Annotated in this window: 57 protein-coding genes and 1 riboswitch (1 of these 58 running past the window's edge); of the genes, 39 read left to right on the top strand and 18 right to left on the bottom strand. The window is 38.7% G+C overall.

Features of this window, described 5'->3' with window-relative positions; genetic code table 11:
* From AC6HVZ_RS10835 to AC6HVZ_RS10815, 5 genes are all read right to left on the bottom strand, one after another.
* Positions 1 to 985, bottom strand: the 5' portion of a protein-coding gene (locus tag AC6HVZ_RS10835; protein ID WP_497558178.1) for a coenzyme F420-0:L-glutamate ligase. The gene continues 215 nt to the left of window position 1, outside the view; 985 of the gene's 1,200 nt are visible here — the first part of the coding sequence; the start codon lies at positions 983 to 985; the stop codon falls past the left edge of the window.
* A gap of 429 nt (positions 986 to 1,414) precedes the next feature.
* Complete coding sequence (locus AC6HVZ_RS10830) at positions 1,415 to 2,617, bottom strand: M20 family metallopeptidase (protein ID WP_497558177.1); 1,203 nt, start codon at positions 2,615 to 2,617, stop codon at positions 1,415 to 1,417.
* 18 nt (positions 2,618 to 2,635) lie between these two features.
* Positions 2,636 to 3,502, bottom strand: coding sequence for a MetQ/NlpA family ABC transporter substrate-binding protein (locus AC6HVZ_RS10825; RefSeq protein WP_497558176.1), 867 nt, complete (start codon positions 3,500 to 3,502; stop codon positions 2,636 to 2,638).
* 46 nt (positions 3,503 to 3,548) lie between these two features.
* Positions 3,549 to 4,211 carry a methionine ABC transporter permease gene (locus tag AC6HVZ_RS10820; RefSeq protein ID WP_497558175.1) on the bottom strand — a complete coding sequence of 221 codons (663 nt, stop codon included), beginning with the start codon at positions 4,209 to 4,211 and terminating at the stop codon, positions 3,549 to 3,551.
* Positions 4,201 to 5,226 carry a methionine ABC transporter ATP-binding protein gene (locus AC6HVZ_RS10815; RefSeq protein WP_497558174.1) on the bottom strand — a complete coding sequence of 342 codons (1,026 nt, stop codon included), beginning with the start codon at positions 5,224 to 5,226 and terminating at the stop codon, positions 4,201 to 4,203. The genes AC6HVZ_RS10820 and AC6HVZ_RS10815 overlap by 11 nt, the downstream gene beginning before the upstream one ends.
* Positions 5,227 to 5,337: 111 nt before the next feature.
* Positions 5,338 to 5,449, bottom strand: a riboswitch (SAM riboswitch).
* A 234-nt stretch (positions 5,450 to 5,683) separates the two neighbouring features.
* On the opposite strand from AC6HVZ_RS10815, the gene AC6HVZ_RS10810 reads away from it, so the two are divergent.
* The 3 genes from AC6HVZ_RS10810 to AC6HVZ_RS10800 all read left to right on the top strand — a co-directional run bounded on the left by AC6HVZ_RS10810 (position 5,684) and on the right by AC6HVZ_RS10800 (position 12,242).
* Positions 5,684 to 8,896 (top strand): DEAD/DEAH box helicase, encoded by a 3,213-nt coding sequence (locus tag AC6HVZ_RS10810; RefSeq protein ID WP_497558173.1) that lies wholly within the window; start codon positions 5,684 to 5,686, stop codon positions 8,894 to 8,896.
* A gap of 725 nt (positions 8,897 to 9,621) precedes the next feature.
* Positions 9,622 to 10,788 carry a TraB/GumN family protein gene (locus AC6HVZ_RS10805; protein WP_497558172.1) on the top strand — a complete coding sequence of 389 codons (1,167 nt, stop codon included), beginning with the start codon at positions 9,622 to 9,624 and terminating at the stop codon, positions 10,786 to 10,788.
* A 215-nt stretch (positions 10,789 to 11,003) separates the two neighbouring features.
* Positions 11,004 to 12,242 carry a hypothetical protein gene (locus AC6HVZ_RS10800; RefSeq protein ID WP_497558171.1) on the top strand — a complete coding sequence of 413 codons (1,239 nt, stop codon included), beginning with the start codon at positions 11,004 to 11,006 and terminating at the stop codon, positions 12,240 to 12,242.
* Positions 12,243 to 12,771: 529 nt separating this feature from the next.
* On the opposite strand, the gene brfA is transcribed toward AC6HVZ_RS10800, so the two are convergent.
* A complete protein-coding gene (gene brfA, locus AC6HVZ_RS10795) occupies positions 12,772 to 13,002 on the bottom strand; it encodes a ribosome rescue factor BrfA (protein WP_497558170.1) in 231 nt (76 codons plus the stop codon).
* 134 nt (positions 13,003 to 13,136) lie between these two features.
* Between brfA and AC6HVZ_RS10790 the strand changes: the two genes are divergently transcribed.
* Positions 13,137 to 15,032: a PrkA family serine protein kinase gene (locus AC6HVZ_RS10790; protein WP_497558169.1), complete on the top strand. Its 1,896-nt coding sequence runs from the start codon at positions 13,137 to 13,139 to the stop codon at positions 15,030 to 15,032.
* A gap of 190 nt (positions 15,033 to 15,222) precedes the next feature.
* Positions 15,223 to 16,386 carry a sporulation protein YhbH gene (gene yhbH / locus AC6HVZ_RS10785; protein WP_497558168.1) on the top strand — a complete coding sequence of 388 codons (1,164 nt, stop codon included), beginning with the start codon at positions 15,223 to 15,225 and terminating at the stop codon, positions 16,384 to 16,386.
* A 121-nt stretch (positions 16,387 to 16,507) separates the two neighbouring features.
* On the opposite strand, the gene ymzB is transcribed toward yhbH, so the two are convergent.
* Positions 16,508 to 16,855, bottom strand: a complete 348-nt coding sequence (gene ymzB / locus AC6HVZ_RS10780; protein ID WP_497558167.1) for a protein YmzB — start codon at positions 16,853 to 16,855, stop codon at positions 16,508 to 16,510.
* A gap of 270 nt (positions 16,856 to 17,125) precedes the next feature.
* Complete coding sequence (locus tag AC6HVZ_RS10775) at positions 17,126 to 18,508, bottom strand: alanine/glycine:cation symporter family protein (RefSeq protein WP_497558166.1); 1,383 nt, start codon at positions 18,506 to 18,508, stop codon at positions 17,126 to 17,128.
* Positions 18,509 to 18,855: 347 nt separating this feature from the next.
* On the opposite strand from AC6HVZ_RS10775, the gene AC6HVZ_RS10770 reads away from it, so the two are divergent.
* From AC6HVZ_RS10770 to AC6HVZ_RS10750, 5 genes are all read left to right on the top strand, one after another.
* The gene (locus tag AC6HVZ_RS10770; protein WP_497558165.1) at positions 18,856 to 20,265 is read left to right on the top strand and encodes a SpoVR family protein; all 1,410 of its coding nucleotides are present in this window, start codon (positions 18,856 to 18,858) and stop codon (positions 20,263 to 20,265) included.
* A 195-nt stretch (positions 20,266 to 20,460) separates the two neighbouring features.
* On the top strand, positions 20,461 to 21,051 hold the full coding sequence (locus tag AC6HVZ_RS10765; RefSeq protein ID WP_497558164.1) for a YpjP family protein: 591 nt from the start codon (positions 20,461 to 20,463) through the stop codon (positions 21,049 to 21,051).
* A gap of 270 nt (positions 21,052 to 21,321) precedes the next feature.
* The gene (locus AC6HVZ_RS10760) at positions 21,322 to 21,933 is read left to right on the top strand and encodes a TetR/AcrR family transcriptional regulator (RefSeq protein WP_497558163.1); all 612 of its coding nucleotides are present in this window, start codon (positions 21,322 to 21,324) and stop codon (positions 21,931 to 21,933) included.
* 45 nt (positions 21,934 to 21,978) lie between these two features.
* The gene (gene spx, locus AC6HVZ_RS10755) at positions 21,979 to 22,389 is read left to right on the top strand and encodes a transcriptional regulator Spx (RefSeq protein WP_497558162.1); all 411 of its coding nucleotides are present in this window, start codon (positions 21,979 to 21,981) and stop codon (positions 22,387 to 22,389) included.
* A gap of 28 nt (positions 22,390 to 22,417) precedes the next feature.
* Positions 22,418 to 22,699 (top strand): hypothetical protein, encoded by a 282-nt coding sequence (locus tag AC6HVZ_RS10750; protein ID WP_497558161.1) that lies wholly within the window; start codon positions 22,418 to 22,420, stop codon positions 22,697 to 22,699.
* 144 nt (positions 22,700 to 22,843) lie between these two features.
* Here AC6HVZ_RS10750 and AC6HVZ_RS10745 read toward each other — a convergent pair whose 3' ends face one another.
* Entirely contained in the window at positions 22,844 to 23,932 is a 1,089-nt protein-coding gene (locus AC6HVZ_RS10745) for a YkvI family membrane protein (RefSeq protein ID WP_497558160.1), read from the bottom strand.
* A 434-nt stretch (positions 23,933 to 24,366) separates the two neighbouring features.
* Here AC6HVZ_RS10745 and AC6HVZ_RS10740 point away from each other — a divergent pair, with 434 nt between their 5' ends.
* The 7 genes from AC6HVZ_RS10740 (at position 24,367) to AC6HVZ_RS10710 (ending at position 29,908) form a co-directional block, all read left to right on the top strand.
* Positions 24,367 to 24,534 carry a hypothetical protein gene (locus AC6HVZ_RS10740; RefSeq protein WP_497558159.1) on the top strand — a complete coding sequence of 56 codons (168 nt, stop codon included), beginning with the start codon at positions 24,367 to 24,369 and terminating at the stop codon, positions 24,532 to 24,534.
* Between the two features lie 57 nt (positions 24,535 to 24,591).
* On the top strand, positions 24,592 to 24,804 hold the full coding sequence (locus AC6HVZ_RS10735; RefSeq protein ID WP_497558158.1) for a hypothetical protein: 213 nt from the start codon (positions 24,592 to 24,594) through the stop codon (positions 24,802 to 24,804).
* A 137-nt stretch (positions 24,805 to 24,941) separates the two neighbouring features.
* Positions 24,942 to 26,060 carry an alanine dehydrogenase gene (gene ald, locus AC6HVZ_RS10730; RefSeq protein WP_497558157.1) on the top strand — a complete coding sequence of 373 codons (1,119 nt, stop codon included), beginning with the start codon at positions 24,942 to 24,944 and terminating at the stop codon, positions 26,058 to 26,060.
* A 227-nt stretch (positions 26,061 to 26,287) separates the two neighbouring features.
* Positions 26,288 to 27,475 (top strand): alanine racemase, encoded by a 1,188-nt coding sequence (alr, locus tag AC6HVZ_RS10725; RefSeq protein ID WP_497558156.1) that lies wholly within the window; start codon positions 26,288 to 26,290, stop codon positions 27,473 to 27,475.
* A gap of 376 nt (positions 27,476 to 27,851) precedes the next feature.
* Positions 27,852 to 29,072 carry a hemolysin family protein gene (locus AC6HVZ_RS10720; RefSeq protein WP_497558155.1) on the top strand — a complete coding sequence of 407 codons (1,221 nt, stop codon included), beginning with the start codon at positions 27,852 to 27,854 and terminating at the stop codon, positions 29,070 to 29,072.
* A gap of 77 nt (positions 29,073 to 29,149) precedes the next feature.
* Positions 29,150 to 29,521: a hypothetical protein gene (locus AC6HVZ_RS10715; RefSeq protein ID WP_497558154.1), complete on the top strand. Its 372-nt coding sequence runs from the start codon at positions 29,150 to 29,152 to the stop codon at positions 29,519 to 29,521.
* An 84-nt stretch (positions 29,522 to 29,605) separates the two neighbouring features.
* The gene (locus tag AC6HVZ_RS10710) at positions 29,606 to 29,908 is read left to right on the top strand and encodes a hypothetical protein (protein ID WP_497558153.1); all 303 of its coding nucleotides are present in this window, start codon (positions 29,606 to 29,608) and stop codon (positions 29,906 to 29,908) included.
* A gap of 151 nt (positions 29,909 to 30,059) precedes the next feature.
* Here AC6HVZ_RS10710 and AC6HVZ_RS10705 read toward each other — a convergent pair whose 3' ends face one another.
* A complete protein-coding gene (locus AC6HVZ_RS10705) occupies positions 30,060 to 30,266 on the bottom strand; it encodes an H-type small acid-soluble spore protein (protein ID WP_497558152.1) in 207 nt (68 codons plus the stop codon).
* Positions 30,267 to 30,425: 159 nt separating this feature from the next.
* Between AC6HVZ_RS10705 and AC6HVZ_RS10700 the strand changes: the two genes are divergently transcribed.
* A complete protein-coding gene (locus AC6HVZ_RS10700) occupies positions 30,426 to 30,755 on the top strand; it encodes an MGMT family protein (RefSeq protein ID WP_497558151.1) in 330 nt (109 codons plus the stop codon).
* A gap of 40 nt (positions 30,756 to 30,795) precedes the next feature.
* Here AC6HVZ_RS10700 and AC6HVZ_RS10695 read toward each other — a convergent pair whose 3' ends face one another.
* On the bottom strand, positions 30,796 to 31,443 hold the full coding sequence (locus AC6HVZ_RS10695; RefSeq protein ID WP_497558150.1) for an SDR family oxidoreductase: 648 nt from the start codon (positions 31,441 to 31,443) through the stop codon (positions 30,796 to 30,798).
* A 396-nt stretch (positions 31,444 to 31,839) separates the two neighbouring features.
* Here AC6HVZ_RS10695 and AC6HVZ_RS10690 point away from each other — a divergent pair, with 396 nt between their 5' ends.
* The 10 genes from AC6HVZ_RS10690 (at position 31,840) to AC6HVZ_RS10645 (ending at position 42,504) form a co-directional block, all read left to right on the top strand.
* The gene (locus AC6HVZ_RS10690) at positions 31,840 to 32,844 is read left to right on the top strand and encodes a PstS family phosphate ABC transporter substrate-binding protein (RefSeq protein WP_497558149.1); all 1,005 of its coding nucleotides are present in this window, start codon (positions 31,840 to 31,842) and stop codon (positions 32,842 to 32,844) included.
* Positions 32,845 to 32,915: 71 nt separating this feature from the next.
* Complete coding sequence (gene pstC, locus AC6HVZ_RS10685) at positions 32,916 to 33,860, top strand: phosphate ABC transporter permease subunit PstC (protein WP_497558148.1); 945 nt, start codon at positions 32,916 to 32,918, stop codon at positions 33,858 to 33,860.
* A complete protein-coding gene (pstA, locus tag AC6HVZ_RS10680) occupies positions 33,860 to 34,738 on the top strand; it encodes a phosphate ABC transporter permease PstA (protein WP_497558147.1) in 879 nt (292 codons plus the stop codon). The genes pstC and pstA overlap by 1 nt, the downstream gene beginning before the upstream one ends.
* Positions 34,739 to 34,839: 101 nt before the next feature.
* Positions 34,840 to 35,649 (top strand): phosphate ABC transporter ATP-binding protein PstB, encoded by an 810-nt coding sequence (gene pstB, locus AC6HVZ_RS10675; RefSeq protein WP_497558226.1) that lies wholly within the window; start codon positions 34,840 to 34,842, stop codon positions 35,647 to 35,649.
* 384 nt (positions 35,650 to 36,033) lie between these two features.
* Complete coding sequence (locus tag AC6HVZ_RS10670) at positions 36,034 to 37,293, top strand: argininosuccinate synthase (protein ID WP_497558146.1); 1,260 nt, start codon at positions 36,034 to 36,036, stop codon at positions 37,291 to 37,293.
* A complete protein-coding gene (gene argH, locus AC6HVZ_RS10665; RefSeq protein ID WP_497558145.1) occupies positions 37,290 to 38,717 on the top strand; it encodes an argininosuccinate lyase in 1,428 nt (475 codons plus the stop codon). The genes AC6HVZ_RS10670 and argH overlap by 4 nt, the downstream gene beginning before the upstream one ends.
* Before the next feature lie 15 nt (positions 38,718 to 38,732).
* A complete protein-coding gene (gene argF, locus AC6HVZ_RS10660; protein WP_497558144.1) occupies positions 38,733 to 39,695 on the top strand; it encodes an ornithine carbamoyltransferase in 963 nt (320 codons plus the stop codon).
* A 737-nt stretch (positions 39,696 to 40,432) separates the two neighbouring features.
* On the top strand, positions 40,433 to 40,951 hold the full coding sequence (locus tag AC6HVZ_RS10655) for a hypothetical protein (RefSeq protein ID WP_497558143.1): 519 nt from the start codon (positions 40,433 to 40,435) through the stop codon (positions 40,949 to 40,951).
* A 15-nt stretch (positions 40,952 to 40,966) separates the two neighbouring features.
* Entirely contained in the window at positions 40,967 to 41,476 is a 510-nt protein-coding gene (locus AC6HVZ_RS10650) for a hypothetical protein (RefSeq protein WP_497558142.1), read from the top strand.
* A gap of 158 nt (positions 41,477 to 41,634) precedes the next feature.
* Positions 41,635 to 42,504 carry a Cof-type HAD-IIB family hydrolase gene (locus tag AC6HVZ_RS10645; RefSeq protein WP_497558141.1) on the top strand — a complete coding sequence of 290 codons (870 nt, stop codon included), beginning with the start codon at positions 41,635 to 41,637 and terminating at the stop codon, positions 42,502 to 42,504.
* 191 nt (positions 42,505 to 42,695) lie between these two features.
* Here AC6HVZ_RS10645 and AC6HVZ_RS10640 read toward each other — a convergent pair whose 3' ends face one another.
* Together AC6HVZ_RS10640 and AC6HVZ_RS10635 are read right to left on the bottom strand one after the other, a co-directional pair.
* Positions 42,696 to 43,070, bottom strand: coding sequence for a heavy-metal-associated domain-containing protein (locus tag AC6HVZ_RS10640; RefSeq protein ID WP_497558140.1), 375 nt, complete (start codon positions 43,068 to 43,070; stop codon positions 42,696 to 42,698).
* 98 nt (positions 43,071 to 43,168) lie between these two features.
* Positions 43,169 to 43,591: a DUF1801 domain-containing protein gene (locus tag AC6HVZ_RS10635; RefSeq protein WP_497558139.1), complete on the bottom strand. Its 423-nt coding sequence runs from the start codon at positions 43,589 to 43,591 to the stop codon at positions 43,169 to 43,171.
* 162 nt (positions 43,592 to 43,753) lie between these two features.
* Between AC6HVZ_RS10635 and AC6HVZ_RS10630 the strand changes: the two genes are divergently transcribed.
* The 3 genes from AC6HVZ_RS10630 to AC6HVZ_RS10620 all read left to right on the top strand — a co-directional run bounded on the left by AC6HVZ_RS10630 (position 43,754) and on the right by AC6HVZ_RS10620 (position 44,926).
* Positions 43,754 to 44,305: a methylated-DNA--[protein]-cysteine S-methyltransferase gene (locus AC6HVZ_RS10630; RefSeq protein ID WP_497558138.1), complete on the top strand. Its 552-nt coding sequence runs from the start codon at positions 43,754 to 43,756 to the stop codon at positions 44,303 to 44,305.
* 68 nt (positions 44,306 to 44,373) lie between these two features.
* Complete coding sequence (locus AC6HVZ_RS10625; RefSeq protein WP_497558137.1) at positions 44,374 to 44,688, top strand: hypothetical protein; 315 nt, start codon at positions 44,374 to 44,376, stop codon at positions 44,686 to 44,688.
* Positions 44,678 to 44,926 carry a hypothetical protein gene (locus AC6HVZ_RS10620; RefSeq protein WP_497558136.1) on the top strand — a complete coding sequence of 83 codons (249 nt, stop codon included), beginning with the start codon at positions 44,678 to 44,680 and terminating at the stop codon, positions 44,924 to 44,926. Before AC6HVZ_RS10625 ends, AC6HVZ_RS10620 begins: the two co-directional genes overlap by 11 nt.
* 256 nt (positions 44,927 to 45,182) lie before the next feature.
* On the opposite strand, the gene AC6HVZ_RS10615 is transcribed toward AC6HVZ_RS10620, so the two are convergent.
* The 4 genes from AC6HVZ_RS10615 to glcT all read right to left on the bottom strand — a co-directional run bounded on the left by AC6HVZ_RS10615 (position 45,183) and on the right by glcT (position 51,080).
* Positions 45,183 to 46,115 carry a DNA-3-methyladenine glycosylase 2 gene (locus tag AC6HVZ_RS10615; protein ID WP_497558135.1) on the bottom strand — a complete coding sequence of 311 codons (933 nt, stop codon included), beginning with the start codon at positions 46,113 to 46,115 and terminating at the stop codon, positions 45,183 to 45,185.
* Between the two features lie 98 nt (positions 46,116 to 46,213).
* Positions 46,214 to 47,185 carry an NAD(P)H-quinone oxidoreductase gene (locus AC6HVZ_RS10610; protein ID WP_497558134.1) on the bottom strand — a complete coding sequence of 324 codons (972 nt, stop codon included), beginning with the start codon at positions 47,183 to 47,185 and terminating at the stop codon, positions 46,214 to 46,216.
* 660 nt (positions 47,186 to 47,845) lie between these two features.
* Positions 47,846 to 49,900 carry a glucose-specific PTS transporter subunit IIBC gene (gene ptsG / locus AC6HVZ_RS10605; protein WP_497558133.1) on the bottom strand — a complete coding sequence of 685 codons (2,055 nt, stop codon included), beginning with the start codon at positions 49,898 to 49,900 and terminating at the stop codon, positions 47,846 to 47,848.
* A 337-nt stretch (positions 49,901 to 50,237) separates the two neighbouring features.
* On the bottom strand, positions 50,238 to 51,080 hold the full coding sequence (gene glcT / locus AC6HVZ_RS10600) for a glucose PTS transporter transcription antiterminator GlcT (protein WP_497558132.1): 843 nt from the start codon (positions 51,078 to 51,080) through the stop codon (positions 50,238 to 50,240).
* 710 nt (positions 51,081 to 51,790) lie between these two features.
* On the opposite strand from glcT, the gene AC6HVZ_RS10595 reads away from it, so the two are divergent.
* The 4 genes from AC6HVZ_RS10595 to AC6HVZ_RS10580 all read left to right on the top strand — a co-directional run bounded on the left by AC6HVZ_RS10595 (position 51,791) and on the right by AC6HVZ_RS10580 (position 54,844).
* Positions 51,791 to 52,372 carry a DeoR family transcriptional regulator gene (locus AC6HVZ_RS10595; RefSeq protein WP_497558131.1) on the top strand — a complete coding sequence of 194 codons (582 nt, stop codon included), beginning with the start codon at positions 51,791 to 51,793 and terminating at the stop codon, positions 52,370 to 52,372.
* Positions 52,373 to 52,470: 98 nt separating this feature from the next.
* The gene (locus AC6HVZ_RS10590; RefSeq protein ID WP_497558130.1) at positions 52,471 to 53,247 is read left to right on the top strand and encodes a FixH family protein; all 777 of its coding nucleotides are present in this window, start codon (positions 52,471 to 52,473) and stop codon (positions 53,245 to 53,247) included.
* Positions 53,248 to 53,598: 351 nt separating this feature from the next.
* On the top strand, positions 53,599 to 54,180 hold the full coding sequence (locus tag AC6HVZ_RS10585) for an NADPH-dependent FMN reductase (RefSeq protein ID WP_497558129.1): 582 nt from the start codon (positions 53,599 to 53,601) through the stop codon (positions 54,178 to 54,180).
* 25 nt (positions 54,181 to 54,205) lie between these two features.
* Positions 54,206 to 54,844: an NADPH-dependent FMN reductase gene (locus AC6HVZ_RS10580; RefSeq protein WP_497558128.1), complete on the top strand. Its 639-nt coding sequence runs from the start codon at positions 54,206 to 54,208 to the stop codon at positions 54,842 to 54,844.
* 90 nt (positions 54,845 to 54,934) lie between these two features.
* Here the strand turns inward: AC6HVZ_RS10580 and AC6HVZ_RS10575 are convergent, their stop codons facing one another.
* Entirely contained in the window at positions 54,935 to 55,054 is a 120-nt protein-coding gene (locus tag AC6HVZ_RS10575; RefSeq protein WP_497558127.1) for a DUF4023 family protein, read from the bottom strand.
* 229 nt (positions 55,055 to 55,283) lie between these two features.
* Between AC6HVZ_RS10575 and AC6HVZ_RS10570 the strand changes: the two genes are divergently transcribed.
* Genes AC6HVZ_RS10570 through AC6HVZ_RS10555 form a run of 4 tightly spaced genes read left to right on the top strand, consistent with a single transcriptional unit; the run spans position 55,284 to position 57,620 of the window.
* Positions 55,284 to 55,844, top strand: a complete 561-nt coding sequence (locus AC6HVZ_RS10570) for a hypothetical protein (RefSeq protein WP_497558126.1) — start codon at positions 55,284 to 55,286, stop codon at positions 55,842 to 55,844.
* The gene (locus tag AC6HVZ_RS10565; protein WP_497558125.1) at positions 55,738 to 56,433 is read left to right on the top strand and encodes a hypothetical protein; all 696 of its coding nucleotides are present in this window, start codon (positions 55,738 to 55,740) and stop codon (positions 56,431 to 56,433) included. The genes AC6HVZ_RS10570 and AC6HVZ_RS10565 overlap by 107 nt, the downstream gene beginning before the upstream one ends.
* Positions 56,430 to 57,278 carry an ABC transporter permease gene (locus AC6HVZ_RS10560; protein ID WP_497558124.1) on the top strand — a complete coding sequence of 283 codons (849 nt, stop codon included), beginning with the start codon at positions 56,430 to 56,432 and terminating at the stop codon, positions 57,276 to 57,278. Before AC6HVZ_RS10565 ends, AC6HVZ_RS10560 begins: the two co-directional genes overlap by 4 nt.
* 12 nt (positions 57,279 to 57,290) lie before the next feature.
* Positions 57,291 to 57,620 (top strand): PadR family transcriptional regulator, encoded by a 330-nt coding sequence (locus AC6HVZ_RS10555; RefSeq protein ID WP_497558123.1) that lies wholly within the window; start codon positions 57,291 to 57,293, stop codon positions 57,618 to 57,620.
* Positions 57,621 to 57,671 lie beyond the last annotated feature (51 nt).

Here is a 57,671-nt window from a genome sequence, read left to right as displayed (position 1 = left end):
AATCAGCAAAGTTATTATCAGCAAGGTATTTTAGCTTTACTTCATTAGGTGTCCCATCAAGCCCTGAAGTGTATGCCGGAGATACAACAGGGTCAGCAAGCTCCCAAATCTTACCTACCGGGTCTTTGAAAGCACCATCTCCATAAATCATCACTTCCACATCTTTACCGGTCTTTTCTTTAAGCATCAGTTGGATGTTATTAACAAAAGGCTGGCAATCACGTGGGAAAAGTTTGATGCCATCTTCCGTCGATTTATTTGATCCCAGTAGACCAAAGGCTTCATTATAGCCGCTTCCATCAACTGATGCAGCTAGGATATCATCAAGACCATAAACTTTATCTGCCCCATTTTCTTTTAAAATTCTCTTTGTTCTGCCCCTCGTATGTATATCACAAGTTAAAATGCTTTTTGCATAATCTAATATCGTCTTTGGATTATTTGAAAAAATCACTTCACATTCTGTGCCAAATTTCTCTATTAGTGATTTATAGTATTCAATATAATCAACACCGGTAAATGTATGCTTCATATATCCAAAATGGTCGCGGAATTGTTCCTCTGTCAGAATATCTGTCCATGGATTAACTCCCTTTTCATCAAGCAAGTCTATATCCACTAAGTGATTGCCAACTTCATCAGAAGGATAGCTTAGCATTAAAACAATTTTTTTTGCTCCTTTTGCAATCCCTTGAAGACAGTTTGCAAATCGATTCCGACTTAAAATTGGAAATATCACGCCGATCGTATCACCACCAAATTTGGTATGTACATCCTTAGCGATATGATCAACTGTTGCATAATTGCCTTGTGCACGCGCTACGATGGACTCTGTTAATGTAACGATATCTTTATCATTTATTTGAAACTTTTCAACTTCCGAGGCATTTAACACGCTATCTACGACAATTTCTTCGATGTTATCCCCTTCATGTATGATTGGGCATCGAAGCCCCCTTACAACTGTTCCGACTACTCTTTCCAATACAATCGCCTCCATAGGAATTCTAAAGTTAAAATAATATGTGTCAACTTGTAATATACAACAATTTAGTGATGTAAGTAAAATGAGTTGTGTTTTTAAACGGAAAAATTAATAAAGTAGTCTGATGCATTATTTTCATAATATAGAGATAACCCTTAGTTAAAAATGGAATTATAGAAACGATATAAAAATATATTGAATTTAAAGGCTGAAACAAAAAAAATGTTTCAGCACTTGTTTAGGAGATAGGGAAATATGGAATTTTACTACTTAAGAGGAAGATGTTTAGATAAAGAAACCGATTATTTCACCGATTTCTACCAATTTGACTTCTGACCTCTGCTCTCTAGAAAGACGCTTTAGCGTTTTTCTCAAAAAATAAGAAAGTATAAAAAATGTCCCTACCATAGTGTGTTGCACTATGGTATTTCATTGCTTCAGAGCAAGTGCTTGCTCATATTCTTTTTTAATCCGGTGCAGCAGTTCGAAATCCTTTAGTAACTTGTAACCTGTTGCTGCAAGTGCTTTTGCTCCGGTGGTTACTGCCTTATCTCCCTGTTCTGATTTGGCTGCCTCCCGGAATTCATCCGTGTGGGCAATCAGGTCATCTGGACCAATTTTGATATATCCGTGAGAAGTAGGAACTTCGTAGCTGATATTGCCTGCATCTGTTGATCCTTTTCCTTTTCGTTTTTCTGTGTGAACGACTTCACCGAGTGCTTCCAGTTCTACCTTTAATGCTTCGTCTAGTACAGAATTTAGAACAAAATCCTTCACTTCATTTTGGAATCGTTCAATTTTAACCGTTGTACCAGTAGCGAGGGCAGCACCGTCAGCGATAGCACGAACCTTGGCAGCAGTTTGTTCTGTTTTATTCCAGGATGCAGCCCGGATATAAAAACGGGCAGCTGCATACTCAGGAATAATGTTTGGTGCATCTCCGCCATGTGTGATAATACCATGGATCCGTACATCAGATGGGAGCTGTTGGCGAAGTGCATTGATGCCATTGAATAATTGAATGACCGCATCTAGAGCGTTAATTCCTTGTTCAGGTGCTCCTGCGGCATGAGCCGGTTTTCCAAAAAAGTGGAATTCAAGTGGATCAACGGCAAGTGATTCACCGGTTAAACTTGTTTTTCCCGATGGATGAAGCATTAGTGCTACATCCACATCTTTTAAATAACCATGCTTGACGAAGCTGCCTTTTGCACTGCCGTTTGGTCCGCCTTCTTCAGCAGGTGTTCCAAGCACGACTACACGCCCACCGGTTTCAGGTAGTACCTCAGCGAGTGCAATACCAGCAGCAACACTTGTTGTACCAATAATATTATGTCCACATGCATGTCCAATTCCCGGTAGAGCGTCGTATTCCGCAAGATAGGCGATCGTTGGTCCTTCCACCCCACTATCCTTTACCGCATAAAAAGATGTTTCATGTCCTGCCACAGCAGCTGTTATATCAAAGCCTGCATTTTGCAATATTTCAATATGCCTTCCACTTGCATAAACTTCTTGGTTGCCTATTTCTGGGTTTGCGTGGATATCCTGACTTGTTTTTATATACAATTCACGGTTTTCCTCAATCGACTGAAATAATACTTGATTACGATCTTTTTGTAAAATGCTCATGTTACATTCCTCCCAGATTTATTTTTTTAATTGTTCAAACGCCTTATCGAGTTGTTCCTGTGTTAATGTGACAAGAAATGATCCGCCATTAGTGTCATCTTTAATCGCTTGTTCGATGTCTTCCTCCTGGTAAAGCTCTACAATGCGTTGATACGTTTCGTTATCTTGGTCTTCTCCGCGTGCTGCAATGATATTGACGTATGGGTGAGTTGCTTCCCCATTTGCATCTTCTATATAAATTGGATCTTCGCCTGGAGAGAAGCCTGCCTGACCGGCAACTCCATTATTGATGACAGAAGCTGTAACGTCGGGAAGTACCCTCGGTGTTTGCTGTGCTGTCATCGGAATGATCTCTAGGTTTAATGGATTTTCCGTTATATGTGACGGATCTCCAAACATTCCAAAGTCCTCGGATAATGTGATTAGTTCAGCACTCTCCAGCAGCCTGAGTGAACGTGCCTGGTTGGATGGGTCATCTGGGATGGCAATTTTATCCCCTGCTTTAATCTCGGATACATCACTTATTTTTTCAGAATACATGCCAATTGGAGCAAGCATGGTAGAACCAATTGGAACAATGTCTTCACCACTTTCTTTTACGTATTGACCAAGGAATGCGATGTGCTGGAATGCATTGATGTCAATATCCCCTTGAGCCAGAGCGTTATTTGGCAGGGTATAATCCTGAAATTCAATGAGCTCGATTTCAATACCTTCGTCCGCTGCTTTCTCTTGCAAAATTGGCCATTGTACACCATCGGAGCCATTTACCCCAATTTTCACCTTCACAGTTTCTCCTTCACTTCCCTCACTGCTGGCACTGCTGCAAGCGGAAAGAACAGTAATTGTTACAAAGGTTAAACATAATACCCATAATTTTTTCATCGTTAATTCCTCCTCGTTTTTGATTACGTTTATTTCAAAGCAACGGTTAACGGCGCATGATTTTTTTCGAAAGTGTATTACCAATCCATTGTGCGAGTTGAACCATGACGATCAGGATAATAACCGTTACGAGCATGACGCTGCCATCAAATCGCTGATAACCATAAGTCATGGCAATATGTCCGAGACCACCACCGCCAACTGTTCCAGCGACTGCCGAGAAGTCAATCAGACTGACAGAAACGAATGTAAGACCTAGAATGAGTGGTCCAAGTGCCTCCGGTATCAAAATAGTGAAGATAATGCGCATTGGGCTAGCACCCATTGCCTGTGCTGCTTCAATTACTCCGGGGTCGATGCTGACCAGATTATTCTCAACAACCCTAGCAATGGTAAAGCTTGCAACAATTGTCATTGGGAATATTGCTGCTGCGGTACCGATTGTTGTTCCGACAACAAGTCTGGTTAGCTGTGATATGGCGACCAGGAAGATGATAAAGGGAATTGGCCGAATAATATTTATAAAGATATTTAGGATTTGAAAAACAAGCTTATTTTCCAATATGTTATTTTCCCTTGTTACAAAGAGCAATAGACCCATTGTGATGCCGATAATCGACCCAAAGATAAGGGTGGCCACAACCATCATCAATGTTTCTCCGGTTGCTTCTAAAATCCTTGGCCAAAATGTTGTCCAATCAACTTTCATTTTCAGTAACCTCCTCTAATTCAACAATGCTATTGAGTTCTGTAAGGACATTCTGGACGGCTTGCGGATCTCCGGTAAATGAAACGATGAGATTTCCAAACAGTTTTTCCTGTAATTCCCTTACTGCACCGTAAACGATATTGAAATCAACATTATGCTTTTTGGTGATCGTTGAAAGGACTGGATCATTCGTTGCATCCCCTTTAAAGATGACGCGGTACAGTTTTCCTCCCCCACTGGTGCGCCAATCTTCCAAAATTTTTTCCGATGGCAGATCCTTTTGCACAGAGCGGATAAATCTTTCTGTCGTAGCATGCTGTGGATCCGTGAATGTTTCAAATACATTTCCAGATTCGATGACCTCCCCATTTTCCATAACAGCTACTTTGTCACAAATCGATTGGATGACATGCATTTCATGTGTGATTAATAATATCGTGATCCCTAAATCTTGATTTACCTTTTTCAGCAGCTTTAAAATATCTGCGGTTGTATCAGGGTCAAGTGCGGAGGTTGCTTCATCACAGATAAGGATATCCGGAGAAGTGGCAAGTGCCCTCGCAATCCCGACACGCTGCTTTTGCCCGCCTGATAATTGATCTGGAAAATCCTTTGCTTTATCATCAAGTCCGACAAAATTCAACAATTCCTCCACACGTTTATTGATTTCCTTTTTGGAAGTGCTACCCAATTTCAATGGATAAGCAATATTTCCAGCCACGGTACGTGAATTAAACAAGTTGAAATTTTGAAAGATCATGCCAATATTGCGCCTTCTTGTGCGCAAATCCTTGGAAGATAATTTACTGACATCCGTGTCTTGGATAAGAATCGTTCCGGAAGTCGGGCGCTCAAGCATATTCACCAGGCGAAGTAGTGTGCTTTTTCCTGCACCGCTGAAGCCGATGATTCCGAATATTTCTCCCTCACTGATGGATAATGATACTTTCTTAACGGCCTGAATCTCTCGTTTACCTAAACGGAATGTCTTGGATACATCTTTAAACTCAATCATATGCTGACCTCCTGAAGCATTGTTCAATTTTGTAAAGCAGTAGAACAAAAGAACCCTTCTTTTTCTATATAGATAAGAAAAAGAAGGGTTCTATGTAAGGAACCACCCTCGCTCTCATCTGTCAAATGCTTAACGCATCTGCTGGAATTGGCACAGTGTTTCTATAAAAGAACCTGTTGCCGAGACGTCCTAGGGCCAGTCCCTCGGTCTCTCTTGATAAGAAGTGATGTGTTACTATTCATTTGTTTTTAAGAATTAAATGTAAGTCTATAGTGGATGTAAGAGAAAGTCAATGGATTTATTAAAATAAAATAATTCCGACTATTTCACCGAGATATGTTTCCGCTTCAAAATGTGTTGTAGCATATAACAGTATAAGATATGATACAATCAAAATAATTATCAGCAGTACAGGTTCGTAAATGGTAGTAGAAACCCTCAGGAGGGAGCAGAACACTTGAATATTGAACTAAATCTGAAAGTAATTAAAGAAATGTGCGGAACGGTCTCCTTTAAAAGAGGGGATGCTTTACATCGTTCGCATAAAGTAAGAATTGAAAAACACAGTACAGACCGTTGCGAAGCCGTAGTTACAGGTAGAGAGAATTTTCATGTGACGATCGAAAAAAATATGGATGAAGGTTTTAGCTCAACATGCAGTTGTCCTAAGCTGCGTTCTATTAAAAATGGTTGTCAGCATATTGCAGCTGTTCTGCTATTGATTTATGAGCAGCAATGTGAGCAAAGCGTAGTGAATACAAATCCCCCTGAGAATGCAACCAATCAAGATCTGACGGAAAATTTCCTAACCCTGTTTGATAATCAGCCCAGACGTTCAAGTGGGTATCAGCTTCACTTTGAAGAAAGAAAAGTGGTTGATGTAGTATTCACATGTAAAGCCCTCACTGTAGACAAAGGACGTCGTATGCTAGGAATGGAATTGAAAGTAGGACCAGCCATCGTCCAGAATATCCGAGTCTTTTTGAATCAAGTGAAAGATGGCAATCCAAGCTTGCTTTCCATTTCATTCACGTATGATCCAGCTGTCCATTGCTTTCAAAAAGAAACCGATGCTGTCATTGGGGAGCTTATCCGAGTCGTTCATGATGAAAGCGTGTATATGGACACAATACCGGGTCAAATTGACGATACAATCAACAAACATATTTTACTTATCCCACCATCGTCTTGGAAAACAGTGCAGCCGAAGCTTACAAGCGTACCTTTGGTGAAGCTGGAATATGAGGGGAAGGTATTTAATGGACTGCAAATGGCGGAAAAGTCACTACCCCTTTGCTTTGTTTTTACTGAAAAAAATGGCAATAGTTTCCAATTAAAGGTCAAAGGGCTTCATCGAATGATCGTATTGAATGCGTATAGCACCGTCATTGCTGATGGGAAACTATATGAGCTGGAAAATGAGGATTGTGAGCGTTTAATAGGATTAAAAGAAATGCTCCATACGTCAGAAACAGATCAGGTTCTGCTTTCGCAGGAGAATTGGTCTTCTTTTTTGGGAAATGTGGTTACAGGCTTAGAAAAATTAGGCACAGTAGAGATATCTGAGGGAATTTCCAAACAGTTTGTAAAGGCACCACTAAACGCCAAGCTATACTTGGATCGTGTGAAAAATCGGTTGCTTGCTGGGATTGAATTTCATTATGAAAATATCATTATTAACCCATTGGAAAGCCGAGAAAATCAGGGTTTATCCATGTATATACGTGATATGGAAAAGGAAAAAGCAATCCTTGGTTTGATGGAGGAAAGTTTGTTTGCAACAACAGAAGGTGGCTATTTTTTGCATAATGAAGCGCTGGAGTATGAATTTTTATACCATGTTGTTCCAAAGCTTGAGAAGCTTGTGCAAATCTATGCAACAACAGCAGTGAGAACCCGAATTCTCAGAAAAAATACCCCACCTAAGATTAGCGTAAAGGTTAAAAAGGAAAGGACGAATTGGCTGGAATTTAAGTTGGAAATGGATGGGATTCCTGAGCAGGATATCCGAGAAATTCTTGATGCACTTGAGGAGAAACGCAAATTTTATCGTTTACGGAATGGTTCGCTGCTCTCCTTGGAGACGAAGGAGTTTGAAGAGATTCAGCGCTTTTTAAATGCTGTACCGCCACAAGCTGAAGATCTGGAAAAAGGATTGAATATACCTGTTATTCAAGGGTTACGTATCCTTGACTCTGTTGCAGATCAAGCGATATTGACGTTAGAGAAAACATTCCATCAGTTTCTGGATAAAATTAGAAACCCTGATGCTTCAGCATATATTATACCGGAAAGCTTGGAGCAAATCTTAAGAAACTACCAAAAACAGGGATATAGATGGTTGAAGACATTAGCACAATATGGGTTTGGTGGGATTCTTGCAGATGATATGGGACTTGGCAAGACACTGCAAAGCATTGCGTTTATTCTCTCAGAGCTTCCTGATATTCGAAAAAGGAAGCTTCCGGCTCTAGTAGTCTGCCCATCCTCTTTGACGTATAACTGGCTGAATGAATTCAGGAAATTTGCACCAGCTATTCAGTCAGCTATTGTTGATGGAAATAAAGCAGAGTGGCAACTTATACAGAAGAACGTCATGGAGAAAGACGTAATTATTACATCCTATCCGTTGTTGCGACGGGATATCAAGTGGTATGAGAAGCAATACTTTCATACCGTATTTTTTGATGAAGCTCAAGCCTTTAAAAATCCGATTACACAAACTGCCCGAGCGGTAAAGCGAATTCAAGCAGCGAATCGCTTTGCTCTGACTGGTACGCCAATGGAGAACTCATCGGAAGAGCTTTGGTCTATCTTCCATGTTGTTTTTCCTGAACTTTTCCAGGGGTTAAGGGAATATAGTAACCTCACAATAGATAAAATTTCCAGGAGAATTCGCCCCTTTTTGCTTCGCCGGCTAAAAGAGGATGTACTTTCAGAGCTTCCAGAAAAAATGGAGTTGATAGAAGCTAGCGAGTTACTTCCTGATCAGAAGAAGCTTTATGCTGCTTACTTAGCGAAATTAAAAGTGGATACATGGAAGCATCTGGACAAAGACACATTTCGAAAAAACCGAATTCGAATTCTTGCCGGATTAACGCGCTTACGGCAAATTTGCAGTCACCCAGCACTGTTTGTGGATGGCTATCAGGGTAGCTCTGCAAAGTTTGAACAGCTGTTTGAGATCATAGAGGAATCAGGACATTCAGGAAGAAGGATGTTGGTTTTCTCACAGTTTACCAACATGCTTAAACTTATCGGCAGGGAATTAGCAATTCAAGGAAAGCCTTATTTCTATCTGGATGGACATACCCCATCCGAAGAACGCGTGGAAATTTGTAATCGATTTAATGCTGGCGAACGTGATTTGTTTCTGATCTCCTTGAAGGCAGGTGGTACCGGCCTCAACCTAACAGGTGCTGATACTGTTATTCTTTATGATCTCTGGTGGAATCCGGCAGTCGAGGAGCAAGCTGCAGGTCGTGCCCATCGTATTGGACAGACGAATGCGGTACAGGTTATCAAGCTCGTTTCCCGTGAAACAATTGAAGAAAAAATGAATGAGCTACAAGAGAAAAAGAAACACCTTATTGAGGAAATCATTGATCCATCTGAGAAAATGACCTCTGTACTGACCGAAGAGGACATACGAGAAATATTAACACACTGACAAAGGGTCTGTTTTCACCTGCGCATTGCTTGTCCTACTTGGAAAGTGGTTGCTATCTGGCTCTTTCTCAAAGCCAATGATACATCTGGAATTAGAATCAATCCTAGTTTCTTACACCTTTAAGGGCGTTTCCGTTAATAAATTGAAATCATTTTCTGGTATCTATCACCCTATTTGGGAAAGAGCCTGCTATCTTTGCGCTGCTAATAAGCAATTTAGCTGATACACAATTGGATTGTGCTGAATACACCGCTGAAATCAAACGATATCGCTGCCGATGCTGGATAAGCTGCGATTTATGCTGAATAAAAGCTAAAATGTGCAGAACACACCGCTGAAATTAAACAAAAATGCATGCGATGCTGAACAAGCCGCAAATCATGCTGGGCAAACTGTAATTCATGCTGAACAAACTATGATTTACGCTGATATGCAGGTAAAGCAAGTCACGTGAATATAGTTTTTTTCGTTCCATGGTTTGACAGTATAAAAATTTCGCTGTTTGAAGTATAATTAACGGTAATACTTCAATCAGTCATTCATTTGTTTCGGAGTGATAAGCTAAACTTGTTTTATACTGTACGAAAAGCATTATTTTTTACAAAATCACTATAAGTGTCATCATCAAGGCTTACACTTCAGAGTATATGGGCTTTTAAGAAGCAAAGTACGCTTTTAAGAAATCCCTTTCATGAAAGCCAAGTTTTCTAAGAAGGAAGGTAGCTATGTCAGAAGAAAATATTACTAGAATACATATGGATGATAAAGAATTCATACTTATTGGAACAGCACATGTCTCAAAGAACAGTGCAGAACAAGTAAAAGCAGTTATTGATAGAGAAAGACCGGATTCTGTTTGTATTGAATTGGATGAACAGAGGTATCAGTCCATTTCTCAGAGGAGTAAATGGAAGGATATGGATATTTTTAAAGTTATTAAAGAAAAGAAAGCTTCCCTGCTTTTAATGAACCTTGCTATTTCCTCTTTTCAAAAAAAGATGGCAAAGCAATTTGGCATTAATCCAGGTCAGGAAATGATTCAGGGGATTGAATCAGCTAAAGCAATTGATGCAGAGCTCGTATTAGCCGATAGAAATATTCAAACTACCTTTTCTCGTATTTGGGGTGGGATTGGGCTTAAAGGAAAGGCTATCCTCCTTATGCAGGTAATTGCCAGTATATTTAGTAAAGAGAATATTACTGAAGAGGAACTGGAAAAAATGAAATCTCAGGATACGATTAACTCTATTCTAAATGAATTTACGGAATCCTTTCCTAAATTAAAGGTTCCGTTAATTGATGAGCGGGATCAGTATTTATCCCAGAAGATAAAAGAGGCTCCAGGGAAGAAGATTGTAGCAGTTCTCGGTGCTGCACATGTTCCTGGAATTACAAAGGAGATAGAAAAGAATCACGATTTAAAGTGTTTATCTAAGCTTCCAACTAAATCAAAGGCACCGAAAATAATTGCCTGGTCCATACCAATTATTATTATCGCAATCATTGCGTACACGTTTTATGCCAATCCTTCTGCCGGGCTTCAGCAGACAATCAGCTGGGTAATTTGGAATGGATCTTTGTCAGCAATTGGAGCAGCGATAGCTTTAGGACATCCATTAACTATACTTACAGCGTTTGTAGTTGCCCCTATAACCTCTTTAAATCCGCTGATTGCAGCTGGCTGGTTTGCCGGGATCACCCAAGCCTATGTAAGAAGACCAAATGTAGGAGATTTTGAAAAACTAACGGAAGATGTTTTTACATTGAAAGGATTTTGGAATAATAAGGTAACCCGCATCCTGCTTGTTGTTGTTTTGGCAAACTTAGGAAGTTCACTCGGAACATTTATTGGTGGAGCAGATGTTATTCGGTTATTTATAGAAAATTTATAAAGAAGGAAATAAGACCTCTCCTGCTGTGTGGACAGTTGGAGGTTTTTTTTGTCGTCTAGGAAATTATAAAATATGTGGACTGTGGATATCAAAACAACCGAATTAGCCACGTCCGGCTCCAGCACTAAAGCTATAGCAGATTTCCTTCACCTTAGTACGATAAAGAAGACTTGCAGATTGGGAACCAGAGGCTTAGTCGCACTTATACCCTTGTGGTGAAAGTCAACATCGGCTTCCTCCGGTCGCCGGAGAATGCGGATATCGCCGGGAACGAGCGTGATATCGCCGGGAACGAGCGTGATATCGCCAGGAGAGCGAGGATATCGCCGGGAACGAGCGTGATATCGTCAGGAGAGCGGGAATATCGCCAGGAGGGCGAGGATATCGCCAGGAGAGCGGGAATATCGCCAGGAGAGCGAGGATATCGCCAGGAGAGCGAGGATATCGCCAGGAGAGCGAGAATATCGCCAGGAGAGCGAGAATATCACCGGGAGAGCGGGAATATCGCCAGGAGAGCGGGAATATCGCCAGGAGAGCGAGAATATCGCCGGGAGAGCGAGAATATCACCGGGAGAGCGGGAATATCACCAGGAGAGCGAGAATATCGCCAGGAGAGCGAGGATATCGCCGGGAACGAGCGTGATATCGTCAGGAGAGCGGGAATATCGCCAGGAGGGCGAGGATATCGCCAGGAGAGCGGGAATATCACCAGGAGAGCGAGAATATCGCCAGGAGAGCGGGAATATCGCCAGGAGGAGCGAGAATATCGCCGGGAGGAGCGGGAATATCGCCAGGAGAGCGAGGATATCGCCAGGAGGAGCGAGGATATCGCCAGGAGAGCGAGGATATCGCCAGGAGAGCGAGAATATCGCCGGGAGGAGCGAGAATATCGCCAGGAGAGCGAGAATATCCCCGGGAGAGCGAGAATATCGCCGGGAGGAGCGGGAATATCGCCGGGAGGAGCGGTAATATCGCCAGGAGAGCGAGAATATCGCCAGGAGAGCGAGAATATCGCCGGGAGAGCGGTAATATCGCCAGGAGAGCGAGGATATCGCCAGGAGAGCGAGGATATCGCCAGGAGGAGCGAGAATATCACCAGGAGAGCGAGAATATCACCGGGAGAGCGAGGATATCGCCAGGAGGAGCGAGGATATCGCCAGGAGAGCGAGAATATCGCCAGGAGAGCGAGAATATCGCCAGGAGGAGCGGTAATATCGCCAGGAGAGCGAGAATATCGCCAGGAGAGCGAGGATATCGCCAGGAGAGCGAGGATATCGCCGGGAGAGCGGGAATATCGCCAGAAGAGAGAGAATATCGCCAGAAGAGAGAGAATATCGCCAGGAGAGCGAGGATATCGCCGGGAGAGCGGGAATATCGCCAGAAGAGAGAGAATATCGCCAGGAGGAGCGAGAATATCGCCAGGAGAGCGAGAATATCGCCAGGAGGAGCGGTAATATCGCCAGGAGAGCGAGAATATCGCCAGGAGAGCGAGGATATCGCCGGGAGAGCGGGAATATCGCCAGAAGAGAGAGAATATCGCCAGGAGAGCGAGGATATCGCCAGGAGAGCGAGAATATCACCGGGAGAGCGAGGATATCGCCAGGAGAGCGAGAATATCGCCAGGAGAGCAAGAATATCGCCCGATGTTTCCTTTTATCTCCTGCGGCTCAGTCCAGTCCGTACGTCGCTAAACGGTCACCCTTTGTCTTTAATCTGAGGTTGTGTGATAAAAAATCAGATAGGACTGGAGAGAAAAACGTATGAAGTTGAGAGATAATTGTGCATTCCTTTGGTATTTCTCAACTTAAGGCCATCCTCTCTCAACTTTGCCGGTCTATTTCTCAACTTAAGGCCATCCTCTCTCAACTTTGCCGGTCTATTACTCAACTTAAGGCCATCCTCTCTCAACTTTGCCGGTCTATTTCTCAACTTATAGCCATACTCTCTCAACTTAGCGTCCCTTGTGTCTTAATTTTCCCCTTATTAAACAGCCACGCTCTGTTCTAACGTCTTTTTGTCGAAATAAAAAGAACCGTCTTCCCACTCTTTAGGATTACGCTTCTTATGTTTAACCTGATACAATTTTTCTTTCTTCGTTTTTGTTCTTTGTGTACGTAAATCAAGCTGTGCAAAGGGACTTCTGTTTATTTCTGGATTTAATCTGCCCTCTCGTACTAGTTTCTTACGCTTTTTCTGCGCTTTTGATGTTGCCATACGATCACCCTCCCATATTTTTATTATACATAAATTCCAGCAAAATATGAAATTATCAAACTAAAACTATCCGGCATGTTAGCCAGTTCTTTCGCATAACATGTATAAATCGCTACCTTGATGGAGGGAGTATTATGGATATACTAAACAAAGTGAAGAACTATAGAGAAGAAGAAAAACAGTTGATGTGGGAAGGTACTTTCTCGGATTATTTGGCTATTGTAAAGCAGCGACCAGAAGTTGCTCAAACTGCCCATTCCCGTATTTATAATATGATTAAAAGCTCTGGTTTAACAGAAAAAGATGGAAAGAGAATGTATGATTTCTTTGGCGAAAAGATTTTTGGGCTGGAAGATGCAATTGAAAGGCTAGTAGAGGAATACCTTCATCCTGCAGCCAAGCGATTGGATGTTCGGAAGCGGGTTTTACTTTTAATGGGGCCGGTAAGTGGTGGGAAATCAACGATTGTAACCATGCTGAAACGCGGTCTTGAGAGGTTTTCAAGAATGGATGAAGGAGCAGTTTATGCAATTAAAGGCTGTCCAATGCATGAAGATCCACTCCATCTGATTCCACAGCATTTACGTGAGGAATTTGCTGAGGAGTATGGGATTCGGATTGAGGGAAGTCTGTCACCACTTAATACAATGCGACTTGATAAAGAATACGGGGGACGAATTGAAGATGTTGAGGTTGAGCGTATCTTTTTCTCGGAGGATAAGCGGGTGGGAATTGGAACATTTACCCCTTCTGATCCGAAGTCACAGGATATTGCTGATTTGACTGGGAGTATCGACTTTTCAACGATTGCTGAATTTGGTTCAGAATCAGATCCCCGTGCATACCGATTCGATGGTGAATTAAATAAAGCAAATCGTGGAATGATGGAATTTCAGGAAATGCTGAAATGTGATGAAAAATTTCTATGGCATCTGCTTTCCCTCACACAGGAAGGGAATTTTAAGGCAGGCAGATTTGCGCTGATCAGTGCGGATGAACTCATTGTGGCCCACACAAATGAAACAGAGTATCGTTCGTTTATTTCCAATAAAAAAAATGAAGCGCTGCACTCACGGATTATCGTTATGCCGATACCGTATAATTTACGAGTGAGTCAAGAAGAGCGTATTTATGCAAAAATGATTAAGGAAAGTGATATGGCGCATGTTCATATTGCTCCACATGCACTTCGAGTTGCTGCTATTTTTTCTATCCTAACGAGAATTAAAGACTCCAAAAAGCAGGGGATTGATAATGTTAAGAAAATGCGACTTTATGATGGGGAAAGTGTCGAAGGTTATAACCAGATTGATGTCGATGAATTAAAAATGGAGTTCTCTGATGAGGGGATGCATGGGATTGATCCCAGGTATGTAATCAATCGAATTTCCTCGACGATTATTCGTAAGGAAGTACCGTCGATAAATGCCCTTGATGTGCTAAGGTCATTAAAGGATGGACTTGATCAGCATCCGTCGATTTCACAGGAAGACAAAGAAAAATACATGAATTATATTGCGGTTGCCAGAAGGGAATATGATGAAATAGCGAAGAAAGAAATACAAAAGGCATTTGTGTATTCCTATGAAGAATCTGCGAAAACATTAATGAATAATTACCTTGATAATGTGGAGGCTTTTTGCAATAAAAATAAACTTAGGGATCCGCTGACTGGTGAAGAAATGAATCCGGATGAGAAGTTAATGCGTTCGATCGAGGAACAAATTGGAATCTCAGAAAATGCCAAAAAATCATTTAGAGAGGAAATCCTCATTCGTATTTCTGCCTATGCTCGAAAGGGAAAACGCTTTGACTATAATTCGCATGAACGCCTAAGAGAAGCAATTCAAAAGAAACTTTTTGCTGATTTAAAAGATGTGGTTAAAATTACAACATCGTCTAAAACACCGGATGAATCACAGCTCAAGAAGATAAATGAAGTCGTTGCAAGGCTAATTGATGAATATGGCTACAATTCTATTTCTGCAAATGAATTACTGCGATATGTAGGAAGTTTGCTCAACCGTTAGCTTAAAATAAAAAAACAAGACTGATTCGTTAGTTAGTCTTGTTTTTTTTCTTGAAAATCAAAGTAATTGGCAATAACTTGTATGAAGTTGCATAAGATAAATAAAATAATCATGAAGAGAATACCATATTGTTCTGCTTTTAGAATAGGATCTATGCGTATTCTTAAATAATTAATAGGTGGGGATGGAAGTGAACGAAAAACAAGGTAGAAGTTTTGTCGTCTCCAAGGAAAACTGGACCCTCCATCGAAAAGGTTATCAAGATCAGCAGCGCCACACGGATAAAGTAAAAGAAGCGATAAAAAATAACTTACCGGATTTGATCAGTGAGGAAAATATAATCATGTCAAATGGGCGCGATGTGATAAAAATACCAATTCGTTCTTTAGATGAATATAAAATCCGTTATAATCACAACAAATCAAAGCATGTGGGGCAAGGTGACGGAGATAGTGAGCTTGGCGATATTGTTGCACGTGATCCAGGTCAGGGAAAAAGAGGGCCTGGCAAAGGGGATCAAGCAGGAGATCAGCCTGGAGAAGATTATTATGAAGCAGATATTTCCATGGCTGAAATTGAGGAAGTTCTATTTAAAGAACTTGAGCTGCCAAACTTACAGAAAAAGGAACAGGCAGAAATCACAACAAAGCAAGTAGAATTTAACGATGTCCGCAAAAAAGGACTTATGGGAAATGTTGATAAAAAGCGAACCATATTATCCGCATTAAAAAGAAATGCAACAAAAGGGAAACCGGGGATTACCCCAATTCAAAATGATGATCTTCGTTTTAAAACATGGAATGATGTCGTAAAGCCAGAGTCCAAAGCAGTTGTGCTGGCGATGATGGACACAAGCGGATCCATGGGAACGTTTGAAAAGTATATGGCAAGAAGCTTCTTTTTCTGGATGACAAAATTTCTCCGAACAAAATATGAAACAGTGGAGATTGCCTTTATCGCCCATCATACAGAAGCGAAAGTTGTTTCAGAGGAACACTTTTTTTCAAAAGGTGAAAGTGGTGGAACAAGATGTTCGTCAGCGTATCTTAAAGCCTTAGAGCTTGTTGATGAAAAATTCAATCCGTATCGCTATAATATTTATCCATTTCACTTCTCCGATGGGGAAAACATTTCATCAGATAACCAGAAGTGCATTGAACTCGTTAATGATCTGATGGATATTTCCAGCATGTTTGGTTATGGAGAAGTAAATGCATACAGCCGTTATTCGACATTAATGTCTGCATACAAAACGATCGATAATCCAAAGTTCCGTCATTATATACTCAAGGAAAAACAGGATGTGTACCACGCAATGAAAAAGTTTTTTCAGAAAGAAGCGGAACTTGTCTAGTTCTAGTAAATATTTAAGTGCGAAATCACTATTTCTGGTGGTTTCGCTTGTTAGGATAAAGTTGTATAAGATGTTTAAATGTACATAAAAATGTCGCCCCTAAGACTTTATATAAGTTTTTCTAAGCAAGTTCAATCTTATAAACAGCTCGGTCTGTACTTAATATGAAGCGAGTTCCGTCAAATTCATATAGTGTCGTATCCTCAAGTGGAATTTCGTATAGTGGAGATGGTAGCGGCTGAAAAAGATTAGCTATAGTTTCGATTTCCCCAGTTCCATTCAAATTTAATGTATGCATGGCTTCATAATCGTCCATTCTTCTCGTGTCTGTGGAATAGGATATGGCATTTAAGTCAAGCAATATTTCATCAAGGTCATCCATTTCATGCTTAGAAATTTTAATCGTTTTTCCATGCCATTGCTGTAATTGTTGATTGAATTCTTCTACGGTTAAAAAATGATTTTCCAAGTTAATCCCTCCTTCTATTTTAACTTTCCCAGGGAGGCTGTAATCATACAGAGACTTTTTACTGTGATGTAACTGCTAACTTAATTTCCGGGAAGGTAAAGGCACCAACCTTTGTCGCTATTTACATCCACTGCGAGAATTGAAAAGTAATAATATTTTAAGTGGGCGAATGACGTGCACAGTCCAAAAAGGATGAAAAGAGCCATATGCATTTTTGGGAAAAGGTAAGCCAGATTACTTTATGTCATAGAATAATCTGGCTACAAGAATTTACTCCACTCTATACTTTCCGAAAAAATCGTCTGTCTCACTTTTAATAACTTTGTATAACAGCAGAAGACCGATTAAGTTTGGAATCATCATTAATGCATTCGCCATGTCGGCAAAGGCCCACACGGTGTGTAAGCTAGCAACGGTTCCAATGAAGGTTGCTCCTACGTAAATAATTCGGTAAATACCAATAAATTTCAGACCAAAAAGATATTCAAAGCATTTTACTCCATATACATACCACCCCAGGATGGTGGAGAATCCGAAGAAAACAACCGATACGGAAACAACATATTCACCAAGAGAACCTAAGGACGAACCGAAAGCTGCGCTTGTTAAAGCCCCAGCTTCCAGATTGGAATCATGTGTCATACCGGAAAGCAGTCCACCTGTAGTATCCCAAAAACCGGTTACTATTAAGACAAGACCTGTCATCGTACAAACAATAATGGTCACAATAAATGTACCTGTCATTGCGACAAGTGCTTGTTTCACAGGATGATTGGTTTTCGCATTACCAGCGATTAATGCAACCGTACCTAGTCCTGCTTCGTTGGAGAAGATTCCTTTTGATACCCCGTGACGAATTGCTTCAGCAACAACAACACCTGAAAATCCACCGACCGCTGAAATCGGATTAAACGCATAGTGGAATATTAATGAAAAAGCAGGGATGATCATATCATAATTGATCACAAGAATAATAAGGGAAGCGACAATATAAAGTAAAGCCATTATAGGTACAAAAACACTGGCCACTGCACTTATTCGCTGCAAGCCACCAAAAATAATTAAAGATGTTAGAATAACCAGAATAATCCCTGTTACTAGACCACTAATATTAAAGCTATTTTCCATTACATCGGCTATCGTATTGGACTGTACGCTATTTCCAATCCCCAGTGCAGCAAAAGCCGCAAAACCTGCAAAAGCTACAGCAAGAAATTTCCACTTTGGTCCAATCCCTCGTTCTATATAGTACATCGGCCCACTTGAATATTCACCATCGGCATTTTTTACACGATATTTCATTGCAAGTAACGCTTCTGCATATTTCGTTGCCATTCCAAGCAATCCAACGACCCACATCCAGAAGATGGCACCGGGTCCTCCTAGTGTAACAGCTGTTGCAACACCTGCGATATTACCATTACCAATCATTCCCGCAAGTGATGTCATCAATGCTTTAAAGTTGCTGACGTCACCCTCTGCATTTGGGTCTTCGTCTTTGTCTTTAAAAAAGGCTAATTTAAGTGCATATAATAGCCGTTTAAATTGTAAACCCTTTAATACGAATGTTAAAAATAGTCCAGTTCCTACTAATAATATTAATGTAGGTGTCCCCCAAAGTAGTCCATTGATGTTTTCAATAATCGTTATCATAGATGTCGTCTCCCCCTAAAATACAATGTACTCGCATACATTTCTAAAATTTTACTGTAAAAGATGGCAGTAGAAATGCTGGTTGAAATATAAAACGCTTACAATTTACCAAGTATGAACGCATGAAAAATAATACATCCAATAGCTAATACTAATACGAAATGATAGATTTGTATAGATAAATAACGTCAAAAATCTGTTAATCGTTGTTAAATAATCATTTATAAAATTATTTAGCAAGTATCTGTTAAATATCTTCAGCAATTTCTATCTCTATCAAATTCTCTGGTTCATCATTTTAAATCATGACTCATACACTATAAAAAGTACATTTGGAGGGATCCTATTTGACGGAGACAAAAGCACTTTATCGCTCGATAGATGAAATTACGGAAATAGCTTCTGGATTTGGTCTTGATTTTTATCCGATGCGTTATGAAATTTGTCCAGCTGATATTATTTATACATTTGGAGCATATGGTATGCCAACGCGCTTTACACATTGGAGCTTTGGAAAACAGTTTCATAAAATGAAGCTGCAATATGATCTTGGCTTAAGTCAAATTTATGAGTTGGTCATTAATTCTGATCCTTGTTATGCATTTCTACTGGATACGAATAGCCATATCCAGAATAAGCTGATCATTGCCCATGTGCTTGCCCATTGTGATTTTTTCAAAAATAATGTCCGCTTTTCCAATACTAGGCGGGATATGGTGGAGAGCATGACTGCAACAGCTGAGCGAATTGCTGCCTATGAAATGATCTACGGCAAGGATGAGGTCGAAAGCTTCTTGGATGCGATTCTCTCTATTCAAGAGCATATTGATCCATCGATTGTTCGGCCTAAATTACCTTCCTATGATTTAGAAGAGGAGGAAGAAGAAGAAAAGCCTTCCATAAAAACACCTTATGATGATTTATGGGGGCTGGATAAAAAAGCGGAGAATAAGAAAGCTAACAAGAAAAAGAGAAAAAAGTTTCCTCCCAAACCGGAGAAGGATATTCTGCTATTCATTCAGGAATACAGTCGTGAGCTCGAGGATTGGCAGCGTGATATCTTAACAATGATGCGCGAGGAAATGCTCTATTTTTGGCCACAGCTTGAGACGAAAATCATGAATGAAGGCTGGGCATCATACTGGCATCAACGGATATTAAGAGAAATGGATTTGACATCTGATGAAACGATTGAATTTGCTAAATTGAATGCTGGTGTCGTTCAACCTTCTAAACAGCAGATTAATCCATATTATCTTGGGTTGAAAATTTTTGAAGATATTGAAGAGCGATATAATAATCCTACCAAGGAAATGCAGCGGTTTGGAGCTGAATCTGGAACAGGCAGAGACAAGATATTTGAAGTAAGAGAAATCGAATCGGATATTTCTTTTATTCGAAATTATTTAACTAAAGAACTGGTAAAGCAAGAAGATATGTACTTATTTGAAAAGCAAGGGGAATATTATCGCATTACGGATCAGGATTATGAAAACGTAAGAGATCAACTTATTTCAATGAGGGTTAATGGTGGTTTTCCATATATAACGGTTGAAAATGGCGATTATTTGCGAAATGGCGAGTTATATTTAGTGCATGGCTATGAAGGAACAGAGCTGGATATCAAATATTTGGAAAACGTCCTTCCATACATTTATCAATTATGGGGGCGTACGGTATATATGGAGACGGTTGTTGAGGATAAGGATGTTGTTTATTCATATGATGGCAAGAAGGTATATCAGCGAAATTTATAGTGGAGGAATTGTTTTAGATGCAAACGTCAATCAAAATATTACTAAAAGGAATTTGAAAGGTTTAATAGCTATTCCAAGCTGTCAATTCTTGTAATAAGGAATAAATATTACAATTTCGTAAAATATTTATAATTTTATAGACATATCTCATTATCGTGGTAAAATTTATATAAGCACATAAGAGGAGATAGTCTGATGAAACTATGGATGAGAAAAATAACCGTTGTACTCGTTACCATTATGACATTGGGATTGTATGTTCCACCGCTCTCATTAGATGTAGATGCTGATGAAAATAACTCATCAGATTCAGGGCCCTATGAAGTTGCTTCTACCCCCGCTTCACAAATCGAGGAAGAAGCGGTCCCTGATCGGGATGAAGCTGACTACTTTATTCATGCCATAACGGAACAAGCGAAAGCGCAGACGATTACTAAATTAGGACCTAAAATCACTAACCAAATAGAAGACGAGTTTCTTAATGATATTTTACTTAATATGGAAGAAGTTCTCCACTCAATTTTAACGAAAGCTGATGAAGCAAAAAGCGAATCTTTCGGCATTACAGAGCATCCATCAAAAGGGTTAGGAGAAAAGATATTTAATATTTACGATTACCGGACACAGAAGGATGTTGCCAGATTTCATGTTCGACGGGATAACCGTCCGTTAGAAGGATATTGGTTTAATTTTCATTATCATTTGAGCAATGATGGGTTTGAAGAACATCATAAACTTGGTGAGATCTACTGGGATAAAAATATGCCACCGAAATGGATGGCTTGAAAAATAGAAAAAAGTGCCAGCTTCCCTGAATAATCAGAGCTGGTACTTTTTGTTGTAGCTTCAATTTAGTTCTTCTAATAATCCTCCAATCTCCTGTACATTAATAGCTAGAGCCGCATAATGTACAAAGAATTATGGATGTATTTTCTTTCCTGTCAAAAATATCGCCACTTTGTCATCCTTTTTTGTTGACAAGATGACATACTGTCATTTACTATTGGTATAGGGGAATGACAACGTGTCACTTCAAAGAAGTATGGGGGAAACAAATTGCCGAAACAAACTTTTTATAATTTACCTGATGACAAAAGACAGACATTGATAAATGCGGCTGAGAAGGAGTTTTCCAGAGTTCCTTTATTTGAAGCTTCTATTTCAAATATTGTAAAGTCAGCTGGCATACCACGCGGAAGCTTCTATCAATACTTTGAAGATAAGGAAGATGCCTATTTATATCTATTAAATCAACAGGCCAAAGCGAGACAGGAAAATTTTGTTTTACTTTTAAAAAAATACGATGGCGATATATTTGATGCAATCACTGAAATGTATCGCTTGATATTACTGGAATTACCAGCACAGGAAAACCTAAACTTCTTAAAAAATGCTTTCTTAAATATGACGCATAAAATAGAAAACATATTCACACGAATTTTTAGTGTGAACGAAAGCAAGGATAAATTGAAAGAAATAAGTACAATTATCAATAAACAGAAGTTGAATATTTCGAATGATGAAGATTTATTCCATGTTTTTCAGATCATTACATCTGTAACCTTTCATAATCTGGTGGAGAAGTTCGCTAAAGAATTGACCTATGAAGAAGCAATGAACAATTATATTACGGAAATGACTCTCTTAAAAAACGGGCTTTGCAGATGAGGAATTTAGTAAGCAAAATTACGTAATGAAAATGGGGTATGATAAATGACAGTGAAGGTTTATGGGGCACCATGTTCATCGACTAGAAAGGCCAAAGAATGGTTATCCAATCATGGGATATCCTATGTGGAAAGGAATATATTAAGAGAACCGTTAACAGTAAATGAGCTTCGGGGAATTCTTAAAATGACATTGGAAGGAACCGATGAAATTATGTCAACAAGATCCAAAATTTATAAAGAGCTCGATTTGGATATCGATTCACTTCCATTGCAGGAGCTGCTCGAGTTATTTCATAAGCATCCAGGATTATTACGAAGTCCAATAATTATCGATGAAAAGAGAATCCAAGTAGGTTATCATGAAGATGATATTCGTCAATTTCTTCCGAGAAAAACGCGAGAACATCAATGGCTAGAATGGCGATTGAATTATCTCCGTCTGGCTGAAGGATAAATTCGAAATAGAAGCTTGGGGGTTTTGCATGCGTCTGATAGCTGAACAGCCATATGTTAAAATAAAGCGTGAAGTGAGCAGTATCGAACAAAAGGATATTGAGCACCAGCGGGTGATTTACCTTTATGATGAAAAAGTTGTAACAGAGCACCGAGAGTTTCCAATAAAGGATATGCTCGACATGTCCTATCGATTGATCGGGGGTGCAGGGGGGCTGCTTTACCTGCATACAAGTAAAGGAGTTTTCTCTTATACCGTGAAAACCTCTCCGGAGCAATTTGTAAAAGCATATAGAGATTATATGAAGTGAAACCTCATTTAATGGGGTTTTTTCTTTTTCAGCTAACTTCTTAGTGATGTGCAGCTACTGGTGGTGGTCGTTCAATTCACCTTTGATAGTACGCTAAGCAATAAAAAAAGGTTATTCTTAAATGGAATAACCTTTTAACGGGATTTAATTCGCTTTCCTAATTCGTTCCTGCTGCTCTTCTTTTTTTTTAGCTGACGACATTCTAAATGGTGCAATGACAAGTGCAACGATCAGAAATGTTCCAAGCCAGCCAATCGTTGGATAAAACCATGCAACAAGATCTGTAAATCCAACAAAGCTTAATCCAAATGCAATTGCGATGGTAACGGTTGTAAATAGTCTTTGTTTCGTTGTGCCAACTTCTGTAAAACGTGCACCGAATGAATAGAACATGCTTACAGCCGTATTGAAAATCATACCAAATAATACAACGGAATAGATGATTCCCAGTATTGGTGAAATATCATCCACGATTTTCAGCATCGGCATGTCAAAGCTTGCAACGATATCGACATTAGCAAATATTGCCAGATGACTGATAACAATCATCACCCCAATTCCCAGTCCACCGATGAGTCCTCCAATAGAAGCAACGCTTTCATTTTCTTCAGCGCCGCCCATTAGAAGTGCCATCGATGCCCCAACAGCTATATTAAATGAAACATAGTTAACTGCGGAAAGCAGCCAGTGTGAAAGTGCTGAAGGTGATTCCTGAGCAACCGCATTTAATGCTGAGAAAGAGTTATCCATAACCAAGAGACTGTATATGGATACCAAGATAACTGCAAGTATTAGGAATGGTGTAATACTTCCAATGACGGCAATTACCCGATCCACATTTAGCATCATTGTAAGGATGACGAGAATACTCATGAAAATAATTCCTACAAATGCAGATAGTCCAAATTGCTGACTAAAAATAGAACCTGCTCCCGCTATCATAACAACACCTACGCCAAACAGAGTGAAGACGATGATAGCATCAACAATAACTCCAAGGTATTTCCCACTTACTTTATAAATTGCTTCTTTATGTGAGGTTGCCCGCATACGGCTACCAAGCTTTGTTAACATCATACCAAGATAGGCAAATAATGCTGCAGACACGATTGCCCCGATTGTCCCAATATAGCCGAAACTTGTAAAATACTGTAGAATTTCCTGTCCGGAAGCAAAGCCTGCACCTACGATAATTCCGATAAATGCGCTGCCGATTTTTAAGATTTTTTTCATGGTGACCTCCATTTTGCTAGTTATCTTCTAGTAGAATTTCCTCTAGTGGATGTTCTGAAAACGCTCGTTGATAGCTGATGAATAAATAGTTGCAGGTTATTTGCAAGTGTCATGCAAGTTTAACTTTAGTAAACGCTTTCAGATTTATATTAACTTCCATTAAATAATACAATAAAAAAAGTATAACATATCGAACAAAGGATTACTTTGTAGAAAACACATAAAATCAGTCATTTCATTTGTTAAAAAATACAAATTTTATGATAAAATAGTGTTATGATAAGAACAGAGGATGCCCTTATGATGAATCTAAATTTTTTTAAGCCTACTTTGGATTCTATTCTCCAGGGGGCGAGCCAACCGGATTGCGAAAGTTTTGGATTGCCCTGTCACAATAGAAAATTCTAACCGTCAGATTATTTCCTACTCCAAGCATGAATAATGTTGACAAGGCAAGAATGGCTATGATTTTCCAAAGAAAAGTACAAGTAGAAGAAATAAATAACGGTATTATAGCCAATTTGATTGCAAGTGATCAAGCAGTAGTTGTACCAGCTATTGAACATGCTGATCTGGAAAATCGAGTTATTGTGTCTGCATAGGAAGAAATAAAATAATTAGATCAGCTGATTGCTGTACTTGAATTTGAAGGAGGGGTTTTGGGGAAAATTGAAAAGCAGGTACATTATTTAACAGAATTATTACACCAGGTAATTGTTGTCTGTCGTAAATTTGATGAAAATCAGCGGATCTTGCTCATTCGACTAAGCAATAAAACAGACAACATAGCTAATATCTATCATTTCATGAAGTTTCACTTTATGGATAAGCTCAATTTACGGCTTAAAATGGGTGGTAAAAGGATCCTATAATTTCCTCTATAACTCACCTGCATTTTCACAATACGTCTAAAAATAGAGCCCTAAGGTATTGGAGTTACTAAGAAAAGGTTGTATATAAGTTGTAAGACTTTACGTTGTAATTAATGTATATTGAGGAGATGTTGATAATGATTATAGGTATACCAAAAGAGATTAAAAATAATGAAAATCGTGTAGCCATGACTCCTGCTGGTGCTGTGAATTTGGTGAAAGCTGGACATACAGTTATTATTGAGTCAGATGCTGGACTTGGAAGTAGCTTTACGAACGAGGAATATATAGAAGCTGGTGCTGAAATCCTTGAAAGCGCCTCAGACGTTTGGCAAAAAGCAGAGATGATTATGAAGGTGAAAGAGCCACTTTCATCCGAGTATGGTAATTTCCGCAAAGGGCTGATTTTATTCACATATCTTCATCTTGCAAATGAGCCTGAATTAGCTAGAGCTTTAGTTGAAAATGAAGTTACAGCAATTGCTTATGAAACAATTACAGTAAATAACACATTGCCGTTGCTTACCCCAATGAGTGAGGTAGCTGGTCGTATGGCCTCTCAACTTGGAGCACAATTCCTTGAAAAGTCAAAAGGTGGAAAAGGTATTCTGTTGAGTGGTGTGCCAGGAGTTAAACGTGGAAAAGTGACTATTATTGGCGGTGGTGTTGTTGGTATGAATGCAGCGAAAATCGCTTTAGGACTTGGTGCGGACGTATCAATCCTTGATCTAAATCCAGCACGATTGCGTCAATTAGAAGATATCTTCGGTTCAAGTGTGCAAACATTAATGTCAAACGCATTCAATATCGCAGAATCTGTTAAGGATTCCGACTTAGTAATTGGTGCTGTTCTAATTCCAGGTGCAAAGGCTCCTAAGCTTGTATCAGAAGAAATGGTTAAATCCATGCAGCCAGGTTCAGTTATTGTTGACGTTGCTATTGACCAAGGTGGTAACTTTGAAACAGTTGATCATGTGACAACCCATGATGATCCCATCTATGAAAAACATGGTGTCCTTCATTATGCCGTTGCTAATATCCCTGGTGCAGTACCACGTACAGCTACGATTGCTTTAACTAATGTAACCATCCCATATGCAACTCAAATTGCATCAAAAGGTGCAGAAAATGCAATGAAAGATAATGCAGCAATTAAAACAGGTGTAAACGTAATAAATGGCAAGGTTACATTAGAAGCGGTAGCAAAAGATCTAGGCTATGATTATACTACTGTTGACGAGGCAATTTCTGAATAACATTTTTTAAAGAAGGAAGAAGATATAAACGAATTTGGCTTGTTCGTCGATTTCTTCACATCTGACTTCTGGTCTCTGACCTCTGGAAAGACGCTTTAGTGTTTTTCCCAAGGATAGTATTCGTATAAATTTACCCTTCTAGCTTAGCTTAGCTTTGAAGGGTATTTTTAAGAATTGGATCAGCTAAGTGTATGGTAATATTTTTAATAACCAGGGGGAATCATGTCATGAATTATGGAAGCTACCGGGATACATGGGTAGAGGTCTCTCTCGACGCTATCCAACATAATGTGAAGTCTTTTAAAGAATATATAAAACAAGATAGCAAGCTGATGGCGGTAGTAAAAGCAGATGCATATGGTCATGGAGCAGTAGATGTAGCTAAAACGGCAATAGATGCAGGTGCTGACTATTTAGGAGTTGCTTTTCTTGATGAAGCTATTCAACTTCGTAAAGCAGGGATTGACTTTCCGATTTTAGTTCTTGGGTATACAACAGCGGATGCGGTAGAAGCTGCAATCGAAAGTGATATTACATTAACTGTATTTACACAAGACGTCATGGAGTCGATTATAAAACATGCAGAAAAAAAGAAAAAGACCGTCCGAATTCATGTGAAGATCGATAGTGGAATGAACAGGATTGGAATAAATAATCAAGCAGAAGCATTAAGGCTGATTCAGTCTATTCAGTCCCACTACGTTTTAATAGAAGGGATATTCACGCATTTTGCGGATGCAGATAATGTCGATCCCACGTATACTGTTAAACAGTTTGCGTATTTTAACAAAGTGATTGATTATTTAGAGGAGCATCATATTTCCTTTTCGCTAAAGCATTGCTGTAATAGTGCTGGGACAATTGCACATCCTAAGATGCATTTAGATATGGTTCGAGTTGGTGTAAGTCTGTATGGTCTATATCCAGATGAACGTTTAAGGGATAAAATTCATTTGAAGCAGGCGATGAGCTTTAAGACAAAAGCGGTGATGATCAAGACAGTTGCGCTAGATCAGCCTATCAGCTATGGCTGTAGCTATACACCAGAGAAGGAATCGATTATTGCTACAATTCCTGTGGGGTATGCGGATGGTTTTTCCAGGCTTTTATCCAATCAGGGAAATGTAACAGTTAAAGCAAAGAGGGCTCCGATTGTCGGTAGAATTTGCATGGATCAGTCGATGATTGATGTGACAGAGATTGAAGCGGCCAATGAAGCTGATGTGTTTACTATCTTTGGGGATCCGGATGAAGGATATATTTCAATGGGTGAGGTAGCATCACAAATGAATACAATACACTATGAAACCGCATGTTTAGTAGGCAAAAGAGTTCCGAGGGTATATGTAAAGGATGGAGTGATGGTTAAGAAAGAAGGGTTGATCAAAGAAAATGACAACAGCAAACGACCTTAAAGGGATAATGGGTTTACACCCAATTCTATAAAAGAATATGGAGAGTATTCATTATAAGAGGACGTTCAAAAAGTCCGGTAAAAATAACACATCGAATTTCTTCGTTGGCTTCCTTTTCCGTTCCTCACGTATTAATTGCATACGTTCCGGTACTCAAAGCTACGCCGCCTCGAACTTCTCGGTTCTTTTTATCCTCCTTTTTGAACAAGCACTATAATGAAAAGCAGTGCACAAAAATCAGGTTTGTTAAACTATTGTTTTCATGCCTGTGATCCATTCGTGACGGCTTTTTTCTTTTATCACTGGTTATCATCATTTAATATGAGATTTTGGTAAATACTAAACAATGCATCCGTATACAAGGAGGAACACGTTCGTGATCATAGCGATCATCGTTTTATTATTTGTTTCGCTTTTCTTTTCAGGCAGTGAAACAGCTTTAACTGCCGCTAATAAAATGAAGCTTCAAACAAAAGCTAAGAATAACGAAAAAAAATCAGCAAAATTACTAGAGTTGGTTTCAAAGCCCGGTGAATTTATAACAGCTATTTTGATTGGAAATAATATTGCAAATATAGCACTGCCAACACTTGTCACGATGCTGGCGATTGACTATGGATTAAACGCCGCAATCGCTTCAGCTGTTCTGACAATGGTGATTATCGTTTTTTCTGAAGTCATTCCCAAATCAGTGGCAGCCACATTTCCCGATCGAATTGCCTATCTTGTCTATCCGATCATTAGGGTAGTCATGTTTATCTTTAAACCATTGACGCTTTTACTGAATGGTTTAACTGGATTTATCATCAGGTTTCTATCCAAAGGCCAGAAAGAGGAGGCTTCCATATCAAAAGCGGAATTAAGGGCAATGGTAGATATTGCGGGATCAGAGGGGACATTTCAGGCAGAAGAATCGCATCGAATTAAAGGAGTTCTTGATTTTTATAATCTAAATGTAAAGGATGTACTAAAAACACCGAGGGTAGACATGGTCGCCCTTCCACATACAGCAAGCTTTGAAGAGGTAAGAGATGTAGCAATTCAAAATCCATATACGAGGTATCCAATTTATAAAGAAGATATTGATCAAATTATCGGTGTTTTCCATTCAAAATACTTGCTGTCATGGTCGATTGAACCGGAGAGATCACTTGAATCCTATAGTGATATGGATCCAATGATTGTTTATGAATTTCATTCGATTGAGTTGATTTTCCGAAAAATGACCCAAGAAAAAAAGCATATGGCGATTGTCCTGGACGAATATGGAGGAACGGAAGGAATATTAACACATGAGGATGTTATTGAGGCGATGATTGGTCTGGAAATTGAAGATGAATTGGATCCTGAAAGTGAAATGCTGATAGAAAAGCTGACCGAAACAGAGGTTATTTGTGATGGTAAAATCCCCTTGTATCGGTTGAACTCTCTTTTTAATACGGATATACCTGAAGAGGAAGACGTACTTGCTGGTTACATATTAAAGGAATTTACTCATTTCCCTGAAGTGGGTGATATTATTGAAAGAAATAATTTGACCTTTAAAATATTGGAGACGGAAGGGAGAATGTTAAAGCAGATTCAAATTATAAAATAAAATGATTTGTGTAAATGTCCCTATTCCTTTTAAAAAGCATAAGATAATTAACGAATGCTTTTAAAGGGGTGTATTAGATGGGATTATATATTAATCATGAAATGCATGAGAACATTTTTAAAAACGATGGTGAAATAAATGAGCCTAACCAAGGTTTTTTTATTAGAAATCATGTGGAAGAAATGATTAAGGAACAGAAAAAAGTGAATGAATTATTACATCGTTCGTTCCATGGACTGACCGAGCTTTATTCACAGCAGGAGAATAAACAATCAGGTCGATGGAATGACATTAGTACTCGGTTGAATGAGCTCAAAATAATGAATCATCAGCATGAAAAATTGGAAGGCCATGTTATTGATCAACTAAGGAAATTAGAAAGTGAAAATCGGAAGCTGCAAGTGATAATGGAGGATGGTCGTTTGACAGAAGAAAGATTTAGTGAGTAAATTAGCGGTATTAGCCAATCAAATCAGGAAATTGCTGATCAATTACATGCATATGGATTAGCCAATAATGAGCTATCCTTAAAGGTGGAAAAACATAATGATATGCAGCAGCAGTTGGCAGAGCAAATAGCCAAGCAAGAGGATAATCAAGAGGATGTTTTGGATCGGCTTGATAACCAGGAAGCATTGACAGAGAAAGTGATTAGACAAATGGAGCATTTTCGTTCTATGCTTTTCGAGAGAACTAGCTTTCTGGCGGAAAAAATTGAAAACGGCTACCACCTTACTTCTTCCTATGTTACTCAATTGATGACTGGAGCAGATCAGCCGTTGACTAATTATAGATGGAATCAAAAACAAAAAGAGGAACAGAAGAGTACAAAATAGCGAACCCATGTTGCAAGTCCCAAGTCTCTTTAATGGGACGAATCCATGGTGCAGTCTCCAATCATTCCGGAGAGTAGTGTGAGGTCTTAATTTTTAGAAAACTGTCTTTTCACCAAAACAAACCTCCTGAAAAAAAGGAGGTTCATATAGCTTATTTATTTTTGTTATAATTGACAAGTGGTATTTCATGTAAACCATTTAAGTCCACCATCTGTTCATTCTCCATTTCATCAAGTGGAAAAACGGTTGCTGATTGATCATTACCATGTATTTCCTGAATATATACAGGTATGCCATGGTAATTTACATTTATCATTTGTATTGATACCATAATTTCCTCTGCGCGTTGTCTATCCATGCATGATGTTCTCCTTTATAATGGCTTATTTGTATTTTTTGCTGATGATACAAAGGATATTCAAGAGGGACGAATCCATTTTTTTCTGTAATATTAGATGAGAAGAACAGGATCCGGGAAGCAGTAAAAATCAGAGTATAATTAGAGGAAGGGTGTATCATGCAACCATTTACTGAAAATGTCATCAAAATTATAAAGCAAATACCTGAGGGCAAGGTTATGACTTATGGGCAAATAGCGAAGACTGCAGGAAGTCCACGTGGAGCGAGGCAGGTTGTGCGAACCCTTCACACTATGAGTAGAAAATATGATCTTCCCTGGCATCGTGTGATTAATGTAAAGGGTGAAATTGCTATAAAAGATGAGGAGGGTGCATGGAATCAGAAGATGATGCTTGAAGATGAAGGGATAGAAGTTAGTGAATCGGGCAAGGTAAATTTAGAGATGTATCAATTTCACCTTAATCTGAATGTAGACGAAGAAATATAAAGCGAACAGCATCACTGTTCGCTTTGAGAGGTTACGTATATTATATATTTTTTAATGCATCCGTAATTGAGGTTTCACCAGATATAAGATCAAATGAGCGATGATAAGTTTTTGTCTCATTTAAAGATTCTACAATCACTTTGGCAACATCTTCACGTGGAATAGATCCTCTTTCTATATTCTCAGCTGCAGCTACTTTCCCAGTACCAGCTTCATTTAAAAGGCCACCAGGGCGAATAATTGTATAGGTTAGATTGCTTGCTTCAAGTGCCTTGTCTGCATAATGCTTCGCAACCATGTATGGTTTTATTGGACTATCAGCCCAGCTTTCTCTGTTATGCGCCTGAAAAGCACTAACGATGATATAACGGTTTGCTCCTGTCTTTTCAGCAGCTTCCATTGATTTAATTGCTCCGTCTAAATCGACTAATAACGTTTTATCAGGACCAGTGCTGCCACCCGAACCAGCTGTGAAAATAACTGCATCACAACCCTCGGCAGCTTCGGCAATCTCATCAACCGTTCCTTCCAGGTTAGCGACAACAGCCTCAACCCCTGTCTTGTTGAGCGCCTCGGCTTGATCCTCCTTCCTTACCATTGCTCTAACTGTATGTTCCGCGCTGTTTTGCAGTAGATCAACGACGTGTTTTCCAATTTGGCCATTGGCTCCTATTAGTAAAACCTTCATCAAACATCTCTCCTCTACAATTTTCTATCTCTTTCATTATTTCAGATGCAAGCGGGGGAAGCAAAGGAACTGTTTGGCTAATTTTGTAGAGAAAAAAGGATAAAATTTTCTTCTCCTGCATAAGTGCAACTAAGGCATTCGCCCAAAGGTTGTTGAACGCCAAGTTTTTTAAAGAAGTAAGAAGTATAAACGAAATCGGCGATAAATCACAAAATGCACCAATACTTTTTGAGGTTACCGCGTTTTTTGTGTGAATTACAACGAAGTCCCCAAATTTACAAAATCTTAACAGTCAGATCATATTGTATTTACACTACGCTGCTATACTATGTGTTGTCGGACAAGAGTGCTCGTTCGATAATTTTAAAAGTTTATATTTGGGGAGGACAATTAATCATGAGTATCAAAAAGTATCTTATGTTCTTTATTGTAGCAGTGCTAGCGATTGTTCTAGTGGCTTGCGGTGGAACAGAAGACGAAGAAGAAGGTACAGGCGATTCAACAACCGAGGCAACTGAAAATAACACATCAGGAGAAGAAGCATCAAGTGAATTAGAAGGTCAAGTAGCAATTGATGGTTCTTCAACAGTATTTCCAATATTAGAGGCTGTTTCTGAAGAATACGCATCTGTACAGCCGAACGTTCAAGCTCCAGTAGGTGTATCTGGTAGTGGTGGTGGATTTGAAAAGTTTATCGCTGGTGAAACGGATATTTCCAATTCCTCCCGTCCAATTGCGGAAGATGAAATAGCATTGCTAGAAGAAAATGGAATAGAATATACAGAATTTGAGATTGCATATGATGGTTTATCTGTAGTTGTTAATACAGAAAATGATTGGGTTGATTATTTAACAGTAGATGAGTTAAAGAAAATGTGGTTAGACAGTGGAAATGTTACTACTTGGGCTGATGTAAGAGAAGGATGGCCTGAAGAACCAATTAGTTTCTTTAGCCCTGGTACTGACTCAGGTACTTATGACTATTGGAATGAAGTAATCTTAGAGGACGAGCAAATTCGTGCAGACACAGTTTTATCTGAAGATGATAACACACTAGTACAAGGTGTTATGGGAGATAAGAATGCCATTTCCTACTTTGGATTTGCATACTACATTGCGAATGAGAACAAATTAAATATAGTTCCTATTACAAATGGTGCTGGTGAAAATATCGAACCAAATCATGAAACGATTATGTCAGGTGAATATGAGCCACTATCACGGCCACTATTTATTTATGTTCGAAATGATTCTATCCAAGAAAAGCCACAAGTATATGACTATGTGAAGTTCACCCTAGAGAATGCTGGGGCATTAGCAGAGGATGTTGGATATGTGTCAATGCCTGAGGAAAATTATCAAGAATTACTATCAACTTTAGATGAAGTAGCTGGTAAATAATTATATAAAAAGGTGAGGTTCATACCTCACCTTAACTTTTTTAATAGTATTATATATTGAGGAGCTTTCACATGAAACAAGATGAACAAGTCTCAGTATCAAGGTTAATAGAACAGTCGAAAAACAAGACTGTTAAATGGAATAATCTTATAGAAAGACTCATTCCAAAAATCTTGTTTGTTTGTGCTGTTATATCTGTGTTAACGACCATTGGTATTGTACTAACACTTCTTATAGAAACCATTCAGTTCTTTCAAGAGGTTTCCTTTATAAAATTTATTACTGGAATAGAATGGTATCCGTTTTTTGAAGCTGATCCTAAATATGGAATTTGGGCTTTACTTTCTGGAACTGTTTTAGTTGCAATTATTGCTATGATTGTTGCAGTGCCTATCGGAATAGCAACAGCCATTTATTTGAGTGAATATGCTAATGATAGAACCCGAAGTATCATCAAGCCGATATTAGAAATTCTTGCTGGTATACCTACAATTGTCTATGGTTTTTTTGCTTTGACTTTTGTAACGCCAATACTGCAAAAAATTATACCAGAGTTAGGTTTCTTTAATGCACTTAGTCCAGGGTTTGTTATGGGCATTATGATTATCCCGTCCATTGCTTCTCTTTCGGAAGATGCTATGGGTGCCGTGCCAAAGTCTATGCGGGAAGGCGCTTTTGCTTTAGGAGCGACAAAGCTCGAAGTGGCGTTAAAAATAGTAGTACCTGCAGCTTTATCCGGAATTATTGCTTCGCTTGTCCTTGCTGTATCAAGGGCCATTGGTGAAACAATGATCGTTACCATTGCAGGCGGTGCAACTCCTAATTTCTCATTTGACCCAACAGAATCGATACAGACGATGACAGCTTTTATTGTACAAGCTAGTTTAGGTGATGCAACATTTGGATCGCCCATTTATTATAGTATCTATGCAGTAGGTATGACACTATTTGTATTTACTTTAATTATGAACTTAATCGCAGGGTATATTAGGAAACACTTCAGGGAGGATTACTAATGAAGCTTATGAATCATCAAATAGTAAGAAGTAAAATGGGTGGGAGAATCCTAAGGAATAATATATTAAAATACCTTTTCCTATTTGCTACTTCAATTGGATTGATCGTTTTAGCTGTCCTCTTTTATCGGGTATTCACTCAAGGAATTGGTTATTTAGATATGGATTTCTTAACAAATTTTGCTTCAAGAGATCCTGAGCAATCAGGAATTTACGCAGCTATTATTGGCACTTTATGGGTGATGGGAATAGCGGCCCCAGTTACTATAATATTAGGTGTAGCAACAGCGACCTATTTAGAATTGTTTGCAAAGAAAAACCTTTTTACATCTTTTATCAATACAAATATCTCGAACTTGGCAGGAGTTCCGTCTATTATATTTGGTCTGTTAGGTTTAACCGTTTTTGTTCGATTAATGGGTATGGGGCGAAGTGTCTTGGCAGGGGCACTTACCTTGGCATTACTTGTATTACCAATTATTGTAGTGGCTACCCAAGAAGCAATTCGTTCAGTACCTAAAGATGTTCAAGAAGCATCCTACGGTTTAGGTGCTACCAAATGGCAGACAGTTAGAAGGATTATTTTACCTGCTGCCGGACCAGGAATTATTACTGGAAGTATTTTAGCTATTTCAAGAGCGATTGGGGAAACAGCGCCACTTATTATGATTGGAGCTTTTACCTTTATAGCCTTCCTTCCAGAAAATGTATTCTCGGGGTTTACGGTTCTGCCAATTCAAATTTACAACTGGACTAGTCGTCCGCAAGCAGAATTCCAACTTGTAGCAGCAGCAGGGATTATTGTTTTACTTCTCATTTTGGTTGTTATGAATTTCACTGCATACCTTATTCGAAAAAAATTCTCAAATAGATATTAATTTATGCACATGAATCAACAAATGCGGGAATGAATAGTAAAAGATAATGTCAAATTTTTTAAGGAGTTAAAATGATGAGTAACGAGTTAGATAAACAGAACATGAGTGTACAACTTAATTCAGACAATAAGGTTTCAGGAGATAATAATAGTGATAAAAAGGTTGTTTATGATGCGAGAGATTTAAATCTTTGGTACTCAGAGACACATGCTTTGAAAGATATTAACCTAAGCTTCTTGGAAAAAGAAGTAACAGCAATTATTGGCCCATCAGGTTGTGGCAAATCGACCTTTATAAAGACTTTAAATCGTGTGGTTGAACTCGTTCCGGGTGTACGTACCACAGGAACGGTCACTTTTGATGGGGAAAACATATTCGATAAAACATATAAAGTAGAAGATTTAAGAACGCATGTTGGAATGGTATTTCAGAAACCTAATCCATTTCCAAAGTCCATATATGAAAATATTGCATACGGTCCAAAAATTCATGGGATCCGTAACAGAAAGTTGTTAGATCAAATTGTTGAAAAAAGTCTCCGTGGTGCTTTCATTTGGGATGAAGTGAAGGATCGGCTGAATGAGAATGCTTATGGACTGTCAGGTGGTCAACAACAACGTCTTTGTATTGCTCGTTGTTTAGCAATTGAACCAGATGTTATTTTAATGGATGAACCAACATCAGCACTTGATCCAAAATCAACGCTTAAAATTGAGGAGTTGGTTCAAGAACTGAAGAAGGATTACTCGATTATTATCGTGACACACAATATGCAACAAGCGGCTCGTATTTCAGATAGAACTGCTTTCTTCTTAGATGGAGAAGTCGTTGAATTTGATGATACAGATACTATTTTTACCAATCCCGCAGATAAACGTACAGAGGATTATATTTCAGGTAGATTTGGATAAAAGATAGATCCAATCAGATGGAAAACCTTGTCTTATAATGGAATGAATTTGCCTATGCTTCTCATGCATAGGCTATTCGTATGTAAAGTATATTTCTTCATGTTTTGTTGAATTTTAAATAGTAAACGAGCATGTATCCTATGGGTGGAGGGTGACTTTGTGAACTTCCGCCGATTTTGTGTGAACTTCTGACCATGTCACTGTGAACTTCTCACCTAATCATTGTGAACTTCCTCCCTTCACCTGTGAACTTCAGCATTTACCTCGAATTCGTCTAAGAAAAGGCAAAAAGTTCACGAATATTTTCAAAAAACACTTGCATTTATATACAACATAGTGCATAATAATTCATTAATAGGAATAAATATAAGGAGAGCGATATATATGGCAAAGGAAAAGATTGTTTTAGCATACTCTGGAGGACTTGATACATCTGTTGCGGTGAAATGGCTGCAGGATAAATATAATTATGATGTAATTGCAGTGGCACTTGATGTCGGGGAAGGCAAGGATCTTGAATTTGTTAAAAATAAAGCAATTGATGTTGGTGCGATAAAATCTTACGTGGTTGATGCCAAGGGACTTTATGCAGATGAATATGTACTGCCGGCACTTCAAGCCAATCTATTATATGAAGGAAAATACCCATTAATTTCCGCATTATCTCGTCCTTTGATTGCCAAAATTCTCGTTGATATTGCCCAGAAGGAAGGCGCAGTTGCTGTTGCACATGGCTGTACGGGAAAAGGAAATGACCAGGTGCGCTTTGATGTTGCCTTTACTGCACTAAATCCTGAGCTTAAAATAGTTGCACCTGTTCGTGAATGGGCAATGTCGAGAGAGGAAGAAATTGAGTATGCTAAAGAGCATAACATTCCAATTCCAATTGATCTCGATAATCCTTTCAGCATTGATCAGAATTTATGGGGCAGAAGTAATGAATGTGGCGTACTGGAAGATCCGTGGGTTGAGGCGCCTCCGGAAGCATATGAATTAACTCAAGATCCAGTTGACGCTCCGGATAAACCGGAAACAATTCAAATTACGTTTGAAAAAGGGAAGCCGGTCTCCTTGGATGGTGAAGCACTACCTTTAGAAGCACTTATTTTAAAATTAAATGAAATTGCAGGAAAACATGGTGTTGGACGGATTGACCATGTGGAAAACCGTCTTGTTGGGATTAAGTCACGTGAAATTTATGAAGCACCGGCAGCTTTAACGTTAATCGCTGCACATCAGGAGCTGGAAGCATTGACGTTGCCTAGAGAGATTGCAGAGTTTAAACCAGTAATCGAACAAAAATTTGCCCAATCTGTTTATTACGGTCTTTGGTATTCTCCATTAACAGATGCGTTGAAAGCATTTATTGAAAAAACACAGGAAAACGTTTCAGGAACAGTAAAAGTGAAGCTGTACAAAGGGCAAGCAACAGTCGTTGGCCGTGAATCAGCCAACTCACTTTATGATTTTGACCTTGCCACGTATAACAAAGCGGATGCATTTGACCATGAGGCAGCTTTGGGCTTTATTAAGCTTTGGGGACTACCGACACAAGTCCATGCATCTGTAAATAAAAAGAATCAGGAAGAAAGTGATTCAATGAAAAAGGCTACAATTGATGTAAAGGAAGCTGTTAAACAATGAAGCTATGGGGCGGTCGTTTTACAAAACCTACTAATCAACTAGTGGATGAATTTACAGCATCGATTTATTTTGATAAAAAACTAGCAGACTATGATATTCAGGGAAGCCTTGCCCATGTAGAGATGCTGAAGGCTTGCAGAATCATTCCGGCGCAGGATGCAACTACGATTGCAGAAGGCTTGAAAAAGGTTGCAGATAAAATTGCCAATGGTGAAGCAGAACTCAGTGAAGAACATGAAGATATTCATATGAATGTGGAAAAAATACTAATTGAAGAAATAGGACCAGTCGGCGGGAAGCTGCATACTGGCAGGAGCCGAAATGATCAGGTGGCACTGGATATGCGCCTGTATTTAAGAGATGCTTTGGTTGAAATCAGCCAGCTGCTTGTGAATGTCCAGGAATCACTGCATAAACAGGCCACGAAAAATTTGGAAACCGTTTTGCCTGGGTATACACATTTGCAAAGAGCCCAGCCTGTACTATTCGCACATCATATGATGGCATATGTTTTCATGTTTCAGCGTGATCTGGAAAGATTGATGGACAGTTTAAAACGTGTGAATAAATCACCACTTGGAGCAGGAGCGTTAGCTGGTACAACATTTCCGATTGATAGGCAATTTGTTGCAGACCAGTTAGGCTTTGACGGGATCTCAGAAAACAGTCTGGATGCAGTCAGTGATCGGGACTTTGTGGTTGAATTTTTATCCAATGCTTCCATGATTTCCATGCATCTGTCACGACTATGTGAAGAGCTTGTTCAGTGGTCGAGCGCAGAGTTTAATTTTATCGAACTGGATGACGCATTTTCTACAGGCAGCAGTATGATGCCCCAGAAGAAAAATCCGGATGTAGCGGAACTTGTAAGAGGAAAAACCGGCCGGGTGTATGGTCATTTAATCGGGATGCTGACAACATTAAAAGGACTTCCATTAGCTTATAATAAAGATATGCAGGAAGATAAGGAAGGCATGTTTGATACGGTAGATACATTGAAGGGAGCACTCGCTTTATTTGCTCCAATGATCGAAACCATGACTGTGAAGAAAGAAAACATGTATGAAGCTGTAAGCAAGGATTTTTCCAATGCAACGGATTTGGCAGATTATCTTGTTGGAAAAGGGATGCCATTTAGAGAATCCCATGCAGTTGTTGGCCAGGTTGTGTTGCATTGTATCCAAAACAATAAATACTTACTGGATTTGGGCCTTGAGGAATTTCAGTCGTTTTCCAAGTTGATTGAGGTTGATATTTTAGATGTACTTACCCCCGAAGCTGTTGTCAATGCACGTGATGTAGCTGGCGGGACAGCGAAAAACCGGGTAGAGGAGCAGTTTGAAATCTCCCAAAATTATCTTGCCGATTCAAAGGCTTGGATCGAGCAGCAGAACAGTAACCTTCCAGGAAAGAACAATAAATAATGGAGAGTGGTTAACATGGTATTAAAAACGGATGAAATTAACCTCGAACCCAATCTTTCAGGACGTGACTTCCTAACACTTGCAGACTACAGTGAAGAAGAGTTGCTCTATATATTGGAAACCGCCCATGAATTAAAAGAAAAACAGAAATCAGGCGTGCTTTATGAGCCGTTAAAAGGCAAAACGCTCGGGATGATTTTTGAAAAAGCTTCTACCAGAACACGGGTGTCTTTTGAAACTGGAATTTACCAGCTTGGTGGAATGGGATTATTTCTGAGCTCTGACGATATTCAAATGGGAAGAGGCGAACCGATTCCGGATACAGCAAAAGTATTATCAGGCTACCTTGACGGAATCATGATTCGGACATTTTCTCAAGGCACCGTAGAAGAACTTGCTGAAAATGCCAGTATTCCGGTAATTAACGGGTTAACTGATCTGTTCCATCCATGTCAGGTGCTGGCAGATTTTCAAACCGTTCAGGAGGTAAAAGGCAACCTTAAAAATCTGAAACTAGCCTATATTGGTGACGGAAATAATGTAGCACATTCGTTAATGCTGGGCGCAGCGATTGTTGGGATGGATATCAGTATTGCTACCCCTGCTGCATATCAGCCTGATTATGAAGTAATACAAAAAGCAAAGACAATCGCTGCTAAAAAAGAAAGTAAAGTGGAAATTACCCAAGATCCAGTCCGTGCAGTCCGAAATGCAGATGCTATTTATACAGATGTGTGGGCAAGCATGGGGCAGGAGCAGGAGCAAAAGATACGTGAACAGCAATTTGCCAAGTTTCAGGTAAATGAGATATTACTCTCCCATGCTGCGAAAGATGCCATCTTCATGCATTGCCTCCCTGCACATCGGGGGCAAGAGGTTTCAGCTGAAGTAATTGATGGCAAACAATCCGTTGTTTTTCAGCAGGCAGAGAATAGACTTCATGCACAGAAGGCTTTGATGGTTGCATTGATGGGATGATTTCTGGTCGCTTAAATATAAGCATTATTAATTTTGTTCGTCAGCAACTTTGCTGGTGATCTTTTATAGTCAATCTGTCATACTTTAATTTCTCTGATATAATAATAAGAATAGTCTTCCATGCAGTGCCAAACCCAGTGTCACACCACGGAAAATGAAAATAAACTAAACTGTCCATACTGGTTGTTGGTTCTTTGATTAATCCAATCTATAGAACAATGAATCTTGGCTCACTACATTTTTTTAAACATATGGGACAGGTTTTCTTTCGTATTGTTTTTTTCGGGAATCCAGGTTACATGCTAATTCAATACATGTAATTGAATTAGCAGGCGGGAAAAGACTTGATTATCTATCTTCGTTATCTTCATTTTAGAAAGGAATTTGTATTCTGTGACATAAATATACGTCAATAAACTTGTAAAAGTACGATTTTTAGAAATAGTAAGAACCTAGATATAGTCTTGTTAATACTTTTGATTTTTCCACAAAAAAAGAAAGATCAATAATCTCAATGGTATTTAAGTATCATTTTTAAAAACTTAACGATTTCGACAAAAAATGAGGGAATTTTTAATTTCTATATGTTACGTTAACAAATAACTACATGAAGTCACCAAAGACACCATTGATAACTGTGAACCTGCATAAGGAAAGGAGCATGGGAAGCTAAAGGTGTCTTTTGTATTTCTTTTGAAATAGTTATATCAAAGACCTCAATAACAATGAGGGTAAATATGAAAAGGAAAATCAAATTTAGTTTAATTTTTGCAGTTGTTTCACTTTTATTTATTGCAACACCAGTTTTTGGGCATTATCTTAGTACAGGATATAGCTTATATTCAGTAAGCTATGACATTGAAACATCAGGAACATATCCATTTAATCAGGCGAGTAATAAATGGGAAGAGGCCGTTGGCACAAATTTTTATCAATCTTCCTACTCAGCGAATAATGTATATTTATCAGAATTAGCATATTCATGGTATGGATTATATTCACCTACTGTAGGTAGTGATGGAACTACAGATTATTTTTCTATACGGGTGAACGCAAGAACATTAAAAGATGATTATCCTAATGATTATATCAACGCAATGCTCAGTACTGCTGTTCATGAATTTGGTCATGCTCAATTCCTAGATGATTTGGAAGATGGTTGGGGGGACCGTTCGATTATGAGTTATGAAAGGAGTAGGACAACGATTTTAAGTCCTCAATCGCACGATATAAATGATATAAAATCTTATCGATAAGAGAGGGGTGATCTTTTGAAAAAAGTTATAGGGTTACTACTTGTATTATTTGTAGTTGGTGGTAGTGTTATTATTGCGAATTCTATAAATCAGGATAAAGATAGGATGGTGCAAAAGTCACCATCAACGGAAGCTCATGCTGATTGGCCGACATACAATATAAATAAAGTATTAAATAAAGCGAATCTAGTTGCTTTAGTTGAAGCAAAGGATATTAAAGATAAAAATGTTGAAGAGGGAGAGCCAGATGCAACTCTTGCAACATTGGGTGTAAAAGAAGTTTTTTATGGCAATGCTCAAGAAGAAATAATTTTAGACCAAGCCATAGACCCAATATCACTAAATGAAGAATATATACTTTTTTTGAAAAAAGTTGGCAATTATTACTATTTGGTTGATGGGCATTCAAAAGTGAAAGAAAAGAACGGGAAATTTAAAATAAAAATTGATGGCTTAAAAGGTGAATTCACACAGCAAGAGTTTAGTGAAAAAATAAACTTACAAATTAAGAAGAATGAATCATAAAAAGAGAATTATGGGTGAAAAAGAACTCTCACATTTTGAGGGTTCTTTTAGTTTCAGATTCTTCTAACCGAAATTTTAGCTAACTTGAGCCTATTCTAAGGAAAAGTCCAACAAAAGAATGTATAATGTTCATAAGTATAAACAGTAAGGAGATAAACATGAGACTAATTGCAACAGACTTAGATGGAACACTTTTAAATAATAGCGGGGAAGTTAGTGCCCGAAATGTACAGGCAATTAAAAAGGCAATAGAGCACGGAATCGAATTTGTAGTTGCGACTGGCAGATCCTATGACGCGGCAAATAAACCCCTTCAAGCTGTTGGATTAACAGCACCGGTTATTTCGCTGAATGGTGCAATGACCTATTCATTAGACGGCAAACTGCTCAGAGATGTACCGTTGGATCAATCAATTGTCCGCAAAATACAATTGGCTTGCCAGGAAGAGGATATCTATTTTGAAGTATTTACAAATGATGGCGTCTACTCCACGAGCAGAGAAAACTTTATTGCTGTAATGGAGGATATTTTAAAATCTGCCAACCCAAATCTTTCTGAAGAGGAAATACGCGAGAATGCTGAGCTCAGGTTCCAGCATGAAAAGGTTCAGTTCATTAAAAATTATGAAGAGCTATTCCATATAGATGGCCTTAAAATATTTAAAATACTGGCTTTTTCCCTGGAAAAGGAAAAATTAAATAAGGTGTATGCAGATTTGGAGAAAAATTCAGGAATTACGATAACATCCTCAGGAGACATTAATCTTGAATTTAACCATCCAGACGCTCAAAAGGGAATAGCACTTGAAGTGCTGGCTAAAAGCATGGGAATTGAAATGAAGGATGTCATGACCCTGGGTGATAATTTTAATGATGTAAGTATGCTGAGAATGGCTGGACGCAGTGTTTCAATGGGAAATGCAGTAGACGAAATAAAAGCATTATGCTCCCATACTACAAAAATAAATGAAGAGCATGGTGTGGCCTTTGCTATTGAAGAAATGCTGAAGGAAGTAGCAATAGGCTAGTGCGAAAAGTATTAGCCGTTATTGTTTTAGAAAAAGCCGATATCCCGGATTGACAGGGCATCGGCTTTTTTTGGCAGTTAAGAAAGTATAACTACTTTCTTACTGCATAAGTGCAACTAAGGCTGTCACTTAAAGGCTTGGTGACAGCCAAGTTTTCTAAGTATTAGTTTTAGTTATTTAGTTTATGAAATTTAAGAACTGCTTCTTTGTAGGTTTTTTGTCTCAAATCCCATTTTATTAATTCTATTAATGATATCAGTGTTGCTTGTTAAACGATTATTGAACTTCACAGATCCATATTCTTTTTCATAATTTACTTCAATTTGTGTTACTCCACCGAGTTTTAAAATAGCCTTTTCGATTTTCGCTGGACAGTCTGGGCAATGCATTCCTTTTATATCCATGTGCATTATTTCATTCATCTGGTACTCACCACCTTTATTAGCAATTTTTGAATTCATGTATCTAGCTAGACCCTCACAGTCCTTGTTGTAACGTTCCTTGTTTTCCAAGTTCCTTACAACCTTGTCATTCATAGCTCCCTTTTCAACGGAGATTTCTTTCATTTATAAAAATTTACTTCGGAAAAAATGTATCCCCTTCGAATCCGTGATGTATCTCAGTAATGTACATCTTTTCAACGCAAGGTTCAAAGAGGTACCTTTCATTCCTTCGGATAAGTTTCCCTCAAAAAAGCAACAGACTGGTTAATCATAGCTTTTAATATATCAACATCAATATCTGCAATCTTATTAATATAAACACATGCTTTTCCAGTCGTGTGTTTTCCGAAATCCTTTAATAATTCCTCACGCTGTTCATCCCCGGTAGCGAAATACAAACTAATTTTGGCTTTTCGGGGTGAGAAACCAACAAGTGCAGCATCGCCTTCATGACCTGACGCATATTTATAATGATAGGATCCGAATCCGATAATGCTTGGTCCCCACATCTTTGCAGGATATCCGGTTGTCTCAGTAAAAATATCCAACAGTTTGTAGGCATCTTCCCGCTTTTTTGGGCTTTCCACACTTTCAATAAATTCGATAACATTGCTATCATTTTCTTTGGTTTTGAGTTCATACATAATAACCTCTCCATTCTTTTAAATGTTCGACCGAAAACTAGTTGTTTATTAACAGTATAGATTGATTTTGACTTAATCTGCAAATTTGTATAACGCACTTTAATTCAACTTGGTTTTCATTATATAATACAAGAAAGAATGGATAAAAATGAGGTGTCGGAAATGAAGTTTAACGAAAAGCAGACAGCATATTACGGACAAATAAATGAAGGTAATTGGTCTTTTTATATTGCAGTAACAGACAAGGGATTATGCTTTGTTGGTTCACAGGATGGTGCAATTGGTGAAGTGGAAAAATGGCTTAAAAAAAATCGGCCTAAAGCGGTACTTGTGGAGGCTCCAGATAGTGTAGCTCCTTATGCAGATGAATTAGTGGAATATCTGAATGGAGAGCGCAAAGACTTTGATCTTCCGGCAGACTTAGCGGGAACTGAATTTCAAGAAGCAGTCTGGGCAGAATTAGGAAATATTCCTTTTGGGAAAATAAAAACATATACTGATATAGCTGAGAATATTGGCAGACCAAAATCAGTACGAGCTGTAGGATCAGCGATTGGAGCTAATCCGGTAATGATTGTTGTTCCATGTCATCGTGTTATCGCGAAAAGTGGTAAACTTGCAGGTTTTCGTGGCGGAATTCCGATGAAGGAAAGATTGCTTGAACTGGAAAAGAAATTAGTGGAGGAAAATACATGTAGCCGGACTATCCATTAATCTATGAAAAATTGATTAACCATTATGGTCCGCAAAGCTGGTGGCCTGCCGATACTCCTTTTGAAATGATGATTGGGTCAATACTTGTTCAGAATACAAATTGGCGTAATGCTGAGAAGGCATTGGTGAAACTAAGACCTTATTTGGATCCTGAGTCAATCGACTTTTTACCGATAGAGGAACTAGCACAATTGATTAGATCAAGTGGTTTTTTCAATATAAAGGCAAAGCAGATAAAAGCGTTTGTTGCATGGTTTAAAAGATATAATTTTGATATTGAGAGCATTAAAAAGATAAATATGCAGGAATTGCGTAATGAGTTACTGGGAATTAATGGCATTGGCAGGGAGGCCGCTGACGTTATGCTAATTTATGCATTTTGATAAGCCTGTATTTATAGTGGATGCCTATTCGAGAAGGATTTTTTACCGTATCGGGTACGATATGCCAGCCTCATATGACGGTTTTAGGAAGCTAGTGGAACAGCAGATGCCGAACGATCTGGTTATCTATAATGAATTCCATGCACTTTTAGTCAAGCATGCAAAGCAATTTTGCAGGGCAAAACCAATCTGCGTGGAATGTCCATTGCTGAGTATTTGTGATCAACGAATAGAGTGAGTGTGATGAGAAGTGAATGGAAAAACTACAGCAGATATCTACATTGCGGTCGTGGAAGATGAAGAAATTCCTTACTTAGGATTACGTGAAGGCAAAGTCCTTATTTTTGCTAATAGTTTTTCTTTGAATAACTATTAGAATAAAAATAGCTTGGATATACCATCAAGCTATTTTTATTGATATTTACAAATCATTTTATCTTGTACTAATCCTACATCTGACTTCTGACCTCTGGAAAGATGCGTTAGTATTTTTCTTATAAATTATAAGACACACGCCATAAATAAAACGTAGCATAGGCCTCCCAACCTTTCCATGTTGAAGCTATTTCCAGAATCTCTTCTTTTGTTGGTTTCCGATCCATATTCTTCAGTGATTTTATTGCATTGTGGAGACCAACATCAGCAATTGGAAATGCTGTTGGGTATCGAAGACAGCGCATTAAAACATAATTGGCAGTCCAAGGGCCAATACCACGAATTTTGACAAGCTCCTTTTCGATCTTTTTAAAATCATCTAGTTCCAGTGATTTTTCTTTAGAAAGCTCTCCATTGGCCATTAATTGTGCAATTCCAATAATATATTCGCTTTTTCTAACTGTCATTTTTATCTCTGACATGTCCTCAATGGTGAGTTTTGCTATTTTTTCAAATGAGGGGAAAACCCAATAATTTTCCCCGTTATATTCGACTGCATCACCAAATCTTTCAACAAATTGACGCTTCAATGTATAGGCAAACCCCAAATTAATTTGCTGACCTAACACACCCCAGCATAAAGCTTCAAATAAGTCAGGCAGGCCAACAAGCCTGAGACCGAAAAAGTCCTGAATAAGATGTTTAAGAAGTGGATCGGTTTGGGCTATTTCATAAAAAGGAACAAGATTAGTGTCAAGATCGAACCAGTCTCGGATATAATTAACTACATTGGCTCTTGTTTTGACAGATTTTGGCCACGTTCCTGCTAAAAATCGAACGTGCAGATTATTGTGATTGTCAGGGGCACTGATCTGTACAAGCATGCGTTTATCGTTAGCCGAGATTAGACGTGTAATTGCCTTGTCTTCTATTTTATACATGATTTCATTTTTATCTCTTAGCAGGTAATCAAGATTGGGTCTGAAATCGAACTCAGCAGGAACATCAATGATGATACTATCGTTTTCCTCTTTCCACTTGTTTTTAACCATATGGAAACCCCTTCTGATTTTTATATTTATCTTTTCATCTTTTTTGGAATGCTGATGCAGAGCTGAGGTATTCTTTTTAAAGCCAAAGCCATTTCTGGTTACTCTGTTTTTAAAATTATCTTTCCTATGTTCCTGTTATTTTCCATATGCTCATGTGCTTTTTGGACTTGATCAAAAGAAAATACTGTGTCAATGATAGGCTTTAGTTGATCATTTTTAAAAAGTTCCAGAGCATTGGAAGCAAAATCAGTACTTAGTTCAGCTTTGTATTGATCACTTCTAGGGGTGAGCAATGTTCCTGTCAGCTGGATGCGTTTTTTCATTACATCCATTAAATTAAATTTTTCAATTTCCGCTCCACCTAATAAACCTATTAATACCCAGCGTCCATCCACTTTAATGGTGTTTAGGTTTTTCTCCCAATAAGATGCGCCAATAAAGTCAAGAATTAAATCGACACCCTGACCTTCTGTTGCCTTTTTAACTTCTTCGTCAAAGTTCTGCTCTTTATAATTAATACATACATCTGCACCAAGCGAGCGGGCGAAATCAAGCTTCTCTTTTGAGCCAGCCGTTATAATAACTTTTGCATTTTTAAGCTGCTTCGCAAGCTGTATAGCTGCGGTTCCAACGCCGCTTCCGCCCGCATGGATCAGCACCGTTTCGTTTTCTTGCAATTTTCCGAGCCAAAATAAAGTTTGATATGCAGTCAAGAATACTTCAGGAATAGCCGCGGCTTCCTCGAATGTAAGATTATCAGGAATGATCATGGCGCGATCAGCAGGCATCACGGCATATTCAGCATAAGCACCACCATTCACAAGCCCCATCACCCGGGTTCCCACTTCGATACCGGCTGTTGATGTTTCCACAATACCTGATACTTCAACACCTAGAATCGGATTCTCCAAATATCCGGCTCTTCCTTCACGGTTTAAAATGTCTGTTCTGTTTATGGCAGCAGCTTTCACTTTAATCAGTAATTCGCCTGGGTTTGGTACAGGTACCGGCTGCTCAGCCACCTCTAATTGCTCTGCACCGCCTGGCTGTTTCACAATAATGGCTTTCATTTCTGCTCCTCCTCGTCAATTATGTTCTCTTATATTAATGATAGCATGTTTTGAGAGAAGTTTTCAGATAGAGACACTCAAAGTTGAGAGACAGGCCGATAGAGTTGAGAGATGAAGCAGGGAAGTTGAGAGAGGTACCATCAAAGTTGAGAGAAAAACATTAAAAGTTGAGACATAAGCCAGCTAAAATCATATATGTCTCAACTTCCTCTTAATATCTCTCAACTTCCTCTTAATATCTCTCAACTAAAAACATATAAAAGTAAGAAAGCCTTAATGCAACTATACATAGAGATAAATATGGTGTTATTTGTATTGGGAGGTTTGATTTGATTTTGAAGATTAGTGGATATCCTGTGAAGATCATTGAAGAGAATACAAATTAAAAAATATAAAGCATTACTGCAACGAGACAGACACCAATTTTTGCAAGTAATCGCATAATGCACCTCCATGATTGTAAAGATATTCTCAATTTCAGATTACTAAATGTTTATTAAGTTAGTGGTATGTGTAAGTAAATTTTCTATATATTTTTTAAGTGCAGCAGGCGAGAAAAAATCAGTAGTACGTCACTATCTTGGCCTAAACTAACCTACATAAGTCCAAAGAAGAAACAAATCCCCCAACAGCTCTAAAGCCACCGGGGGATCGATCTTACTATTCAATCGTAATAATGCTTTCATCTTTCACATTAACATTACCTTGTTTTTGCAATACAATTTTCTCACCATCACGCAAATTCGTGAAGACTACTGGCGTGATAGTGGATTTAGCGTGCTCGCCAATATAATCAAGGTCTGCTTTTAGTAAAGGCTGTCCAACTTCTACATTGTCCCCTTCATTAATGAGTGTTTCAAATCCTTCACCCTTCAGATTAACCGTATCAATACCAACATGAATGAGTATTTCCCTGCCACCTTCAGATTGAATTCCGAGTGCGTGTTTTGTTGGAAATACATTAATGATTTTCCCGTTAACAGGTGAGGTAATTAATCCTTCTTCAGGGATAATCGCAAAACCATCGCCCATCATTTTACCGGCAAAGACCTGGTCAGGGACTTCTGTAATGGGTATGAGTTTCCCTTTTATTGGTGAGAAGATTTTTTCATCAATGATTTCATTTTGCAGTGCTTCAGGATTTACTTCTTCAATTTGCTGCTGTATTTCCGCTTCCTGGTCTGTTTCAACCATACGTGGTTTTTTACCTGAGATGATATCCTGCATTTGTCCTTTGATTGTTTCAGAACGTGGTCCGAAGATTGCCTGGATATTATTACCGACTTCAAGTACTCCGGCAGCACCTATTTTTTTCAGTCCATCCTTGTCTACATTCTTAATATCGTTGACAGAAACACGTAGACGAGTAATACAAGCATCTAAATGGGCGATGTTTTCCTGTCCGCCCATTGCATCAAGTACATGATAGGCAAGTTCTCCTGCTTCGGCCTTTGATGATCCTTCTTCATTCTCATCCGTTTCTTCACGGCCTGGTGTCATCAAATTGAATTTTTTAATAAAGAATCTAAAAATGACATAGTAAATTACAGCGAATGCAAGTCCTAAAGGAATGGTAATCCACCATGGTTCTCTGCCTGGCAGAATTCCAAATAGGAGAAAGTCAATGGCCCCACCTGAAAATGTATAACCGACATTTACACTTAAAAAGGTCATTAAAACAAATGATAGTCCATCTAAAACTGCATGGATAAAGAATAATACCGGTGAAACAAACATAAATGAAAACTCAAGCGGTTCAGTAATCCCTGTTAGGAAGGATGTTAATGCGGCTGACCCCAGTAAACCGGCAACCAGCTTCTTCCTTTTCGGTCTTGCTGCATGATACATGGCCAGAGCTGCCGCCGGAAGTCCAAACATCATGATTGGGAATTCTCCAGCCATAAAGTTACCTGCAGTGATTTCAACACCATCTTTTAATTGTGCAAAGAAGATTGTCATATCCCCGCGAACAAGTTCACCAGCAACTGACGTATACGTACCGAATTCATACCAGAATGGTGCATGGAAAATATGATGTAATCCAAACGGAATGAGTAATCGTTTAATAAAACCAAAGAAAAATACAGCTAGATAGGTGCCTTCTTCGATTAGCCAGTAGGATGCACTGTTCATTGCTTCCTGTACTGGCGGCCAGATAAATATCAGAATTAACCCCATTATAAAGGAGGCTACTGCGGTTACAATTGGCACAAAGCGTTTTCCTGCAAAGAATCCAAGAAAGGTAGGCATTTCGATATCATGGTACCGGTGATAACAGAAAGCTGCAATCAAACCTACGATAAGACCACCGAATACCCCTGTTTGTAATGTTGGAATTCCTAACACAGATGCAAAACCAGGATCTCCCTCGAGTGTTTCGGGTGTAACGCCAATAAATGAACTCATCACCTGATTTAAAACCAAATAACCTACGATTGCAGCAAGTCCTGCTGCCCCATCTCCAACAAGCCCGATTGCAACACCTATCGCAAACAGGAGTGCAAGGTTATCAAATATGACGCCACCCGCATCTTCCATAACGGTTGCAGTCAGCTGGATCCAATCCGCACTTAAGAAAGGAAGATACTCAAGCATGGTCGCCTGTTGAGCAGCGTTACCGAGCCCGAGCAAAAGCCCTGCTGCTGGTAGTAGTGCAACTGGAAGCATTAATGCTTTACCAATTTTTTGCAGTGTACCAAAAGCTTTTTTAAACATGTTAAAACCTCCATTATTTTATTTGCAGAAAGTATAGCCATATTCCTTTCTGCACAAATGTTACTTAGGCATTACTTAGGAGGCGTGCACTCCAAATTATAAGGGTTTCCAGGAAAGCAAAATGTGCTTTCAAGAATCCCTTTAACGAATGCCCAGTTTTTCTAAGAAACTTTCTATATAAGCAGCTAAAAGCAGCGTTTTCATGCAAACAAAAAAGGCATGAGCAAAAATAATAATGAATTCCATGAAGAGACAGGGATATCTTTCCCTATCTTTCTTTTTTCATTATCACTCTCTACTCATGCCTGATCGAATCAGTTACACGTTATTAACATGATTATTCGTATTTTGCCGTTAAGCGCTGGAGATGCATCGTCAAATACACTGCTTCAGCATCATATACCGGCTTTTTTAAGGTTTGCTGCATTATTTTAATTAGTTTCCATGAAAGATTATAGCATGTGGGATACTCACTTTTCAACAATGCAGCAATTTTACTTGGTTCTTCTATTTTTTCTTCGTTAATAACCCTTTCAATTGTGTAGCGGATATGACGGACAAGCCGGATATAGTCGATGCTGCTTCGGTCAATTGTCAGCTTGAACTGATCTTCAATCGTCGTGATTAGGTTTGTTACCAATTGTGAGTATTTATTGATATCTGAAACATCCTGATTGGTAATCGCGCCATGCACATGCAGTGCGATAAAGCCTATTTCGCCTTCAGGAAGGTTAATTCCAATCGACTGGTTAATGAAATCTACTACCTCTGCCGCTACTTCATATTCAAAGGGATAAAGTACTTTGGTCTCCGCTAAAAAGGGATTCCTGATTGCCATCCCCTTCATGAGACGGTTAATTGCAAACAGAATGTGATCGGTTAAAGCGACATGGACCTGTTCTGTTATCAGCACGTTCGATTTGTTGCCAATTATATTTAGAGAATCAATAATTGCATTTAATGTTTTCTCATCGATATTCGGTAGAAGGTTTTTATAATACTCCTGATCAGCCTCATTACGCAATACAAACATTTTTTCAATTATGTTGTCATCAATTGGATCATTTTTCTTCTTATTAAAACCAATTCCTTTACCGATTAAAATAACTTCTTGCTGATGCTGATCATTTGCAATTAGAACATTGTTATTTAGTGCTTTTATTACTGTATATGAATTCATATCCAATCCCCTATTTGACCATAAGCTAATTGAAGTAATGTTTATTGCTATATATCATAATACCATTATAAAGATAGAATTAAAATATTTGAAACCTTACTAATAGAGGATGTTCAAAAAGTCCGGTAAAAATGACATATCGTTGTTACTAGTTGCTTGCTTTTTGTTCCTTGGAAAAGAAGAACACTTTTCCTGCGTGCAAGAATATTTGCTCGTGTATTAACTGCATACGTTCCGCTACGGAGAGCTACGCCGTCTATAACATCTCGGTCCTTCTTAGCCTCCTTTTTGAACACGCACTAATAGCAAACTAAAAAAAGTCGCATTAGTCTCACAAATGGACTATAGTCTTGCAAATATAAACAATCACTCCTTTATCACGCATTAACGGGCTGTAATACCCCCACCTCCAAGCGTGAGAAATCCCAAATGTGAAGGTGGGGTATAAACAGCCCGTAAATTTCCTGATTCTGTTCAAGGGTCTTTAGGTCATACCATGAGGTACTAACATTCAGTGGGGGAGGAAGGGAAACCTCCATTGAATGAAGTTTCACTTTATCAAAAGGTTTATTATATTCCTTTTCTTATGTCACAAATAATTCACATGAAGTTCATAGATCGTTCGTTAATTATAGAGTATTTTCATGTTATACTATGTTTGAGATTGTTTGAATTAAACAAACAAGATTTTTTAAGTAAGGGGTTTAAATATGCTGCCAATTGAACGACAGAATCGAATAAAAGACCAGATTCAAGAAAAACGTAATATGAAGATAGCTGAATTAAGTCAGGAGCTTGGTGTTTCAGAAATGACTATTCACCGGGATCTTAAGCCGATGATCGATGAAGGATATGTGGTAAAAACTTTTGGTGGTGTAACACTTGCTCGTGAATACGAAGAGACAGGGCTAAATAAATGTGTAATTTGTAGGAAAACATCAGATGAAAGATTAGCTTATCGGCTGATATTACCTAATAACAAAATTGAATTAGCATGTTGTGCACATTGTGGACTTATCCGGCATCGACAGCTTGGAGCTGAAGTCATGCAAGCCATTTGCCAAGATTTTTTCAGGCAAACAACGATAAGTGCTTCCATAGCCTGGTATGTCATGAATACCTCTGTACATATGGGCTGCTGTCAACCACAAGCTTTAACATTTGAATGGAAAGAACATGCGGAAAAATTCATCAAAGGATTTGGAGGAGAAGTATATGCGTTCGATGAAGCAATGGAATACCTCTATCAAAAAATGAATGGCTCCAATCAACACTGCAGCAAACATGAATAGGTTTATTGATACTTTGTGTAGTAAATAATAATGAACTTCTAATTTGAATATAGTTCGTACAAATACGATAATTTATCCTGAAAATGGAGGTAAAAATAATGTATAAGAAAACGTGGGTGTTTCTATTAATAGTGGCTTTAGCTGTTATACTTACTGCATGTGGTGGAGGAGAGGATAACGCTGAGGAAGCTGAAGAAGACGATGAACTAGCATTACTTGAAGTGGAATTTGAGGTTCCCGAAACTGCTGACGTAAATGAGACAGTGGAATTGAAAGCAATCGTTACATATGGGGAGGAAGATGTAACGGATGCAGATGAAGTGACATTTGAAATTTGGGAACAGGGAAATGAAGAGGATAGTACGAAGATTGAAGCAACGAATAATGGGGATGGCACATATACAACTGAAACATCATTTGAACAAGATGGCGTGTATGAAATGTATGCACATACTAATGCAAGAGAATTGCACACAATGCCGAAAAAATCCATTACGATTGGAGATGGAGTAAGTGAAGAAGCGAGCAGCTCTGATGAAGCGGAGAGTCATGAACATGAACAGGTTGAAAACGCTGAAGGATTTGGGATGCACTTCATGGAGCCGGAAGATGTAAAAATAGAAACAGATACTGAATTGACTGTCCATTTACAAATGGATGGAAGTCCACTCGAAAAGGCTCAGGTACGATATGAAATTTGGAATGAGGAAGTCTCGGATAAGCATGAATGGGCAGATACTGAAGAGTCAGTACCAGGGGAATATACAACTTCCTATCAATTTCCAGAAGCCGGAATATACACACTGCAAATCCATGTAGAAAATGATGATGGATTACATGAGCACGAGGAATATCAAGTGGAAGTAATGGATTAAAACTTTATATTTTAAGAAACCCGATTTTCATGAAGAGAGTCGGGTTTCGGTTTCTTATGGCAAAGTATAGATTTCATTAACAAAAGCGACTACTTGCCAATTTCTACATATTCGACCTCTAACCTGTGTTATCTGTAAAAAAGAAGCAAAACTAGGTTCTTCTTATACTATAGGATCCTACCCATTATAAGAATCCCGACTTGACACTTACTAAATGTAACTTTATAATAAAAAGGAATTAAATATATTGCATTTGCTTTAAAAAGATGCTATTATATTTTATATTGAGTTCATAAATAATGAATTAAATATAAATTAATTCAAGTTATATACATCATGGGAGGAATTAATATGTTAAAAATAGGTATTATCTTAGGAAGTGTACGTCAAGGTCGTAATGGAGAAGCAGTTGCAAATTGGACATTAGATTTTGCAAATAAACGGAATGATACTGATGCGGCATATGAATTAGTGGATCTTGCTGATTACAATCTACCATTGCTAGGTGCAGCTGTACCGGAAGCAGGTCAAGCTGAAGCGGAAGCGGCTATCAAAGGATGGTCAGAGAAAATGGCTTCATTTGACGGGTATGTTTTCATAACTCCAGAATATAACCATGCTGTTGGTGGGGCGTTAAAAAATGCGCTTGATTACTTGAAAGCGGAAGTAGCTAACAAAGCAGCCGGACTTGTAGGCTATGGTAGCTTGGGTGGAGTGCGTGCACATGAGAATCTGCGTCTCATCTTTGGTGAGCTTCAGATTGCAGACGTACAAACTGCTATCACATTCTCATTAATGACTGATTTTGTTAACATGAGTGAATTTAAGCCTGCAGACTATCATGAGGCAAATGCTAACACAATGCTTGATCAGGTTATCGCTTGGAGCGGTGTTTTACAAACAGTAAGAGAAAAAAATCTGGTTAATGCATAAATAATATATTGGGCGGTGCAACAAAATGGGATTTTTAGATAAATTATTTGGTAGATCAACGGAGGAGGAAGAAACCGTGTCAGACTTAAAAATAGGTATTATTTTAGGAAGTGTACGTCAAGGTCGTAATGCAGAGGCTGTTACGAATTGGATATATGATTTTGCAACAAAACGCAATGATAATACAAATTATGAAGTGGTGGATCTTGCTGATTACAACCTGCCACTACTTGGTGCAGCTGTACCGGAAGCAGGGAAAGCTGATGCTGAAGCGACAATGAAAGCATGGTCAGAGAAAATGGCATCATTTGATGGCTATATCTTCATAGCTCCGGAATATAACCATGCTGTTGGTGGAGCACTTAAAAACGCACTTGACTATTTGAAACCGGAAGTAGCTAACAAAGCCGCTGGACTTGTAGGATACGGCAGCCTGGGTGGCGCACGAGCACATGAGAACCTGCGTCTCATCTTTGGTGAACTTCAGGTTGCGGATGTACAAACTGCTGTTACATTCTCATTAATGACTGATTTTGTAAACATGAGTGAATTCAAGCCTGCCGATTATCACGAAGCAAATGTTAACACCATGCTTAACCAGGTTATCGCTTGGAGTACAGGATTCAAAGCTTTAAGAAAAGAACTTGAACTTGTAATTGCATAAATAAATGATGAAACTGCCGGGAGGTCTTACCAGATCACTCGGCAGTTTTTATTTGGTTTTTTTAAGCGGTAATTTTTCCCAGACCAATACCTAATGCCGTTTATTAGGCAGTTTTTTTGCCGGATCATCATGTCCCTGTCTTTTCCTGTTATTATTGTCCTTTTTCTTTGTATCATTGAATTTTTTCACAAAATCATTCGTGTTGTCCACAATATAACCTCCTCGCTTAAGAATTCTACAAGGTAGTTTAACCATTTAAGCTAATATTATTTACACGACCCAGTAAGTAACAGATCCTTCCCGTGCTTTTTCCTAAAATAATTTTATAGATAAGTATGAAAAAATTATATAAAAAACCATTGACATAGATACTCGGTATATATATATATATACTCAGTAACTAGATACTCAGTATATAAAGATTGGGGTAAATAATGTAATGATGGAATTAATACTAAAATTTCAATGGGAAATATTTATCACAGCTGAAGTGCTATCCGTAATATCACTACTTCTATTTGGGGCGGTGCGCTATTTCTTTGATAAGCGCAGATTCAGTTTGTTGTTTTTACTATTATTCCTCCTGTTATTGGTACTCGAAGCGATAATGGCTTTACTGATTTATCAGGAAACCGGAGAAATATCTACGTTTCAGATCGTCATAACAATTTTTGTGATCTATGCATGTACGTTTGGAGTTTTTGACTTTTTGAAACTGGATCGCTGGATGCGTGGGAAGATAGGAGGCTGGCGTGGTGTCGAGCTCCTTTTTGAAAAAGACAAACAAATCATGAATAAACAGAAAGACCCACGATATGTGGCAAGAAAGTATCGCTTTAGTGCAATGGCACATCTGATTGTTTTTGTAGTAGTTCAAACAGGAATATGGATTTATGCGACTAATAGGAACTGCGGTTGCTCTGCCAATTGGTATATTGTTTGGTGGGTTTTTCCAGGAAATGCTAATGGCTGCTATTGCCTCGCAGAATATAACATATGATTTGGAATTGACTGTTCCACTTATTATTTCTGCATTCGTTGGAATTCTGTTTCCCTTTCTGGCTGCTGCCTTTCCTGTATATCAAGCAGGCAAAACATCAGTTATGGAAGCAATGGTTGATAAGGCAGCACAACAAAGAGGTAGTAAAGGTGGAAATACGATACGAATAGTAGCAGGGATTATTTGTACAGGAATTGGATTAATCGATAACAATATTGCTTTTCTATTTCTATTTATTGGGCTTGTGCTTTTGTACCCGTTATTTATGCGGGGAATTCAAGCAATTATCAGTCCGTTGTTTAAGTTGATTTTTAATTATCCAGGAAAACAAGCGATTAGATCTGTTAAACAATTTGAAAATCGTAATGTTAATACATCCGCGATGCTGGCGATTGGTGTTAGTTTAGCATTGTTTATGAGTGCAACACTTGAGTCACTACCTGATGGAATGGAATCCGAAGTTCGCTCAACATACGGTGGGGATATTCATGTGGTTAAAGAAAGCCCATGGCAGGACAGGGATCTAGAAACCGTTGAAGCGATGAAGGTATTGCAAGTGCCTATCGATTTGCTGACATTCCGAATGTGACCTGGGAAACCCAAAATGAAGAGGAACGGGAATTTTCGATCATGAGTTTTTCAGGAGAGGCTGAGAATGCAGAGATTTTCCATATTACAGATGAAGCAAACGAAGCCACCGAGCTTGCGACTCTCTATCTTGGGGAACGTGCATTAGCCGAGTGGGGAGGAGAAGTTGGTGATGTTTTTACAATGAATACCCCATCTGGCAAGACTGATTTCTTTGTGAAAGGAAGTGTGCAGACATCTCATTACACGAACTATGTAGCGTTTGTCGAAGAGTCGACACTGGAGACAGTTCTTAATTGGCCTGGACAGTATAATTTAGCGATTACAGCGGGTGACGAAGCAAGCATTCCTTTTATTTATGATCAGGTCTGGGAAAATTATGGTGATGAGGTATCCAATGTGAACAGTGCCACGCAGACGGTTGCACAGTCTACGAATGCATTAACCGGTATGAATGAGCTCATGCAGGGACTGCTTCTGCTCATTATTGTTTTATCAGCAGTAGGAATTAGCAATACCTTATTTATGAATACACTCGAGCGGGTCAAGGAAATTGGTACAATGCGAGCAATCGGTTTTACAAAAGGGCAGGTCAGATTTATGATCATTGCAGAGGGTTTAATTATTGGAGTAGTGGGTGTAATCGTAGGGATTGGCTACGGAATTCTGGTTATCTATTTAAATTCACAGTCCGACCAAGCACAGGCACTATTAAGTTTTACGGTTCCATGGAGCAGCTTATTTTTAGCGGTTTCAGGCGGCTTACTATTCACATTTTTTGCATCATGGCTACCAAGCGTCATAGCATCAAGCGTACCAGTAAAGGAAGCGATATCTTATGAGTAAGCGGGGATCTTTATGTCTGTAAAACACTCACTACTTGCATTGCTATATGAAAAACCAAGACATGGCTATGAATTGAAAACAGGCTTCGATGAACTCGTTGAGAGCATGTGGCCGCTTAATGCTGGCCAGGTATACACAACACTCGACAGACTGGAAAGAGATAACCTTGTTGAATCACCAGGCCATGACCTGAAGGATCGAAAACAGTACACAATTACCGAACAAGGAAAAGAAGAGCTGTGGACCTGGCTGGAAAAACCTGTTGGACGTTCTTTACTCAAAGATGAATTTTATTTCAAATACCTTTGTGCAAGTTTTGTGGATTATAACACTACAGCGTGAATTACGTCTTTGCAAATTTCAAGGATTTCCTTTTCAAACAATGGGAATTGT

Source organism: Oceanobacillus sp. NCCP-135, from assembly GCF_059698015.1.
The sequence above is the reverse complement of the archived record's forward strand: the minus strand, read 5'-3'. Positions and strand labels throughout refer to the sequence as shown.

Excerpts from the sequence above, each read along its gene's own strand:
- AC6HVZ_RS10830 (WP_497558177.1), bottom strand. The coding sequence starts at position 2,617 with ATGAGCATTTTACAAAAAGATCGTAATCAAGTATTATTTCAGTCGATT.
- AC6HVZ_RS10825 (WP_497558176.1), bottom strand. The coding sequence starts at position 3,502 with ATGAAAAAATTATGGGTATTATGTTTAACCTTTGTAACAATTACTGTT.
- AC6HVZ_RS10820 (WP_497558175.1), bottom strand. The coding sequence starts at position 4,211 with ATGAAAGTTGATTGGACAACATTTTGGCCAAGGATTTTAGAAGCAACC.
- AC6HVZ_RS10815 (WP_497558174.1), bottom strand. The coding sequence starts at position 5,226 with ATGATTGAGTTTAAAGATGTATCCAAGACATTCCGTTTAGGTAAACGA.
- AC6HVZ_RS10805 (WP_497558172.1), top strand. The coding sequence starts at position 9,622 with ATGTCAGAAGAAAATATTACTAGAATACATATGGATGATAAAGAATTC.
- brfA (WP_497558170.1), bottom strand. The coding sequence starts at position 13,002 with ATGGCAACATCAAAAGCGCAGAAAAAGCGTAAGAAACTAGTACGAGAG.
- AC6HVZ_RS10790 (WP_497558169.1), top strand. The coding sequence starts at position 13,137 with ATGGATATACTAAACAAAGTGAAGAACTATAGAGAAGAAGAAAAACAG.
- AC6HVZ_RS10775 (WP_497558166.1), bottom strand. The coding sequence starts at position 18,508 with ATGATAACGATTATTGAAAACATCAATGGACTACTTTGGGGGACACCT.
- AC6HVZ_RS10765 (WP_497558164.1), top strand. The coding sequence starts at position 20,461 with ATGAAACTATGGATGAGAAAAATAACCGTTGTACTCGTTACCATTATG.
- spx (WP_497558162.1), top strand. The coding sequence starts at position 21,979 with ATGACAGTGAAGGTTTATGGGGCACCATGTTCATCGACTAGAAAGGCC.
- AC6HVZ_RS10750 (WP_497558161.1), top strand. The coding sequence starts at position 22,418 with ATGCGTCTGATAGCTGAACAGCCATATGTTAAAATAAAGCGTGAAGTG.
- AC6HVZ_RS10745 (WP_497558160.1), bottom strand. The coding sequence starts at position 23,932 with ATGAAAAAAATCTTAAAAATCGGCAGCGCATTTATCGGAATTATCGTA.
- AC6HVZ_RS10740 (WP_497558159.1), top strand. The coding sequence starts at position 24,367 with ATGAATAATGTTGACAAGGCAAGAATGGCTATGATTTTCCAAAGAAAA.
- ald (WP_497558157.1), top strand. The coding sequence starts at position 24,942 with ATGATTATAGGTATACCAAAAGAGATTAAAAATAATGAAAATCGTGTA.
- alr (WP_497558156.1), top strand. The coding sequence starts at position 26,288 with ATGAATTATGGAAGCTACCGGGATACATGGGTAGAGGTCTCTCTCGAC.
- AC6HVZ_RS10715 (WP_497558154.1), top strand. The coding sequence starts at position 29,150 with ATGGGATTATATATTAATCATGAAATGCATGAGAACATTTTTAAAAAC.
- AC6HVZ_RS10705 (WP_497558152.1), bottom strand. The coding sequence starts at position 30,266 with ATGGATAGACAACGCGCAGAGGAAATTATGGTATCAATACAAATGATA.
- AC6HVZ_RS10700 (WP_497558151.1), top strand. The coding sequence starts at position 30,426 with ATGCAACCATTTACTGAAAATGTCATCAAAATTATAAAGCAAATACCT.
- AC6HVZ_RS10695 (WP_497558150.1), bottom strand. The coding sequence starts at position 31,443 with ATGAAGGTTTTACTAATAGGAGCCAATGGCCAAATTGGAAAACACGTC.
- AC6HVZ_RS10690 (WP_497558149.1), top strand. The coding sequence starts at position 31,840 with ATGAGTATCAAAAAGTATCTTATGTTCTTTATTGTAGCAGTGCTAGCG.
- pstC (WP_497558148.1), top strand. The coding sequence starts at position 32,916 with ATGAAACAAGATGAACAAGTCTCAGTATCAAGGTTAATAGAACAGTCG.
- pstA (WP_497558147.1), top strand. The coding sequence starts at position 33,860 with ATGAAGCTTATGAATCATCAAATAGTAAGAAGTAAAATGGGTGGGAGA.
- pstB (WP_497558226.1), top strand. The coding sequence starts at position 34,840 with ATGAGTGTACAACTTAATTCAGACAATAAGGTTTCAGGAGATAATAAT.
- AC6HVZ_RS10670 (WP_497558146.1), top strand. The coding sequence starts at position 36,034 with ATGGCAAAGGAAAAGATTGTTTTAGCATACTCTGGAGGACTTGATACA.
- argH (WP_497558145.1), top strand. The coding sequence starts at position 37,290 with ATGAAGCTATGGGGCGGTCGTTTTACAAAACCTACTAATCAACTAGTG.
- argF (WP_497558144.1), top strand. The coding sequence starts at position 38,733 with ATGGTATTAAAAACGGATGAAATTAACCTCGAACCCAATCTTTCAGGA.
- AC6HVZ_RS10655 (WP_497558143.1), top strand. The coding sequence starts at position 40,433 with ATGAAAAGGAAAATCAAATTTAGTTTAATTTTTGCAGTTGTTTCACTT.
- AC6HVZ_RS10645 (WP_497558141.1), top strand. The coding sequence starts at position 41,635 with ATGAGACTAATTGCAACAGACTTAGATGGAACACTTTTAAATAATAGC.
- AC6HVZ_RS10640 (WP_497558140.1), bottom strand. The coding sequence starts at position 43,070 with ATGAAAGAAATCTCCGTTGAAAAGGGAGCTATGAATGACAAGGTTGTA.
- AC6HVZ_RS10635 (WP_497558139.1), bottom strand. The coding sequence starts at position 43,591 with ATGTATGAACTCAAAACCAAAGAAAATGATAGCAATGTTATCGAATTT.
- AC6HVZ_RS10630 (WP_497558138.1), top strand. The coding sequence starts at position 43,754 with ATGAAGTTTAACGAAAAGCAGACAGCATATTACGGACAAATAAATGAA.
- AC6HVZ_RS10625 (WP_497558137.1), top strand. The coding sequence starts at position 44,374 with ATGATTGGGTCAATACTTGTTCAGAATACAAATTGGCGTAATGCTGAG.
- AC6HVZ_RS10620 (WP_497558136.1), top strand. The coding sequence starts at position 44,678 with ATGCATTTTGATAAGCCTGTATTTATAGTGGATGCCTATTCGAGAAGG.
- AC6HVZ_RS10615 (WP_497558135.1), bottom strand. The coding sequence starts at position 46,115 with ATGGTTAAAAACAAGTGGAAAGAGGAAAACGATAGTATCATCATTGAT.
- AC6HVZ_RS10610 (WP_497558134.1), bottom strand. The coding sequence starts at position 47,185 with ATGAAAGCCATTATTGTGAAACAGCCAGGCGGTGCAGAGCAATTAGAG.
- ptsG (WP_497558133.1), bottom strand. The coding sequence starts at position 49,900 with ATGTTTAAAAAAGCTTTTGGTACACTGCAAAAAATTGGTAAAGCATTA.
- glcT (WP_497558132.1), bottom strand. The coding sequence starts at position 51,080 with ATGAATTCATATACAGTAATAAAAGCACTAAATAACAATGTTCTAATT.
- AC6HVZ_RS10595 (WP_497558131.1), top strand. The coding sequence starts at position 51,791 with ATGCTGCCAATTGAACGACAGAATCGAATAAAAGACCAGATTCAAGAA.
- AC6HVZ_RS10590 (WP_497558130.1), top strand. The coding sequence starts at position 52,471 with ATGTATAAGAAAACGTGGGTGTTTCTATTAATAGTGGCTTTAGCTGTT.
- AC6HVZ_RS10585 (WP_497558129.1), top strand. The coding sequence starts at position 53,599 with ATGTTAAAAATAGGTATTATCTTAGGAAGTGTACGTCAAGGTCGTAAT.
- AC6HVZ_RS10580 (WP_497558128.1), top strand. The coding sequence starts at position 54,206 with ATGGGATTTTTAGATAAATTATTTGGTAGATCAACGGAGGAGGAAGAA.
- AC6HVZ_RS10570 (WP_497558126.1), top strand. The coding sequence starts at position 55,284 with ATGATGGAATTAATACTAAAATTTCAATGGGAAATATTTATCACAGCT.
- AC6HVZ_RS10565 (WP_497558125.1), top strand. The coding sequence starts at position 55,738 with ATGCGACTAATAGGAACTGCGGTTGCTCTGCCAATTGGTATATTGTTT.
- AC6HVZ_RS10555 (WP_497558123.1), top strand. The coding sequence starts at position 57,291 with ATGTCTGTAAAACACTCACTACTTGCATTGCTATATGAAAAACCAAGA.